53 protein-coding genes (2 of these 53 running past the window's edge) are annotated in these 57671 nt (G+C 58.4%); 35 read left to right on the plus strand and 18 right to left on the minus strand.

Annotated features, from left to right (window positions below):
* The 5 genes from plsB to KGD89_RS06150 form a co-directional block, all read right to left on the minus strand.
* Window positions 1-886, minus strand: partial view of a glycerol-3-phosphate 1-O-acyltransferase PlsB gene (gene plsB, locus KGD89_RS06130; protein WP_025258930.1) — the beginning only. 1601 nt of this gene lie to the left of the window's left edge; the window shows 886 of its 2487 coding nt (coding positions 1-886); its start codon is at window positions 884-886; the stop codon falls past the left edge of the window.
* A 185-nt stretch (window positions 887-1071) separates the two neighbouring features.
* Window positions 1072-1449, minus strand: coding sequence for a hypothetical protein (locus KGD89_RS06135; RefSeq protein WP_025258931.1), 378 nt, complete (start codon window positions 1447-1449; stop codon window positions 1072-1074).
* 18 nt (window positions 1450-1467) lie between these two features.
* Window positions 1468-2277 carry a putative RNA methyltransferase gene (locus KGD89_RS06140; RefSeq protein WP_025258932.1) on the minus strand — a complete coding sequence of 270 codons (810 nt, stop codon included), beginning with the start codon at window positions 2275-2277 and terminating at the stop codon, window positions 1468-1470.
* Window positions 2277-3428, minus strand: a complete 1152-nt coding sequence (gene dapE, locus KGD89_RS06145; protein WP_025258933.1) for a succinyl-diaminopimelate desuccinylase — start codon at window positions 3426-3428, stop codon at window positions 2277-2279. Before dapE ends, KGD89_RS06140 begins: the two co-directional genes overlap by 1 nt.
* A gap of 114 nt (window positions 3429-3542) precedes the next feature.
* The gene (locus tag KGD89_RS06150) at window positions 3543-4976 is read right to left on the minus strand and encodes a DHA2 family efflux MFS transporter permease subunit (RefSeq protein ID WP_200985814.1); all 1434 of its coding nucleotides are present in this window, start codon (window positions 4974-4976) and stop codon (window positions 3543-3545) included.
* Window positions 4977-5273: 297 nt separating this feature from the next.
* Here KGD89_RS06150 and tcdA point away from each other — a divergent pair, with 297 nt between their 5' ends.
* The gene (gene tcdA / locus KGD89_RS06155; protein ID WP_025258935.1) at window positions 5274-6104 is read left to right on the plus strand and encodes a tRNA cyclic N6-threonylcarbamoyladenosine(37) synthase TcdA; all 831 of its coding nucleotides are present in this window, start codon (window positions 5274-5276) and stop codon (window positions 6102-6104) included.
* On the opposite strand, the gene KGD89_RS06160 is transcribed toward tcdA, so the two are convergent.
* The 8 genes from KGD89_RS06160 to map all read right to left on the minus strand — a co-directional run bounded on the left by KGD89_RS06160 (window position 6095) and on the right by map (window position 15131).
* Window positions 6095-6502, minus strand: a complete 408-nt coding sequence (locus tag KGD89_RS06160) for a SufE family protein (protein ID WP_025258936.1) — start codon at window positions 6500-6502, stop codon at window positions 6095-6097. The genes tcdA and KGD89_RS06160 overlap by 10 nt on opposite strands.
* Window positions 6499-7704 (minus strand): aminotransferase class V-fold PLP-dependent enzyme, encoded by a 1206-nt coding sequence (locus tag KGD89_RS06165; RefSeq protein ID WP_025258937.1) that lies wholly within the window; start codon window positions 7702-7704, stop codon window positions 6499-6501. The genes KGD89_RS06160 and KGD89_RS06165 overlap by 4 nt, the downstream gene beginning before the upstream one ends.
* 59 nt (window positions 7705-7763) lie before the next feature.
* Window positions 7764-8798 carry a 2,3,4,5-tetrahydropyridine-2,6-dicarboxylate N-succinyltransferase gene (gene dapD, locus KGD89_RS06170; protein ID WP_025258938.1) on the minus strand — a complete coding sequence of 345 codons (1035 nt, stop codon included), beginning with the start codon at window positions 8796-8798 and terminating at the stop codon, window positions 7764-7766.
* A 35-nt stretch (window positions 8799-8833) separates the two neighbouring features.
* Window positions 8834-9205, minus strand: coding sequence for an ArsC family reductase (locus KGD89_RS06175; protein ID WP_038399760.1), 372 nt, complete (start codon window positions 9203-9205; stop codon window positions 8834-8836).
* Window positions 9206-9360: 155 nt separating this feature from the next.
* Complete coding sequence (locus tag KGD89_RS06180) at window positions 9361-10230, minus strand: hypothetical protein (protein ID WP_025258940.1); 870 nt, start codon at window positions 10228-10230, stop codon at window positions 9361-9363.
* Window positions 10231-10351: 121 nt separating this feature from the next.
* Window positions 10352-11545 carry a succinyldiaminopimelate transaminase gene (dapC, locus tag KGD89_RS06185; protein ID WP_025258941.1) on the minus strand — a complete coding sequence of 398 codons (1194 nt, stop codon included), beginning with the start codon at window positions 11543-11545 and terminating at the stop codon, window positions 10352-10354.
* A 39-nt stretch (window positions 11546-11584) separates the two neighbouring features.
* The gene (locus tag KGD89_RS06190) at window positions 11585-14284 is read right to left on the minus strand and encodes a [protein-PII] uridylyltransferase (RefSeq protein WP_025258942.1); all 2700 of its coding nucleotides are present in this window, start codon (window positions 14282-14284) and stop codon (window positions 11585-11587) included.
* A 64-nt stretch (window positions 14285-14348) separates the two neighbouring features.
* Window positions 14349-15131 carry a type I methionyl aminopeptidase gene (gene map, locus KGD89_RS06195; protein ID WP_025258943.1) on the minus strand — a complete coding sequence of 261 codons (783 nt, stop codon included), beginning with the start codon at window positions 15129-15131 and terminating at the stop codon, window positions 14349-14351.
* 321 nt (window positions 15132-15452) lie between these two features.
* Between map and rpsB the strand changes: the two genes are divergently transcribed.
* The 23 genes from rpsB (at window position 15453) to ispD (ending at window position 41645) form a co-directional block, all read left to right on the plus strand.
* A complete protein-coding gene (gene rpsB / locus KGD89_RS06200) occupies window positions 15453-16196 on the plus strand; it encodes a 30S ribosomal protein S2 (protein WP_213149632.1) in 744 nt (247 codons plus the stop codon).
* Between the two features lie 190 nt (window positions 16197-16386).
* The gene (tsf, locus tag KGD89_RS06205; RefSeq protein ID WP_025258945.1) at window positions 16387-17256 is read left to right on the plus strand and encodes a translation elongation factor Ts; all 870 of its coding nucleotides are present in this window, start codon (window positions 16387-16389) and stop codon (window positions 17254-17256) included.
* Window positions 17257-17460: 204 nt separating this feature from the next.
* Entirely contained in the window at window positions 17461-18204 is a 744-nt protein-coding gene (gene pyrH, locus KGD89_RS06210) for a UMP kinase (protein ID WP_025258946.1), read from the plus strand.
* The gene (frr, locus tag KGD89_RS06215; protein WP_025258947.1) at window positions 18201-18758 is read left to right on the plus strand and encodes a ribosome recycling factor; all 558 of its coding nucleotides are present in this window, start codon (window positions 18201-18203) and stop codon (window positions 18756-18758) included. Before pyrH ends, frr begins: the two co-directional genes overlap by 4 nt.
* Window positions 18759-18774: 16 nt before the next feature.
* A complete protein-coding gene (uppS, locus tag KGD89_RS06220) occupies window positions 18775-19530 on the plus strand; it encodes a polyprenyl diphosphate synthase (protein ID WP_025258948.1) in 756 nt (251 codons plus the stop codon).
* Window positions 19530-20345, plus strand: a complete 816-nt coding sequence (locus KGD89_RS06225; protein ID WP_025258949.1) for a phosphatidate cytidylyltransferase — start codon at window positions 19530-19532, stop codon at window positions 20343-20345. The genes uppS and KGD89_RS06225 overlap by 1 nt, the downstream gene beginning before the upstream one ends.
* Complete coding sequence (gene ispC, locus KGD89_RS06230) at window positions 20342-21529, plus strand: 1-deoxy-D-xylulose-5-phosphate reductoisomerase (RefSeq protein WP_025258950.1); 1188 nt, start codon at window positions 20342-20344, stop codon at window positions 21527-21529. The genes KGD89_RS06225 and ispC overlap by 4 nt, the downstream gene beginning before the upstream one ends.
* Before the next feature lie 101 nt (window positions 21530-21630).
* The gene (rseP, locus tag KGD89_RS06235) at window positions 21631-22983 is read left to right on the plus strand and encodes a sigma E protease regulator RseP (protein WP_025258951.1); all 1353 of its coding nucleotides are present in this window, start codon (window positions 21631-21633) and stop codon (window positions 22981-22983) included.
* A gap of 75 nt (window positions 22984-23058) precedes the next feature.
* A complete protein-coding gene (gene bamA, locus KGD89_RS06240) occupies window positions 23059-25431 on the plus strand; it encodes an outer membrane protein assembly factor BamA (RefSeq protein ID WP_025258952.1) in 2373 nt (790 codons plus the stop codon).
* Window positions 25432-25475: 44 nt separating this feature from the next.
* Entirely contained in the window at window positions 25476-25979 is a 504-nt protein-coding gene (locus KGD89_RS06245) for an OmpH family outer membrane protein (RefSeq protein WP_025258953.1), read from the plus strand.
* Between the two features lie 3 nt (window positions 25980-25982).
* On the plus strand, window positions 25983-27038 hold the full coding sequence (gene lpxD / locus KGD89_RS06250; RefSeq protein ID WP_025258954.1) for a UDP-3-O-(3-hydroxymyristoyl)glucosamine N-acyltransferase: 1056 nt from the start codon (window positions 25983-25985) through the stop codon (window positions 27036-27038).
* 110 nt (window positions 27039-27148) lie between these two features.
* Window positions 27149-27589, plus strand: coding sequence for a 3-hydroxyacyl-ACP dehydratase FabZ (gene fabZ, locus KGD89_RS06255; RefSeq protein ID WP_025258955.1), 441 nt, complete (start codon window positions 27149-27151; stop codon window positions 27587-27589).
* Entirely contained in the window at window positions 27586-28362 is a 777-nt protein-coding gene (gene lpxA / locus KGD89_RS06260) for an acyl-ACP--UDP-N-acetylglucosamine O-acyltransferase (RefSeq protein WP_025258956.1), read from the plus strand. The genes fabZ and lpxA overlap by 4 nt, the downstream gene beginning before the upstream one ends.
* A 2-nt stretch (window positions 28363-28364) precedes the next feature.
* Complete coding sequence (gene lpxB / locus KGD89_RS06265) at window positions 28365-29504, plus strand: lipid-A-disaccharide synthase (protein WP_025258957.1); 1140 nt, start codon at window positions 28365-28367, stop codon at window positions 29502-29504.
* Window positions 29505-29515: 11 nt separating this feature from the next.
* Entirely contained in the window at window positions 29516-30166 is a 651-nt protein-coding gene (rnhB, locus tag KGD89_RS06270) for a ribonuclease HII (protein WP_025258958.1), read from the plus strand.
* A gap of 66 nt (window positions 30167-30232) precedes the next feature.
* Complete coding sequence (dnaE, locus tag KGD89_RS06275; RefSeq protein WP_025258959.1) at window positions 30233-33754, plus strand: DNA polymerase III subunit alpha; 3522 nt, start codon at window positions 30233-30235, stop codon at window positions 33752-33754.
* Between the two features lie 115 nt (window positions 33755-33869).
* Window positions 33870-34817 (plus strand): acetyl-CoA carboxylase carboxyltransferase subunit alpha, encoded by a 948-nt coding sequence (locus KGD89_RS06280; RefSeq protein ID WP_025258960.1) that lies wholly within the window; start codon window positions 33870-33872, stop codon window positions 34815-34817.
* Between the two features lie 140 nt (window positions 34818-34957).
* Window positions 34958-36289, plus strand: a complete 1332-nt coding sequence (gene tilS / locus KGD89_RS06285; protein ID WP_038399761.1) for a tRNA lysidine(34) synthetase TilS — start codon at window positions 34958-34960, stop codon at window positions 36287-36289.
* 263 nt (window positions 36290-36552) lie between these two features.
* Window positions 36553-38184: a CTP synthase gene (locus tag KGD89_RS06290; RefSeq protein WP_025258961.1), complete on the plus strand. Its 1632-nt coding sequence runs from the start codon at window positions 36553-36555 to the stop codon at window positions 38182-38184.
* Window positions 38185-38199: 15 nt separating this feature from the next.
* Complete coding sequence (gene kdsA, locus KGD89_RS06295) at window positions 38200-39045, plus strand: 3-deoxy-8-phosphooctulonate synthase (RefSeq protein ID WP_025258962.1); 846 nt, start codon at window positions 38200-38202, stop codon at window positions 39043-39045.
* Window positions 39046-39187: 142 nt separating this feature from the next.
* The gene (gene eno, locus KGD89_RS06300) at window positions 39188-40477 is read left to right on the plus strand and encodes a phosphopyruvate hydratase (protein WP_025258963.1); all 1290 of its coding nucleotides are present in this window, start codon (window positions 39188-39190) and stop codon (window positions 40475-40477) included.
* Window positions 40478-40662: 185 nt separating this feature from the next.
* Entirely contained in the window at window positions 40663-40941 is a 279-nt protein-coding gene (gene ftsB / locus KGD89_RS06305; RefSeq protein WP_025258964.1) for a cell division protein FtsB, read from the plus strand.
* Window positions 40938-41645 (plus strand): 2-C-methyl-D-erythritol 4-phosphate cytidylyltransferase, encoded by a 708-nt coding sequence (gene ispD / locus KGD89_RS06310; protein ID WP_025258965.1) that lies wholly within the window; start codon window positions 40938-40940, stop codon window positions 41643-41645. The genes ftsB and ispD overlap by 4 nt, the downstream gene beginning before the upstream one ends.
* On the opposite strand, the gene KGD89_RS06315 is transcribed toward ispD, so the two are convergent.
* Window positions 41642-42538 (minus strand): LysR substrate-binding domain-containing protein, encoded by an 897-nt coding sequence (locus tag KGD89_RS06315; protein ID WP_025258966.1) that lies wholly within the window; start codon window positions 42536-42538, stop codon window positions 41642-41644. The two genes, ispD and KGD89_RS06315, sit on opposite strands and share 4 nt — an antisense overlap.
* Window positions 42539-42643: 105 nt before the next feature.
* On the opposite strand from KGD89_RS06315, the gene KGD89_RS06320 reads away from it, so the two are divergent.
* The 8 genes from KGD89_RS06320 (at window position 42644) to rpoS (ending at window position 49899) form a co-directional block, all read left to right on the plus strand.
* The gene (locus KGD89_RS06320) at window positions 42644-43756 is read left to right on the plus strand and encodes an S-(hydroxymethyl)glutathione dehydrogenase/class III alcohol dehydrogenase (protein WP_025258967.1); all 1113 of its coding nucleotides are present in this window, start codon (window positions 42644-42646) and stop codon (window positions 43754-43756) included.
* Window positions 43757-43853: 97 nt separating this feature from the next.
* Window positions 43854-44699 carry an S-formylglutathione hydrolase gene (fghA, locus tag KGD89_RS06325; protein WP_025258968.1) on the plus strand — a complete coding sequence of 282 codons (846 nt, stop codon included), beginning with the start codon at window positions 43854-43856 and terminating at the stop codon, window positions 44697-44699.
* A 73-nt stretch (window positions 44700-44772) separates the two neighbouring features.
* Window positions 44773-45246, plus strand: a complete 474-nt coding sequence (gene ispF, locus KGD89_RS06330; RefSeq protein WP_025258969.1) for a 2-C-methyl-D-erythritol 2,4-cyclodiphosphate synthase — start codon at window positions 44773-44775, stop codon at window positions 45244-45246.
* Entirely contained in the window at window positions 45243-46301 is a 1059-nt protein-coding gene (gene truD, locus KGD89_RS06335) for a tRNA pseudouridine(13) synthase TruD (RefSeq protein ID WP_025258970.1), read from the plus strand. The genes ispF and truD overlap by 4 nt, the downstream gene beginning before the upstream one ends.
* Window positions 46289-47038 carry a 5'/3'-nucleotidase SurE gene (gene surE / locus KGD89_RS06340; RefSeq protein WP_025258971.1) on the plus strand — a complete coding sequence of 250 codons (750 nt, stop codon included), beginning with the start codon at window positions 46289-46291 and terminating at the stop codon, window positions 47036-47038. The genes truD and surE overlap by 13 nt, the downstream gene beginning before the upstream one ends.
* Before the next feature lie 41 nt (window positions 47039-47079).
* Window positions 47080-47715: a protein-L-isoaspartate(D-aspartate) O-methyltransferase gene (locus tag KGD89_RS06345; RefSeq protein ID WP_176767549.1), complete on the plus strand. Its 636-nt coding sequence runs from the start codon at window positions 47080-47082 to the stop codon at window positions 47713-47715.
* Window positions 47716-47907: 192 nt separating this feature from the next.
* A complete protein-coding gene (locus tag KGD89_RS06350) occupies window positions 47908-48786 on the plus strand; it encodes a peptidoglycan DD-metalloendopeptidase family protein (RefSeq protein WP_038399762.1) in 879 nt (292 codons plus the stop codon).
* Window positions 48787-48888: 102 nt separating this feature from the next.
* The gene (gene rpoS, locus KGD89_RS06355; RefSeq protein ID WP_025258973.1) at window positions 48889-49899 is read left to right on the plus strand and encodes an RNA polymerase sigma factor RpoS; all 1011 of its coding nucleotides are present in this window, start codon (window positions 48889-48891) and stop codon (window positions 49897-49899) included.
* Between the two features lie 530 nt (window positions 49900-50429).
* On the opposite strand, the gene fdxA is transcribed toward rpoS, so the two are convergent.
* Both fdxA and mutS read right to left on the minus strand, forming a co-directional pair.
* Complete coding sequence (fdxA, locus tag KGD89_RS06360) at window positions 50430-50753, minus strand: ferredoxin FdxA (protein ID WP_012270863.1); 324 nt, start codon at window positions 50751-50753, stop codon at window positions 50430-50432.
* Between the two features lie 238 nt (window positions 50754-50991).
* A complete protein-coding gene (mutS, locus tag KGD89_RS06365) occupies window positions 50992-53559 on the minus strand; it encodes a DNA mismatch repair protein MutS (protein ID WP_162883726.1) in 2568 nt (855 codons plus the stop codon).
* A gap of 472 nt (window positions 53560-54031) precedes the next feature.
* On the opposite strand from mutS, the gene KGD89_RS06370 reads away from it, so the two are divergent.
* The 3 genes from KGD89_RS06370 (at window position 54032) to recX (ending at window position 56167) form a co-directional block, all read left to right on the plus strand.
* Window positions 54032-54532 (plus strand): CinA family protein, encoded by a 501-nt coding sequence (locus KGD89_RS06370; protein ID WP_038400228.1) that lies wholly within the window; start codon window positions 54032-54034, stop codon window positions 54530-54532.
* A gap of 94 nt (window positions 54533-54626) precedes the next feature.
* Window positions 54627-55691 (plus strand): recombinase RecA, encoded by a 1065-nt coding sequence (gene recA / locus KGD89_RS06375; protein WP_025258976.1) that lies wholly within the window; start codon window positions 54627-54629, stop codon window positions 55689-55691.
* 8 nt (window positions 55692-55699) lie between these two features.
* Window positions 55700-56167 carry a recombination regulator RecX gene (gene recX / locus KGD89_RS06380; RefSeq protein WP_025258977.1) on the plus strand — a complete coding sequence of 156 codons (468 nt, stop codon included), beginning with the start codon at window positions 55700-55702 and terminating at the stop codon, window positions 56165-56167.
* A gap of 20 nt (window positions 56168-56187) precedes the next feature.
* On the opposite strand, the gene KGD89_RS06385 is transcribed toward recX, so the two are convergent.
* A complete protein-coding gene (locus tag KGD89_RS06385; protein ID WP_025258978.1) occupies window positions 56188-57264 on the minus strand; it encodes an LOG family protein in 1077 nt (358 codons plus the stop codon).
* Between the two features lie 234 nt (window positions 57265-57498).
* On the minus strand, window positions 57499-57671 hold the 3' portion of the coding sequence (locus tag KGD89_RS06390) for a quorum-sensing-regulated virulence factor family protein (protein WP_025258979.1). The gene runs 247 nt beyond the window's last position; the window shows 173 of its 420 coding nt (coding positions 248-420); its start codon lies off the right edge, out of view — the gene reads right to left on this strand; it ends in the stop codon at window positions 57499-57501.

Here is a 57671-nt window from a genome sequence, read left to right on the forward strand (position 1 = left end):
GCACGCCTTCTATGTGGCTGACCTTGATCCCGTCGTAGATCTTGTTCCAGAACCAGCTCAGCACCACTTCCAGAAAACGGATGGCCGAATAGGTGTAGTCCGACGCAATTTCGTTGCCGTAGCGCAGGGCCTGTTCCCGGGCCTTCTCGTGAGTGATTTTCTCGCGCTCGGCTTCTTCGACAATCGCCTGCTGGACCATGGGCTCGTCCAGCAGGCCTTTGACCAGATTGCGACGGTGGGAAACGTCGGGACCGATGACCGCTGTTTTCAGGTTGCGAAAGCGCACCCGCAACAGGCGCTGGCTCATGCGCAGCGTCAGTTCCGGGCTTTTGTTTTCGTTGACCAGATCGCGCAGATGGATAGGGTTCGAGAACTGCACGCGGGTCTTGCGGCCCAGAATCAGAATGGTGACCAGGCGACGCAGGCGTCCGGTTACCGCCCAGCTGTCGGCGAACAGCAGTTTCCAGGCGCTGGATTCGCGGTCCGGCGATTGTCCCCAGAACACGCTGACCGGAATGACTTGCGCATCTTCAGTCGGGTTCTGGTTGACCGTCTCAAGCAGCCGTTCAAGCGTCGGCGGCGCACCGCGTTTGTCGTGACGGCCCAGCCAGTCAGGCTCGGGGGTCAGGTAAAAGAACGCGGCAGGTTCCATCAGGTTACCCACCGACACCGGCAGGATCGGTCGCGGCAGGCCGGCCTTGCGGCACTCGGTATCGATGACTGCCAGATCGCTCAGGGATGGCGATTGCAGCACATAGAACACCGGACGACTGCGGTCCAGATTGAGCGTGAAAGACGACTGGTTGATGGTTTCCGAGCGAACCCAGAGGTACAGCAACCGGCGCAGAGTGCCGAATACAAGACGACGGAACGGGGAACGGGTCATACGGCTTCTGCTGAGTGGGATGTAGGGGCGAGCGCCCGATGGGCATCAGTGTGCCGTATCTGTCCGGGATGGGCAAAGTGGCCGATCCCGGAGGCAAACGAGCGGGGGGTGTCTTGGTCGCGACAGTATGTTCAGGTACTGAAAATGTGTGCCTGGATGCTTTCGAGAATGAATTCGCGAAAGGGTTACGAAGTGCGCCAGGTAATCTCTTCTTCGCCATCGGCGCTGATGCGAATCCAGCGATCGGCAGCATCATCGCTTTCTTCTTCGACCCAGGTTCCCGGCGCACAGCGCACTTCGACATCAAGGGCGGCGAAAGCGGCACGGGCGCAGGCGATGTCGTCTTCCCATGGTGTCTTGTCGCTTTCCAGGTAAAGGCTGTTCCATTTGCCCACGGCCTTTGGCAGCCAGGTCACAGGAACATTGCCGGCCTTGCACTTCCAGGTCTGGCCTTTCTGGGTCCAGTCGCTGCAAGGGCCGAGCGCGGTGCCGAGCCATTGGGCAATGGCCTTATGATCGACGTCTTCGTCTTTGAGGTAAATCTCGATATCGGGTTGGCGCATGGGGGCCTCACTTGAATGCTACAGCAGCACGAAATAATCGTAGCGCATGGAAACGGTGACCTTGAACGGTCCGGGGTGCTCGATGACAGCCGTGCGGCGCTCGGCGCTGGCACGCCATCCATGGGGCGTCATGGCCAGCAGGTCGGCGCGGGACTGCCCGTCGATCAGCTTCAGGGTGTAGCGCAGGGTTTCGCTGTGTTGTAACTGCATGCCTTCCGGCACCAGAGCCAGGTGCTTGTCGTCGGCATAATCGCGAACCTCATCATAGAGCCGCTGGCGCAGCTCCATCAGATGGTCGTTGGTGGGGCCGACGCGCATCAGTCCGCCGCCGGGAGTCAGCAAACGCTTGGCTTCTTTCCAGTCCAGAGGGCTGAAAACGCTGGCCAGAAACTGGCAGCTGGCGTCTGGCATTGGCACACGGGCCATGCTGGCGACCATCCAGGTCAGCTTCGGGTTACGGCGGCAGGCGCGCTTGACCGCTTCGCGGGAAATATCCAGCGCATAGCCATCGGCATCAGGCAGGGCCTCGGCGATCTGCGCCGTGTAGTAACCCTCGCCACAGCCGATATCCAGCCAGCGAGCCGGGGCACGTTCTGCAGCCAGCTCGGCCAGACGCTGAGCCACCGGCGCGTAATGCCCGGCATTCAGGAAGTCGCGTCGGGCCTCGACCATGGCCTGATTGTCGCCAGGGTCACGGCTGTTCTTGTGCTGCACCGGCAACAGGTTCAGATAGCCCTGACGTGCACGGTCGAAGCGATGATTGGCGGGGCAGACCACGCCATTGTCGGCGGCGCCCAGAGGCGCCGAACAGATTGGGCAGGTCAGCATCAGGCGAGCAACTTGACCATGGTCTGGTAGTAGATCTCGGTCAGGACATCGAGGTCGCTGGCCAGGATGCGCTCGTTGACCTGGTGGATGGTCGCGTTGACCGGCCCCAGTTCAACCACCTGAGTCCCCAGGGTTGCGATGAAACGGCCATCCGAAGTGCCGCCACTGGTGGACGCCTTGGTTTCACGGCCGGTGACTTTCCTGATGCTGTCTGAAACCGCATCCAGCAAAGCGCCGGGTTCGGTCAGGAACGGCAGGCCCGACAACGCCCAGTCCACATGCCAGTCCAGGCCGTGTCTGTCGAGGATGGTGGCGACACGCTGTTGCAGACCTTCGACGGTGGATTCGGTCGAGAAGCGGAAGTTGAATACTGCCACCAGATCACCGGGGATCACGTTGGTCGCGCCAGTGCCCGAATTGAGGTTGGATATCTGGAAGCTGGTCGGCGGGAAAAAGGCATTGCCATCGTCCCAGTGCTCGGCGGCCAGTTCGGCCAGCGCCGGAGCGGCCAGATGAATCGGGTTTTTCGCCAGATGCGGGTAGGCCACATGGCCCTGAATGCCGCGCACGGTGAGCTTGGCGCCCAGCGAGCCGCGACGTCCGTTTTTCACCACATCGCCCACCAGCGTGGTGCTCGACGGTTCGCCGACGATGCACCAGTCCAGGCGCTCTTTACGGGCTGCCAGACGTTCAACCACGGCCTTGGTGCCATGGTGTGCCGGACCTTCTTCGTCGCTGGTGATCAGGAATGCCACCGAACCCTTGTGGTCAGGGTAATCGCTGACGAAACGCTCGCACGCCACCACCATCGCCGCCAGACTGCCTTTCATGTCCGCTGCGCCACGACCGCAGAGCATGCCGTGCTCATCGATCAGTGCATCGAACGGATCGGTCTGCCAGGCCTGGACCGGGCCGGTGGGAACCACATCGGTGTGACCGGCGAAGCACAGCACCGGACCTTCGCTGGTGCCATGGGTGGCCCAGAAGTTGTCGACGTCTTCGATGCGCATGGGCTCCAGCTTGAAGCCCGCATCGCCCAGACGTTGCATCATCACCGTCTGGCAATCGGCATCGACCGGAGTGACCGAAGGACGGCGAATCAGGTCGCAGGCGAGTTGAAGCGTGGGCGAAAGGTCGGCTGGGGCTGTCATGAACAGAACTCCGGGAACAAGGCTGTGGGCGCGAAAAGGCGGATATCTTAAAGCAAAACGAAGTTAAACGGCGTTCATGACCGCCGTTCAATACCCGGACCTTCAATCTCGCTGTCATTTGCGCATGAATATTGCCCCGGTCAGTGATGCCACAAGCGCCAGCAGACCACCGAGCAGGAACGCCGCGCCATAGCCGCCGCTCAAGGCTTCAAGTGCGGTGTGGCCTGCTTCTGTGAGTCGTTCGCTGTAATGCGAAGCCAGGCTGCTGATAATCGCCAGACCCAGCGCGCCTCCCATCATGAAAGAGGTATTGACGATGCCCGAAGCGATACCTTCTTCGCCGGTCTTTGCATCACTCATGGCGGCCACCAGTATCGGGTTGAAACCCATGCCTGCACCCACGCCGATCAGCAGCATCCCCGGCAGGATATCCAGCAGGAAATTGCCATCGACGGGTGCCCTGGCCAACAGGAAAAGACCTGCGGCAGCGAGCCCCAGCCCAAGAACCAGCGGCAGTTTGACGCCGTAGCGAATGATGAGTCTCGAAGACAGGAGCAATGAACACAGTGCCATCACCAGATTGGCCGGAAGAAACGCCAGGCCGACTTCAAGAGGTGAGTAGTCCAGTACTTGTTGAAGATACAGGGCACAAAGAAAAAACCAGGCGAACATGGAAGTTGCCCAAAGCATTCCGATGAAGTTTGCCGTTGTCAGATTTCTTGAGTGGAAAAGTCGTACAGGAATCAGAGGAACTTTCGTACAAAGTTCTATCCGGATAAATACAATGAACATTAGGGTTGCCAAGGTCAGTTGGCTTACTGTTGTTTTAGAAGTCCAGCCAATATGATTGCCATTCATGATTGCATAAACGGCCACTATCAACGCTGCAATTATGGTAATGGCACCTGCTATGTCCAGGGCGCCTTTTTCTGTTATTTCGACAGGTGGCAGCAAGCGCCGACTCAGTGCGAGAACAAGAACGCCTATCGGCAGGTTGATCAGGAAAATCGTATACCACTCATAAAGGTCGGTCAGGACGCCACCGAGCAGTACACCGATGCTGCCGCCACCGGTACATACGAAGCTGTAGGCACCAATGGCTTTTGCACGTTCGGACGGGTCCGTGAACAGGCGAATGATGAGCGACAGCGCCGTCGAGGTCAGCAGTGCACCGCCAAAGCCTTGAAGTGCGCGGGCTGCGATAAGCGTCTCTTGAGTCGTTGCGATACCGCAGGCCAGTGATGCCAGGGTAAACAGGCTGGTGCCCCAGACGAAAATCACCCGCTGTCCGTACAGGTCACCAAGGCGGCCACCCAGCAACAGGAACCCGCCAAAGGTCAGCAGATAGACATTGATGACCCATGCCAGCGAGACATCATCAAAGCCCAGATCAAGTTTGATAGAGGGAAGTGCAACATTCACGATCGTCGTATCCAGCACGATCATCAGGGTTGCCAGACAGATAACGGCTAACGCTTGCCAGCGCTTTTCCTGAAAGGCAGTTTGCTCCATGGGGGAGGGAAGTGGGTCGGTGCGGGTAGAACTCATGAACATACATCCGTTTTGTAGTTTTTCTGATTGCACAGATCTGAAACTTTCTGGAAGGGCAGGATATAGAACTCATGTCGTCAGTGTGTTGCGGTACTGATTCTGATTTATAAACAAAATAATTCAGTGAAAAGGTTTTCTATGTAGGGCGGTGGTAAGTTGTTCCCGCTTGTAAAGGGAGTCTATGCATATTTGGCCGGTACTCTGCAGGCGCTGATTGCAAACCGGGCGATGATAAGGGTGCCGCGCCTCTGCCAAACCTCTTATAATGCGCGCCGGTTTTTCGGGGTAATTGACATGAGCACAGAAGATCCACGGTTCGCAGGCATCGCCCGTTTGTACGGCATCGAGGGGCTGGAGCGCTTGCGTGCAGCTCATGTGGCCGTGGTCGGTATCGGCGGCGTGGGTTCATGGGCGGCCGAGGCCATGGCGCGCTGCGGTGTGGGCGAGATTTCCCTGTTCGATATGGATGACGTCTGCGTCAGCAACAGCAATCGTCAGTTGCATGCGCTGGACAGCACGGTAGGGCGGCCCAAGGTCGAGGTCATGGCCGAGCGCATAAAGACCATCAACCCTGCGTGTACGGTTCATGCGGTCAGCGATTTCGTGACCCGGGACACCATGGCGGATTACATCACCCCGGATCTGGACTTCGTGATCGACTGCATCGACAGCGTCAATGCCAAGGCCGCGCTGATTTCATGGTGCAAGCGACGCAAGATCCAGATCGTGACCACGGGAGGGGCTGGCGGGCAGATTGACCCCACCCAGATTCAGATCGGTGACCTGAACCGCACCTTCAACGATCCGCTGGCCTCCAAGGTACGCTCGACTCTGCGTCGCGAATACGGTTTCTCCCGTACGCCGAATCGTCACTACAGCGTGCCCTGTGTGTTTTCCAGCGAGCAACTGCGCTATCCCAAGCCCGATGGCAGCATCTGCCTGCAGAAGCGTTTCGTAGGTGATGGCGTCAAACTCGACTGCGCGGGAGGTTTCGGCGCGGTGATGATGGTGACGGCGACCTTCGGCATGGTCGCGGCCACCCGGGCTATCGACAAGCTGGTGGCCGGAACACGACGCCCGTCCGAGCGTGCAAAACCGGTTTCGGTCCCGCCGCCTCAGGCGTGAGCCAGTTGCCGCATCTTTTGCAGCACGGCGTTGAGGCCGTTGCTGCGCGAAGGTGACAGCTGGCGACTCAGGCCCAATTGGTTGAACCAGTCGGGCAGGTCAACTTCCAGCAGCTCCTGCTCCGACAGGCCATTGACCCGCTCCAGCAGCAGCGCCACCAGACCGCGAATCAACCGGGCGTCGCTGGCAGCCCGAAACTGCCAGCGTCCATCGCTGACAGCGCCCAGTAACCAGACCTTGCTTTCACAGCCCTGCACCAGATGCTCTTCGGACTTTTCGTCGTCACTCAGGGCGGGCAGCCGGTCGCCCCATTGCATCAGCAGACGAGCGCGTTGTTCCCAGCCTTGAAGCTGGCTGAAGGTGTCCAGCGCGGTTTGTGCACCTGTGGTCAGGGTCATCGCAGCAACTCCAGCGCCTGATCCAGAGCACTGAAAAAGCGCAGCAAGTCATCCGAATCGTTGTACAGGCCAAGTGATACACGGATTGCGCCCGGCAGCCCGAGACTCTTGAGCAGCGGCATCGCGCAATGATGGCCAGCGCGCACGGCAATGCCCTGTTCAGTCAGCAGGTGAGCCAGATCGGCGTTATGCACGCCATCGACCACGAAGCTGACCAGTGCCAGTTCCGGCGAACCCAGCACGCGAATGCCTTCGCGCTGTTGCAAGCCCTCCAGAAGACGCTGATGCAGCCGGGTTTCATGCTCGGCCACGGCCTGCTGATCCAGACTGTCCAGATAATCCAGTGTCGCTCCCAGGCCGATCACGCTGGCAATCGGCGGCGTACCGGCCTCGAAGCCCAGGGGCGCGGGGCGGAAACTGGCCTGCTGATAATCGGCGTCGAGCACCATTTCGCCGCCGTATTGCCAGTGCTTCAGGCGTGGCAGGGCGGTGTTGCTGGCATACAGCACGCCGAGCCCGTCCGGGCCGTAGAGCTTGTGGCTGGAAAATACATAGAAGTCGCAACCCAGTGCCTGCACATCATGCCGACCATGGACCACGCCCTGCGCACCATCCACCACCGTCAATGCGCCTTGCGCCCTGGCCAGTTCCATCAGGCGCGGCAAGGGCTGCCAGGCACCGAGGACGTTGGAGAGCTGACTGACCGCCAGCAGGCGAGTGCGCGGACCGATCAGTGCAGTGGCCGCATTCAGATCGATCAGGCCATGGCTGTCGAGAGGCAGGATCACCAGTTTCAGGTCGCGACGCTGAGCCAGTTGTTGCCAGGGCAACAGGTTGGCGTGGTGTTCCAGAGCGCTGATGACGATCTCGTCGCCAGGGGCGAATTCCTGCTCCAGACCATAGGCCAGCAGGTTGAGGGCCGAGGTCGCGCCATGGGTGAAAATGATCTGGCCGGATTCATGGGCGTTCAGCCAGTGAGCGACCTTGTTGCGGCTGTTCTCGAACGCCTGGGTGGCATGGGCACCAGGTAAATGCTGCGCACGATGCACATTGGCGGCACCGTTTGCGTAGTAATGGGTCAGGGCATTGATCAATGCCTGGGGTTTTTGCGTGGTTGCGGCGCTGTCCAGATAGGTCTGGCCCTGGCGCTGAAGGGCGTCGATGGCAGGAAAGTCAGCGCGCCATGGAGAAATGAGGGGCATTGTTCATCCTGCTTCGATGGAGCGGGTACAGGGTGCGAAGCCCTGTACCCGACACGGCATCAGTTATGAGCGTGCAGTGCTTCGTTCAGCTCGATGGCCGACTTGTGGGTTTTGCATTCCACTGCGCCGGTCTGCGAGTTGCGACGGAACAGCAAGTCAGTCTGGCCTGCGAGATCGCGGGCCTTGACGACTTTGACCAGCTCGTTGTTTTCATCGAGCAGAGCGACTTTGGTGCCAGCGGTGATGTACAGGCCGGCTTCGACGGTGTTGCGGTCGCCCAACGGAATGCCGATACCGGCGTTGGCACCGATCAGGCAGCCTTCGCCAACCTTGATGACGATGTTGCCGCCACCGGACAGGGTGCCCATGGTCGAGCAGCCGCCGCCCAGGTCGGAACCCTTACCGACGAAGACGCCTGCCGAAACACGGCCTTCGATCATGCCTGGCCCTTCGGTGCCGCCGTTGAAGTTGACGAAACCTTCGTGCATCACGGTGGTGCCTTCGCCCACGTAGGCGCCCAGGCGAACACGTGCGCTGTCAGCGATACGCACGCCACTCGGCACTACGTAGTCGGTCATTTTCGGGAACTTGTCCACCGAGAAGACTTCCAGCAGCTCGCCCTTCAGGCGTGCTTCGAGTTGACGCTCGGCCAGCTCGGCCAGATCCACGGCACCCTGGCTGGTCCATGCAACGTTTGGCAACAGCGGGAAGATACCGGCCAGATTCAGGCCGTGTGGCTTGGCCAGACGATGGGACAGCAGGTGCAGCTTGAGGTAGGCCTCAGGCGTAGAAGTCAGCGGCGCATCTTCTGCCAGCAGAGTGGCGACCAGCGGCTTGTGGCTTTCTGCCAGGCGAGTCAGCAGAGCCGCTTGGGTGGCATCGATGGACTTGACCGCATCGGCCAGTTTCGAGGCTTGATCGGTGTTGAACGCAATGGCCTGGTTGCCAGCGGTGTAGCCCAGAACCGGCGCGATAGCGGCAATCAGCTCAGCCGACGGGTTGATCAACGGCTGGGCGTAAAAGACTTCCAGCCACGCGCCTTGACGGTTTTGGGTGCCGACACCGAAGGCCAGGCTGAACAGGGTAGTAGACATGCAAATTCCTCTTGCCAATTAAAGGGCCATCTCAATCAGGCGATGGCCGTTGCATACAGGTCGGGTTTGAAACCAATCAGGGTTTTATCGCCAAGATCCAGCACCGGGCGCTTGATCATCGACGGTTGCGCGAGCATCAGTTCGATTGCCTTTGCCTGATCGAGATCGGCCTTCTGTCCGTCATCGAGCTTGCGAAAGGTCGTCCCCGCGCGGTTCAACACCACTTGCCAGCCGTGTTCATCGCACCACTGCGTCAGGTGCTCACGGTCAATGCCAAGGGTCTTGTAATCATGAAACTCGTAGCTCACAGCATGTTCATCGAGCCAGGTACGCGCTTTTTTCATCGTGTCGCAGGCTTTGATGCCGTATAGACAAATGCCTTTGCTGCCATCGGCGGAATTTCCCATTGCCCAAATGCCTCATGCATCCCGAAAAAACAGCCAGCGATTATGCCACGCCCAAACGCACTGTGCCCGGGCTGTCGCGATATCTGTCGGACAATCCGGGCGCAATGAGAGCGTAGCGCAGCGTCTATACCTTGGTGGCGATGACAAACTGACTGTCAGGAGGTTGCGCCTGATGCCGGTGCCGGGCTCGAAGATGCGACAGGTGCCTGGGCGCTCGCCGTACTGGCTCCAGGCAGAGGCTTCTCTTCTTCCTCTTCTCTGGTTTGTCCTGAATTCATTTCGGCGATCATTTCAAACAGGGTCTGAGAGGGCTTGGTTTTATCTTCTTTCTTGAGCGCGGCAATGCCTTCTTCGAGGTTCATGTGTTGCAGCAGCCACTCTGCCGAGCCTTTCTCTTCCGGGCTGACGTTGTTGAGGAAGGTCAGGCCTGCTTCGTAGTGTTTGGCAGGGTTGGCGGTGAAGGCGTTGGCGGCATTGCTGTCGTACAGGCCCATTGCAATGCCTTGCTGGCGACTCATGGCGCTGGTGGCGGCCTGTTGTTCTTCTTTGGTAAAGAGCCCGTCTTTATTGCTGCTGACGGCATAAAGCGAGCGCCGGTCGAGATCGCCCAGCAGGGAGTTGGTGTCGCGCCCTTCATAGCTATTACGGTCGTAAGGTGTGCCGCTGGCTTCCATTTGCGCGTATTTGTCATTCATGCGTGCGCGGGCGTCAGTGGCGACATCGGCAAAGGTCAGCCCTTTGGAACTGGTGGCCAGCCCCGGATTGGCGGGTGCCATGATCAGGGCGGAGGTGCTCATGCCGGGACGAGCCGGAAATAGTGAGCTGGCAGAAGAGGTCGTCTGGCTGAGTTGCAGGGCAACGTTGGAGAAGGTCGCTTGATCCGTCCCCTTAGGCTGTTGGGTTGTTTCTGGGGGTGTTGTGACTGAAGTTGTAAGTGCAGCGGTTTTGCTGGCAGCAGTGTTTGCAGTTTCAAGGCTGCTGTAGGTGGAAATGGCCGTGTTCGACAGCGTCGATACGAGGTTCATATGCTCTTCCATGAAGTGAGTATGCGAACTGTATCGACTTTGTAACCTGTTTCTGTAGCACACAGACTGTGTCGGAACAGGTTTATTCCATGGCACATTGCGTGCCATGGAATCGCAACACTCAGCGTGTGATAAAGGCGCGAATCCGCTCGGCGGCTTCGATGCATTCGGCCAGCGGTGCAACCAGCGCCAGGCGTACGCGGCCAGCGCCAGGGTTGACGCCATTGGCTTCGCGGGACAGGTAGGAGCCCGGCACAACCGTTACATGCTGGTCGGCGAACAGGTCGCGGCAGAATTCGGCGTCGTCCTTGCCCACGTTTGGCCACAAGTAGAAACCACCATCCGGGCGTTGGACATCCAGCACGGGGGCGAGGATTTCCAGGACTGCGTCGAACTTCTCGCGATACAGGTCGCGGTTGGCGCGTACGTGTTCTTCGTCATTCCAGGCTGCGATGCTGGCCAGTTGGGTTTGAACCGGCATGGCGCAGCCGTGGTAGGTGCGGTACAGCAGGAAAGCCTTGAGGATGTCGGCGTCACCGGCCACGAAGCCTGAACGCAGGCCTGGCAGGTTGGAGCGCTTGGACAGGCTGTGGAAGACCACGCAACGCTTGAAGTCCTGGCGGCCCAGTTCGGCGCAGGCGGTGAGCAGGCCGGGCGGCGGTGTCTGCTCGTCGAAGTACAACTCGCTGTAGCACTCGTCCGCGGCGATCACGAAATCGTATTCGTCGGCCAGGGCAATCAGCTTTTTCAGGGTCGGCAGCGGGATCAGCGCGCCGGTCGGGTTGCCGGGCGAGCACAGGAACAGGATCTGGCAGCGCTTCCAGATATCAGGTGTGACAGCGTCGAAATCGGGATTGAAACCGTTTTCGCTCAGGCAAGGCAGGTAGTGCGGCTGAGCGCCGGCCAGGAATGCTGCGCCTTCGTAGATCTGATAGAACGGGTTGGGGCTGACCACCAGGCCATCGTCGCTGCGGTTGACCACGGTCTGGGTGAAGGCAAACAGCGCTTCGCGGGTGCCGTTGACCGGCAGTACGTTGCGTGCCGGATCGATCCAGCCTTCGGGCACATTGAAACGACGGTTGCACCAGCCGGCAATGGCTTCGCGCAGGGCCGGGATACCCAGCGTCGTTGGATAGACCGCCATTTGATCGAGGTTGTCGGCCAGGGCCTTGGCGACGAACTCGGGTGAACGATGCTTCGGCTCGCCGATAGACAAGGCCACGGGGCGCTTGTCCGGGTTGGGCGTCACGCTGCCGAGCAGGGCGCGAAGCTTCTCGAACGGGTAAGGCTGAAGCTGTTGCATGGCGTTGTTCATGATGCTGGGTCCTCAATGGCTGAGCGCCGAGTCGATTCGTTAGATACTGATCCGCAAACTGCTGTCCGGCTCGGAATTGACACTCAATTGCTTGGCGATGGCTTCCTGCAGGCGGCTGCATAACTGAGGATCAGACAGTGGTTGATTGTTGGCGTCGGTGATGAAAAACACGTCTTCCACTCGCTCTCCCAGGGTCGCGATCTTGGCGTTTTGCAGGGACAGGTCGAACTCCAGAAAAATCTTGCCGATGCGTGCCAGCAGTCCTGGGCGGTCGGGGGCCAGCAGTTCCAGCACGGTCACCGGGCGTTGAGCATCGTTGTGGATGGTCACCTGGGGCGCGAAGGCAAAATGCTTGAGCTGGCGCGGTACGCGACGCTTGATGATGGTCGGGTAGTTGTCCGGGGTGCGCAGCGCTTCGGTCAGGCCGTCACGGATTTGCCGGGTTCGCTCGGGATTGTCGCCGATTGAACCGCCATCGTTGTCCAGCACGATATAGGTATCGAGGGTGAACTGGCTGCTGGACGTAATGATGCGGGCGTCATGGATGTTCAGGTTCAACTGGTCCATCGCGGCCACGGTCACAGCGAAGAAGTCATGCTGGTCCGGTGCGTAGATGAAAATCTGGGTGCCGCCCTCGAACTCGCGCTGGGTGGTTTCCTTGATCAGCACCAACGGGCCGCCATCGGCAGGCTGCTGCAGGATGGCATCGCTGTGCCAGGCCACATCGCCAGCGGTATGGCGCAGGAAGTAATCGTCACCCAGGGCTGACCAGAGCTGTTCCACATCGTCCGGGTCGATGCCGTTGCGCACCAGGATGTCCAGGGCGGCAATCTGCGTACGACGAATCTGTTCTTCGCGGTCGACCGGGTTTTCCAGTCCGCGGCGCAAGGCCCGCTTGGTTTCGGTATACAACTGGCGCAGCAGGCTGGCGCGCCAGGAGTTCCAGAGCGTCGGGTTGGTTGCGTTGATGTCGGCGACGGTCAGTACATAGAGGTAATCCAGATGCACCTCGTCGCCGACGAACTGCGCGAAGTCGTGGATGACCTGAGGGTCGGAAAGGTCTTTGCGTTGCGCGGTGGTGGACATCACCAGATGGTTGCTGACCAGCCAGGCGATCAGGCGTGTGTCCCATGCTGGCAGATGGTGGCGTATGCCGAAGGCCTCGGCATCCACGGCACCCAGTTCGGAGTGGTCGCCGCCGCGTCCCTTGCCGATGTCGTGATACAGACCGGCCAGATAGGCGAGCTCCGGCTTGGGCAGGCGCGCCATGAGCTTGCTGGCCAGAGGGAATTTCTCGGCCACATCGGCGTATTGCAGCCTGCGCATGTGCTTGATCAGGTTCAGCGTGTGCGCATCCACCGTATAGATGTGGAACAGGTCATGCTGCATCTGGCCCACGATATGGCCGAATTCGGGCAGGTACAGGCCCAGGATTCCATAGCGGTTCATCCGGCGCAGGTTGCGGTGGATGCCTTGCTCGCACTTGAATAGCTCGATGAACAGGCTGGTATTGCGGATATCGTTGCGGAAATCGTCGTTGATCAGGTGCCGGTGTTCGCGCAGCAGGCGAATCGTGTCGGCTCGCACGCCCTTGATCTCCGGGCGTTGAGCCATCAGCACGAAGATTTCGATCATGGCGAACGGCGTGCGCTTGAAGACGTTCGGCTTCGTGGCTTCGATATAACCGTCATGCAACTGGAAGCGTGAATTGATCGGCTGCGTGCTGCTGCCGTCATCCTCCACCAGAATGACTTCTTCAAAGTGCTGGATGATCAGGTCGCTCAGTTCGGCGATGCTCATGACCACGCGGTAGTACTTCTGCATGAAGCGTTCGATGGCCAGCTTCGCATCGCTGTCCTGATAACCCAGCAGGCCAGCGATGCTGCTCTGGTAATCGAACAGCAGCCGGTCTTCGGATCGCCCGGCCAGCATGTGCAGGGCGTAGCGCACTTTCCAGAGGAACTCCTGGGAAGAGGCGAGCAGGTTGTTCTCGCTTTCCAGCAGGAAACCTTCACCCGCCAGTGCGTGCAGGTTCAGGGTGCCGTATTGGCGCCGGGCGACCCAGAGGATGGTCTGGATGTCCCGCAGGCCACCGGGGGAACCTTTGACGTTGGGCTCCAGGTTGTATTCGGTGTCGTTGTATTTGTGGTGCCGTTTCTTCTGTTCGGCGCGTTTGGCCAGGAAGAAGTCCTTGCTCGGCCACATATGCTGCGTGCTGGTGACTTCCAGCATCCGCTGGCGCAGGTGCTCGGGGCCAGCGATGGTGCGGCTTTCCATCAGATTGGTGATGACGGTCAGGTCCGCCATGCCTTCCTGGGCGCACTCATCCACAGAACGCACGCTTTGCCCGACTTCAAGGCCAATATCCCACAGCAGGGTCAGGAAGCGCTCGATGGAGTCGCGAAAGACTTCGTGATCGGCGCTGTCCAGCAGGATCAGCAGGTCGATATCCGAATAAGGGTGCAGTTCGCCACGACCGTAGCCGCCGACCGCCAGCAGGGCGATGTCGGCGTCTTCGCTCCAGTCGAACTGATCCCAGGCCTGTTGCAGGATGTTATCCACGAACCAGGCCCGATCCTCGATCAGGCGGCGAATATTCCGGCCTTCACGAAAGCGCTCGTCGAGCACGTCACGCGCTTTGCGGATGGCTTTCTTGAAAGCGGCGATGGGGCTTGCCTTCAAGGCCAGTTCGGCCTGGAACTGGCCGCGGTCGAACAAATCGGGATCCACCTGCGGCATGGAGCGGCTTTCCTTTATATCTATATCTGGCTGTGCGGGCTGGGTGTCGGGCGAACAGGTCGTGTCAGGCTGATGTCCGCGCGATGGTGTCGTCGCTGCGCAGGGTGAAAATCTCATAGCCGTCAGCGGTCACCAGAATCGTGTGCTCCCATTGTGCCGAGAGTTTGCGATCCTTGGTGATAGCGGTCCAGCCGTCGCCGAGAATCTTGGTGTCGGCGCGACCCTGGTTGATCATCGGCTCGATGGTGAAGGTCATGCCTTCAAGCAGCTCGATGCCGGTGCCAGCCTCGCCATAATGCAGTACCTGCGGTTCTTCGTGAAAGACCTTGCCGATGCCGTGGCCGCAGAATTCACGAACGACGGAGAAGCCGTTCTTTTCGGCGTGCTTCTGGATCACCGAACCGATATCCCCCAGGCGCGTGCCCGGACGGACGATCTCGATGGCCTTGTACAGGCATTCCTGAGTGATCTTCGACAGGCGCTCGGCCCACTCAGGCACCTTGCCTACGTGAAACATCTTGCTGGTGTCACCGTGATAACCGTCCTTGATGACGGTGATGTCGATATTCAGGGTGTCGCCATTCTTGAGCTGCTTCTCGCCGGGAATGCCATGGCAGACCACATGGTTGATCGAGGTGCAGATCGACTTGGGGAAGCCTTTGTAGTTGAGCGGCGCCGGAATCGCCTGTTGTTCGTTGACGATGTAGTCGTGGCAGATGCGGTCGAGTTCTTCGGTGGTGACACCGGGCTTGACGTGGGGGGTGATCATTTCCAGTACTTCGGCGGCCAGACGACCGGCGATGCGCATCTTTTCGATGTCTTCTGGAGTCTTGAGGGTCACGGTCATTCGAATTTCTCTCTGCGTGGTTGCACGCGGTCAATGCGAAAAGTGACGATTCTATCAGACCCGGGCTCATGACTAGCGCTTCCTTCTATAAAGGAAACACAGGGGAATCTGTCTGTTTTCAAAAGGATGGAGAAACAAGCGTGTGATTCGGGTTTCGCTGGCTTTCCTTTTGTGATATAAAATGCGCCGCTTTCCAAGGTCCGTCCTGGAAGCTTAAACCCACACACGTGTCGACACGATGACCTGGGTGCCTTTGGCGGCTCGCCACTGGTTGGTCATTGGGATACGTGGAGGCCTAACCCGACTTATCAAGGAACTATCATGTCCCAAGTCAATATGCGCGATATGCTGAAGGCTGGTGTGCACTTCGGTCACCAAACCCGTTACTGGAATCCGAAAATGGGTAAGTACATTTTCGGCGCGCGTAACAAGATTCACATCATCAACCTTGAAAAAAGCCTGCCAATGTTCAACGAAGCTCTGACTTTCGTTGAGCGCCTGGCTCAGGGCAAAAACAAGATTCTGTTCGTCGGCACCAAGCGTTCCGCTGGCAAGATCGTTGCTGAAGAAGCAGCACGTTGCGGTTCGCCGTACGTCGATCACCGCTGGTTGGGCGGCATGCTGACCAACTTCAAGACCATCCGTCAGTCGATCAAACGTCTGCGCGAGCTGGAAGTACAGGCTGAAGACGGTACTTTCGCCAAGCTGACCAAGAAAGAAGCCCTGATGCGCACCCGTGATCTGGAAAAACTGGATCGCAGCTTGGGTGGTATCAAGGACATGGGCGGTCTGCCTGATGCACTGTTCGTTATCGACGTTGATCACGAGCGCATTGCTATCACCGAAGCCAACAAACTGGGCATCCCGGTTATCGGCGTAGTCGATACCAACAGCAGCCCGGAAGGCGTTGACTACATCATCCCAGGCAACGATGACGCAATCCGCGCTATCCAGCTGTACATGGGTTCGATGGCTGACGCTGTTATCCGTGGTCGCAACAATGTCGCTGGCGGCACCGACGTATACGTCGAAGAAGCTCCAGCTGCAGCAGCTGTAGAAGGCTGAGTAACAAACGCTTAGCGTTTACTCAGTACGCGAAAAGGGGGCTTGGCCCCCTTTTTGCCCCCTCGAAAATGATTTGTTGGCGTGACCGTGGGCTGCTTGTCATGTGTTGCTGTCACCCTGATTTTTCAAGAATTTGAACGCCCGTTTACCCGGGTGGAATGGTTGAAAACCTATCCAAGAGGATTTTGAAATGGCAGAGATTACTGCAGCGTTGGTCAAAGAACTGCGCGAGCGTACCGGCGAAGGCATGATGGATTGCAAAAAGGCCTTGACCAAGGCTGGCGGCGACATCGAAAAAGCCATCGACGACATGCGTGCTTCCGGCGCCATCAAGGCTGCCAAGAAAGCAGGCAACGTTGCTGCTGAAGGCGCTATCGGCGTTAAAGTCGGTGCAGACGGCAAAGCTGCTGTCATCATCGAAGTCAACTCCCAGACCGACTTCCTGGCTCTGCAGGACGACTTCAAGAACTTCGTGAACAGCAGCATCGAAAAAGCTTTCGCTGACAAGCTGACTGACGCAGCTCCGCTGATCGAAGCTCAGGAAGCCGAGCGTACCGCCCTGGTTGCCAAGGTTGGCGAAAACGTCAACATCCGTCGCCTGGCTCGCATCGAAGGTGACGTGGTCAATGCTTACCTGCACGGCAACAAGATCGGTGTAGTCGTGGCTCTGAAAGGCGGTGACGCCGAGCTGGCCAAAGACATCGCCATGCACGCTGCTGCAAGCAACCCTGAGTTCCTGCTGCCTTCGGAAGTTTCGGCTGAAGCGATCGAGCGCGAGAAGGGCGTCTTCCTGCAACTGAACGAAGACAAGATCAAAGGCAAGCCTGCTGAAATCGTCGAGAAAATGGTGAGCGGTCGTATCACCAAGTTCCTGGCCGAAGCCAGCCTGGTTGAGCAAGCATTCGTCAAGAACCCGGAAATCACCGTTGGTGCTCTGGCGAAGAAAGCTGGCGCTGAAATCGTTTCTTTCACCTACTTCAAAGTGGGCGAAGGCATCGAGAAGCCAGTCGACAACTTCGCTGAAGAAGTTGCTGCTCAAGTAGCTGCAAGCCAGAAGTAAGACGGTTTTACAACTGTCGCCCCAAAGAGGCTGCCCGCTCACGCGCGCGGCCTCTTTGTCAAAAAAGAAAGGGAATTTCCCTTTGAGAATTGGCCGGTAAGGCTGCATTCTCCAGACGCTCTTGCAGCGTCAAGCTAGAGTAAGCGCAGGCCTGAAACGGCCCGCACAGATTTTTTTCAGAAAACGCCGCAGGAGAGATTCGCAATGGCTCAGCAGGGCAGTGGTTATCAGGCTCGCTATAAACGCATTCTACTCAAGCTTAGCGGCGAGGCCCTGATGGGGTCGGAAGATTTCGGTATCGACCCCAAGGTACTGGATCGCATGGCGCTGGAAGTCGGCCAGCTGGTGGGTATCGGCGTTCAGGTCGGGCTGGTTATCGGCGGTGGCAACCTGTTTCGTGGCGCAGCCCTGAGTGCCGCCGGCATGGATCGGGTAACGGGCGATCACATGGGCATGCTGGCCACTGTGATGAATGCTCTGGCAATGCGTGACGCGCTGGAGCGGGCCAACATCTCGGCTATCGTGATGTCCGCCATCTCCATGATGGGCGTGACCGATCACTACGATCGTCGCAAGGCCATGCGCCATCTCAATTCCAAGGAAGTCGTCATCTTTGCTGCCGGAACCGGCAATCCGTTTTTCACTACGGATTCGGCTGCCTGCCTGCGAGCGATCGAAATCGATGCCGATGTCGTCCTCAAGGCGACCAAGGTCGATGGCGTCTACACCGCAGACCCGTTCAAGGACCCGAATGCCGAGAAGTTCGATCATCTGTCTTACGATGAAGTGCTGGATCGCAAGCTGGGTGTAATGGATCTGACGGCTATCTGCCTGTGTCGCGATCACAAGATGCCGTTGCGCGTCTTCAATATGAACAAACCCGGCGCCCTGCTGAATATCGTACATGGTGGCGCTGAAGGAACCCTGATCGAGGAAGTTCAACAATGATCAACGAAATCAAGAAAGACGCTCAGACTCGTATGCAGAAGAGCCTCGAGTCGCTGGCGCACGCATTCAGCCGCATTCGTACTGGCAAGGCGCACCCGGATATCCTCGAAGGTGTCATGGTGCCTTACTACGGCTCCGATACCCCGATCAAGCAAGTGGCCAACATCACCGTCAAGGACTCCCGTACCCTTCAGGTCGTGGCGTTCGAGCGCAACATGCTGGGCGCGGTCGACAAGGCAATCCAGAGCTCCGGTCTGGGCTTCAACCCTACCAACCTGGGCGAACTGCTGCTGATCAGCATGCCGGCCCTGACCGAAGAAACCCGCAAGGGCTTCACCAAGCAGGCTCGTGACGCTGCCGAAGATGCACGTGTTGCCGTACGAAACATCCGTCGTGACGCGCTGAGCCAGTACAAGGATCTGGTCAAGGAAAAGGAAATCAGCGAAGACGAAGAGCGTCGTGCTGCTGATGACATCCAGAAACTGACCGACAAGTTCGTTGCGGACATCGAAGTGGCGGTGAAGCAGAAAGAAGCAGACCTGATGGCCGTATAAGGTTCGGGGCGCTTTCATGGAAAAGACAAAACCGGCCGCATCGTCTTCGGTGCCGCGTCATGTCGCGATTATCATGGATGGTAATAATCGCTGGGCCAAGAAGCGTCTGCTGCCAGGTGTTGCGGGTCACAAGGCAGGCGTTGATGCCGTGCGTGCGGTCATTGAGGTGTGTGCCGAGGCCAAGGTCGAGGTGCTGACGTTGTTCGCGTTCTCCAGCGAAAACTGGCAGCGTCCGGCCGAGGAGGTCGGGGCCTTGATGGAGTTGTTCTTCACAGCCCTGCGGCGCGAAACCCGTCGTCTGAACGAGAATGGCATCAGCCTGCGCATCATTGGTGATCGCTCGCGCTTCCATCCCGAGCTTCAGGCGGCCATGCGTGAGGCGGAGCAGCAGACGGCTGGCAACAACAGTTTCGTCCTGCAGGTCGCGGCCAATTATGGTGGGCAGTGGGATATCGCCCAGGCTGCCCAGCGTCTGTCCCGCGAGGTTCAGGCCGGGCATCTGCAGCCTGAAGACATCACCCCCGAACTGTTGCAGACCTGTCTGGCAACCGGCGATCTGCCGTTGCCGGACCTGTGTATCCGTACGGGTGGCGAGCACCGCATCAGTAACTTCCTGCTCTGGCAGTTGGCTTATGCCGAGCTGTATTTTTCCGACCTGTTCTGGCCGGACTTCAAACACGATGCCATGCGCGCTGCGCTGGCCGATTTCGCTTCGCGCCAACGTCGCTTCGGTAAAACCAGCGAACAGGTCGAAGCTGGAGCCCGGGTTTAATGCTGAAACAACGGATCATCACTGCGCTCATCCTGCTGCCGGTCGCTCTTTGCGGGTTCTTCCTGCTCAAGGGCGCCGACTTCGCCCTGTTCATCGGTCTGGTCGTGGTGCTGGGTGCCTGGGAATGGGCAAGGCTTGCAGGGCTTGTTTCCCAAGGCATGCGAGTGGCTTATGCCGCTGCAGTCGCCTTGTTGCTGTTTCTCATGTATCTGGTGCCGGGCCTTGCGCCCTGGATTCTCGTCGCGGCGGTTATCTGGTGGTGTGCGGCGACCTTTCTGGTTCTGACATTCCCCGACTCCAGTGATTACTGGGCGAGCGCTGCCTGCAAACTGGTCATTGGTCTGTTGATCCTGCTGCCTGCCTGGCAAGGACTTATCCTTATCAAGCAATGGCCTCTGGGCAATGGATTGATTCTGGCGGTCATGGTGCTGGTATGGGCGGCGGACATTGGCGCCTATTTCTCCGGCAAGGCATTTGGCAAGCGCAAGCTGGCACCCAAGGTCAGTCCGGGTAAAAGCTGGGAAGGTGTTTATGGTGGTCTGGTGGTCAGTCTGCTTATTACTGCTGGCGTAGGTCTTTCCCGCGGCTGGTCGGTTTCGCAGTTGATCGTCGCTCTTCTGGGCGCGGCTGCCATCGTCCTGATTTCCGTGGTCGGCGACCTGACCGAAAGCATGTTCAAGCGTCAGGCCGGCGTCAAGGACAGCAGCAACCTGCTGCCCGGTCATGGCGGCGTGCTGGATCGTATCGACAGCCTGACGGCTGCCATTCCGGTTTTTGCCGTGCTGCTCTGGGCTGCTGACTGGGGTGTGCTGTGAAGCCGCAACAGATTACCGTCCTGGGTGCTACCGGTTCGATTGGTCTCAGCACGCTGGATGTCATCGCTCGTCATCCGGGCCGGTATCAGGTTTTCGCACTGACCGGCTTCACCCGCCTGAAGGAATTGCTGGCGTTGTGCATCACGCACACGCCGCGTTTTGCCGTGGTGCCTACCCAGGATGTCGCCCGCAAGTTGCAGGATGATCTTGCTGCTGCCGGGCTCGATACCCGTGTGCTGGTGGGGGAGGGCGGATTGTGTGAAGTGTCCGCACATCCTCAGGTCGATGCTGTCATGGCGGCCATTGTCGGTGCAGCCGGTCTGCGGCCGACACTGGCGGCCGTCGAGGCAGGCAAGAAGGTTCTGTTGGCAAACAAGGAAGCGCTGGTCATGTCCGGCGCCCTGTTCATACAGGCCGTCCGGCAAAGCGGTGCGGTGCTGTTGCCTATCGACAGTGAGCACAATGCGATCTTTCAATGCCTGCCGGGAGATTTTTCCCGTGGCCTGAGTGTCGTGGGTGTCAGGCGCATTCTCCTGACCGCGTCGGGCGGGCCGTTTCGCAAGACGCCTTTGGCGCAACTGCATGACGTTACTCCCGAGCAGGCCTGCGCGCATCCTGTCTGGTCCATGGGGCGCAAGATCTCCGTGGATTCGGCGACCATGATGAACAAGGGGCTTGAACTGATCGAAGCCTGCTGGCTGTTCGATGCTCGCCCGGATCAGGTTGAAGTCGTCATTCATCCCCAGAGCGTGATCCACTCGATGGTGGATTATGTGGATGGTTCGGTATTGGCGCAGCTTGGCAATCCGGACATGCGTACCCCGATTGCCAATGCGCTGGCCTGGCCGCAGCGGATGGATTCTGGCGTTTCGCCGCTGGACCTGTTCCGTATCGGTCAACTGGATTTCGAGGAGCCTGACGAGGAGCGTTTTCCGTGCCTGCGACTGGCCCGGCAGGCGGCTCAGGCAGGAGGAAGTGCTCCGGCCATGCTCAATGCTGCGAATGAAGTGGCTGTCGCTGCATTTCTCGACAGGCGTATTGGTTATCTGGAAATCGCGGGTATGATCGAGGAAGTTCTGAATCTCGAGCCTGCCGTTGCGGTCGAAGAGCTCGATGCGGTGTTTGCGGCCGATGCAAAGGCGCGTGTTCTGGCAGGGCTTTGGCTGGAACGAAACGGACGATAACTGAACATGGATGACAGGGTCGATGTGATGCATCGGGAGCAGGCTTTTGCGGCTGCGATGATAAACACAGTTGCCGGCATCCCGGCACCCGGAGAAGGTTGATGAGCGCGCTATATATGATCATTGGCACCCTGATTGCTCTGGGTGTGCTGGTTACCTTTCACGAATTCGGTCACTTCTGGGTGGCCCGGCGTTGTGGCGTCAAGGTTCTCCGCTTTTCGGTGGGGTTCGGTACGCCGCTGGTTCGCTGGCATGACCGCCACGGGACCGAGTTCGTCGTGGCAGCGATTCCTCTGGGCGGCTACGTCAAGATGCTCGATGAGCGCGAAGGCGATGTGCCTGAGCATCTGGCTGATCAGTCGTTCAATCGCAAGACTGTGTATCAGCGCATTGCTATCGTCATTGCCGGCCCTGCCGCCAACTTTCTGCTGGCCATCGTGTTTTTCTGGGCGCTGGCCATGCTGGGCAGCCAGCAGGTTCGCCCGGTCATCGGTGCAGTGGAGGCGGGCAGTATCGCTCAGCAGGCCGGTCTGAACCCAGGCCAGGAAATCGTTTCGGTAGACGGCAAGGCAACTTCGGGCTGGTCTGCCGTCAATCTTCAACTGGTCCGTCGCCTTGGCGAGAGCGGCACCATTGCGGTCAAGGTTCGCGATGAGGGCTCGACGGTGGATACCGCGCACACCCTGACGCTGGATAACTGGCTCAAGGGGGCCGAAGAGCCTGATCCGATCCGCTCCCTGGGTATTCGCCCATGGCGTCCGGCCCTGGCGCCGGTATTGGCTGAACTCGATCCCAAAGGCCCTGCCCAGGCGGCAGGTCTGAAAACCGGCGATCTGCTGCTGGCAGTCGATGGCAAGCCGCTCAACGAATGGCAACAGGTCGTCGACTGGGTCCGCGAGCGCCCGGATGCAAGAATTTCTCTGCGAATCGAACGTGACGGTGCGCAACTCGACGTTCCGCTGACCCTGGCGGCGCGTGGCGAGGGCAAAGCTGCAACGGGTTACCTGGGGGCCGGTGTCAAAGGTGTCGACTGGCCGCCCGAGATGTTGCGCGAGGTCAGCTACGGTCCTCTGGCCGCTGTGGCCGAGGGTGCCAGCCGTACCTGGAACATGAGCGTGCTGACACTGGATTCGCTCAGGAAAATGTTGTTCGGCGAGCTCTCGGTAAAAAACTTGAGTGGACCGATAACCATTGCTAAAGTGGCGGGCGCTTCAGCCCAGTCGGGCATTGGCGATTTCCTGAACTTCCTCGCTTATCTGAGCATAAGCCTGGGTGTTCTGAATCTATTGCCGATCCCCGTGCTTGATGGGGGGCATTTGCTGTTTTATCTGATCGAGTGGGCACGTGGTCGCCCCCTTTCGGAAAAGGTACAAGGTTGGGGAGTTCAGATCGGTATCAGTCTGGTGGTGGGCGTTATGTTGCTCGCGCTGGTCAACGATCTGGGACGACTGTAAGTCCTTGCTGTATTGCGAAATCTGCCGCATTTTGCGGCAGTTTGTTTATTGCCAGTTGGAATAAGAAAGGACTTCATGAAACGTCTGCTGCTAACTGCGGTTCTTGCCGTACTGATGATCGCCGAAGTTCACGCCGAGTCCTTCACCATCTCCGATATCCGTGTCAACGGCCTGCAGCGGGTGTCCGCCGGTAGCGTCTTTGGTGCCTTGCCGCTCAACGTGGGTGAGCAGGCGGATGATGGTCGTCTGGTTGACGCTACTCGTGCGTTGTTCAAAACCGGTTTCTTTCAAGATATCCAGCTGGGACGTGATGGCAATGTTCTTGTCATTACTGTCGTCGAGCGCCCTTCCGTTGCGAGCATCGAAATCGAAGGCAACAAGGCGATTTCCACCGAAGACCTGATGAAAGGGCTGAAACAGTCCGGTCTGGCCGAAGGTGAGATCTTCCAGCGTGCGACCCTCGAAGGCGTGCGTAACGAGCTGCAACGTCAATACGTTGCCCAGGGCCGTTACTCTGCCGAAGTTGCTGCCGAGGTCGTTCCTCAGCCGCGCAACCGTGTCGGCCTGAAGATCAACATCAATGAAGGCACCGTTGCTGCCATTCAGCACATCAACGTGGTGGGCAACTCGGTTTTCCCCGATGAAGACCTGATCGACCTGTTTGAACTCAAGACCACCAACTGGCTTTCCTTCTTCAAGAACGACGACAAGTACGCCCGTGAAAAACTTTCCGGCGACCTCGAGCGTCTGCGTTCCTACTACCTGGACCGCGGCTATATCAACATGGATATCGCCTCGACCCAGGTTTCGATCACGCCTGACAAGAAGAACGTGTACATCACGGTCAACGTCAACGAAGGCGAAAAATACAGCGTCAAGTCGGTCAAGCTCAGCGGCGACCTGAAAGTACCTGAAGATCAGGTCAAGTCCCTGTTGCTGGTTCAGCCGGGTCAGGTGTTCTCACGCAAGGTCATGACCACTACTTCCGAGCTGATCACCCGTCGTCTGGGTAACGAAGGCTACACCTTCGCCAACGTCAACGGCGTACCGACTCCGAACAACGAAGACCATACCGTCGACATCACTTTCGTGGTCGATCCGGGCAAGCGTGCCTACGTGAACCGTATCAACTTCCGTGGTAACACCAAGTCTGCGGACGAAGTGCTGCGTCGCGAAATGCGTCAGATGGAAGGCGGCTGGGCTTCGACCTACCTGATCGACCAGTCGAAAACCCGTCTGGACCGTCTGGGCTTCTTCAAGGAAGTGAACGTCGAAACGCCTGCCGTGCCGGGCACCGATGATCAGGTGGACGTCAACTACGCAGTTGAAGAGCAGGCTTCCGGTTCTATCACCGCCAGCGTCGGTTTTGCACAGAGCGCCGGTCTGATCCTCGGTGGCTCCATCAGCCAGAACAACTTTCTGGGTACAGGTAACCGTGTCAGCATCGGCCTGACCCGTAGCGAATACCAGAGCCGTTACAACTTCAGCTATGTCGATCCGTACTGGACTGCCGATGGTGTGAGCCTGGGCTACAGCGCCTTCTATCGTACGACCAACTACGACGAACTCGACGTCGACGTGGCGAGCTATGCGGTAGACAGCCTGGGCGCCGGTATCAACCTGGGCTACCCGATCAGCGAGACGTCGCGTCTGACCTACGGCCTGAACGTTCAGCAGGACAAGATCAAGACCGGTACCTACACCGTTGACGAGATCTTCGATTTCATCAACAGGGAAGGCGACAGCTTCCTGAACTTCAAGGGTTCCGTCGGCTGGTCCGAGTCCACCCTGAACAAAGGTGTGCTGGCAACCCGTGGTCACTCCCAGAGCCTCGTGTTCGAAACCACTCTGCCGGGCAGCGACCTGTCGTTCTACAAACTGGATTACCGCGCACAGTATTTCCACCCGATCACCGACAACTACACCCTGCGTCTGCACACCGAGCTGGGTTATGGCGACGGCTACGGTTCGACCTCGGGTCTGCCGTTCTATGAAAACTACTATGCCGGTGGCTTCAACTCGGTTCGTGGCTTCAAGGACAGCACCCTGGGCCCTCGCAGCACGCCAAGTTCCGGTCGCAACGCCGGTACGCTCGCTGACCCGGATCAGGACCCGCTGCCATTCGGTGGTAACGTACTGGTTCAGGGTGGTGTAGAGGTCATGTTCCCTCTGCCGTTCATCAAGGATCAGCGTTCCCTGCGTACTTCCGTGTTCTGGGACGTGGGTAACGTATTTGACTCAAATTGCGATTCCAACAGGACGCTCAATGGTCAAAGGGTCGAGTGCAACAACATTGACCTTTCCGGCATGGCAAGTTCTGTCGGTGTTGGTGTCACCTGGATCACCGCTCTCGGTCCTCTGAGCTTCGCACTGGCAATGCCGGTCAAGAAGCCGGACAACGAAGCCGAAACTCAGGTTTTCCAATTCTCCCTGGGCCAGACCTTCTAAGCGTCTGATTCCTGATAACGAAACGAATTCTGTAGGAGTGTATTGTGCGTAAGTTGACTCAATTGGTAATGCTGGCAACCGTTCTCGTCGCAGGTCCTGCGTTTGCGGACATGAAAATCGCTGTCCTGAACTATCAGATGGCCCTGCTGGAATCCGATGCTGCCAAGAAATATGCCGTGGATGCCGAGAAGAAATTCGGCCCCCAACTGACCAAGCTCAAGACTCTGGAAAGCAGCGCCAAGGGCATCCAGGATCGTCTGGTAAGCGGTGGCGACAAGATGGCTCAGCCTGAGCGCGAGCGCCTGGAGCTTGAATTCAAGCAAAAGGCTCGCGACTTCCAGTTCCAGTCCAAGGAGCTGAACGAAGCCAAGGCCGTTGCTGACCGCGAAATGCTCAAGCAACTGAAGCCGAAGCTGGATCAGGCAGTGGAAGAAGTCATCAAGAAAGGTGGTTTCGACCTCGTGTTCGAGCGCGGTGCAGTGATTGATGTCAAACCTCAGTATGACGTCACTCGCCAGGTCATCGAGCGCATGAATCAGCTGAAATAATCCATGAGCACAATCATCAAACTCGGCCAATTGGCCGAGTACCTTGGCGCCACGTTACGTGGCGACCAGGACAAGAACATTACGGGGCTGGCCACTTTACAAGAGGCCGGCCCTGATCAGCTCAGCTTCCTGGCAAATCCACAGTACCGCAAGTTTCTCGCGGATGCCCGGGCTGCTGCGGTGCTGTTGAAGCCGGCAGACGCTGAAGGCTACGCGGGCGATGCGCTGCTGGTGCCGGATCCGTATCTGGCCTATGCACGCATCTCCCACCTGTTCGATCCCAAGCCCAAGGCTGCTGCCGGTGTACACGCCACGGCCCTCATCGCTGAGGACGCCCAGGTAGACCCTGCTGCCAGTATCGGTGCCTATGCGGTGATCGAAAGCGGTGCGCGGATCGGCGCGAACGTGACTATCGGCGCTCATTGCTTCATCGGTGCTCGCTGCGAGATCGGCGAGGGCGGCTGGCTCGCTCCTCGCGTGACGCTTTATCACGATGTTCGCATTGGCAAGCGTGTGGTCATCCAGTCGGGCGCAGTGCTGGGCGGCGAAGGCTTCGGCTTTGCCAACGAGAAGGGCGTCTGGCAGAAGATTGCCCAGATTGGCGGTGTCAGCATCGGTGATGACGTGGAAATCGGCGTCAACACGGCGATCGATCGTGGCGCGCTGGCCGACACCCGGATCGGCAACGGCGTGAAGCTCGACAACCAGATCCAGATTGCCCACAACGTCCAGATCGGTGATCACACCGCAATGGCCGCCTGTGTCGGTATTTCGGGAAGCACGAAAATCGGCAAACACTGCATGCTGGCTGGCGGTGTAGGTCTTGTGGGGCATATCGATATCTGTGATGGCGTATTCATCACCGGTATGACCATGGTTACCCACTCGATTACCGAGCCTGGCTCCTATTCTTCCGGTACTGCGATGCAGCCAGCCGGCGAGTGGCGCAAGAGTGCAGCGCGCATTCGCAAGCTCGACGACATGGCGCGTCGGCTGCAGAAACTGGAAAAGATCGTCGAGACAGTGACCTGTAACGGTAATGTTTCATCTGATGGCTGATACCTTTTTCATATCAAGTGTGTACAGGCGATAAACTGCCATCCTTGATGCAGAGGAGTGTTGCGTAGTAGCGACGCACTCCCAATCTTTACTACAGGCTTCCCCTCGAAATGATGGACATTAAAGAAATTCGCGAATACCTGCCTCATCGTTACCCGTTTCTGTTGGTAGATCGCGTGACAGAGCTGGATATCGAGAACAAAAGCATTCGCGCCTACAAGAATGTCAGCGTCAACGAGCCCTTTTTCAACGGCCACTTCCCTGATCATCCCATCATGCCAGGGGTCCTGATCATTGAAGCGATGGCTCAGGCTGCCGGTATTCTTGCCTTCAAACTGCTCGACTCCAAACCTGCCGACGGCACGATTTACTATTTCGTGGGTTCGGACAAGTTGCGCTTCCGCCAGCCGGTGCTTCCGGGCGACAAGCTGGTTCTGGAAGCGAAGTTTCTGAGCAGCAAGCGCCAGATCTGGAAGTTTGAATGCCAGGCCACGGTCGACGGTAAGCCTGTATGCTCCGCAGAAATCATCTGTGCGGAACGCAAGCTATGAGTTTGATTGACCCTCGCGCAATCATCGATCCGACGGCTGTACTGGCCGACAATGTTGAGGTCGGCCCGTGGTCGATCATCGGAGCCGGTGTGGAAATTGGCGAGGGTACGGTCGTTGGTCCGCATGTCATCCTCAAGGGGCCGACGCGGATCGGCAAGCATAACCGCATCTACCAGTTCTCTTCGGTAGGTGAGGACACTCCCGATCTCAAGTACAAGGGCGAAGACACTCGCCTGGTGATCGGCGATCACAACGTGATTCGCGAAGGGGTGACGATTCACCGCGGTACCATTCAGGACCGCGCTGAAACCACTCTGGGTGACCATAACCTGATCATGGCCTACGCCCATATCGGGCATGACAGCGTCATCGGCAATCACTGTATTCTGGTCAACAACACGGCGTTGGCCGGCCACGTGCATGTGGACGACTGGGCGATCCTGTCCGGATTCACCCTGGTCCATCAGTTCTGCCATATCGGTGCTCACAGCTTTTCAGGCATGGGCACGGCGATCGGCAAGGATGTGCCTGCCTTTGTCACGGTGTTTGGCAACCCGGCCGAAGCTCGCAGCATGAACTTCGAGGGCATGCGCCGTCGTGGTTTCTCCGAAGAAGCCATTCATGCACTGCGCAAGGCCTACAAGACTGTCTATCGTCAGGGGCTGACCGTGGATCAGGCGATTGCCGAGCTGGCTGAGCCTGCTTCGTTGTTTCCCGAAGTCGCGATCTTCCTCCAGTCAATCCAGACGTCGACCCGCGGTATCACCCGCTGATCATGGCCGGTTCATTGCGCATCGCTCTGGTAGCTGGAGAGGCATCCGGCGATATTCTCGGTTCGGGACTGATGCGTGCCATCAAGGCACGTCATCCCGATGTAGAGTTCATGGGTGTCGGTGGCCCGTTGATGGAAGCCGAGGGCATGGTTTCCAGCTTTCCCATGGAGCGCCTGTCGGTCATGGGGCTGGTGGAAGTGCTGGGCCGTCTGCGAGAGTTGCTGGCACGACGCAAGTTGCTGGTCCAGACGCTCATCGACGAGAAGCCCGATGTGTTCATCGGTATCGATGCACCTGACTTCACCCTCAATATCGAACTTCAACTGCGGCGTGCCGGGATCAAGACCGTGCATTACGTCAGCCCTTCGGTATGGGCCTGGCGTCAGAAGCGTGTCCTGAAGATTCGCGAAGGCTGCGATCTGATGTTGACCCTGCTGCCGTTCGAGGCCCGTTTCTACGAAGAGAAGGGCGTGCCGGTGCGTTTTGTCGGGCATCCGCTGGCCGATACTATTCCTCTTGAGTCCGATCGTCCTGCTGCACGCGCCGAGCTTGGCCTGGCTGATGGCCCGGTGATTGCGCTGATGCCCGGCAGCCGTGGCGGTGAAGTCGGTCGCCTGGGGAGCCTGTTCTTCGAGACTGCCGAACGCCTCCTGGCTCAGCGTCCGGATTTACGTTTCGTCCTGCCTTGCGCGAGCCCTCAGCGTCAGGCGCAGGTCGAGCAATTGCTGCAAGGTCGTGATTTACCGGTCACGCTGCTCGATGGCGGTTCCCATACCGCATTGGCGGCTTGCGATGCGGTCCTTATCGCTTCCGGTACCGCGACCCTGGAAGCCTTGTTGTACAAGCGGCCGATGGTGGTTGCCTACCGTCTGGCGCCGCTGACTTTCTGGATACTCAAGCGGCTGGTCAAAAGTCCTTACGTTTCCCTGCCGAACCTGCTGGCCCAGCGCCTGCTGGTGCCTGAACTGCTGCAGGATGATGCAACCCCCGAGGCGCTGGCCCGGACTTTGCTGCCGCTGCTCGATGACGGGCAGGCGCAGACGGCAGGTTTCGACGAGATTCATCGCACCCTGCGCCGTGACGCCTCCAATCAGGCTGCCGATGCGGTGCTGAGCCTGCTTGGCCATTCGCCTTCACTGTGAGTTCCCGAGCAATGCAAATAGGTTTGGATTTCAATCTGGTCGAGGATCTGGTCGCGGGCGTCGATGAAGTGGGCCGTGGTCCGCTCTGTGGCGACGTGGTGACCGCGGCGGTGATTCTGGATCCTGCGAGGCCGATACTGGGCCTCAATGACTCCAAGAAACTCACCGAAGCCCGTCGCGAGAAACTGTACGACGAGATTTGCGAGAAGGCCCTGTGCTGGTTCGTTGCCCGCGCCGAAGTCCATGAAATCGACGAATTGAACATTCTGCATGCCACCATGCTGGCCATGAAGCGTGCCGTGGAAGGCCTGAGCATCACGCCAAAACTGGCATTGATCGATGGCAATCGTTGCCCGCAACTGTCGATTCCCTGTGCGCCGGTGGTGCAGGGTGATGCCAAGGTGCCGGCTATTGCCGCCGCATCGATTCTGGCCAAGGTCACCCGGGACCGGGAAATGGCCGCTTTCGAGCTGATGTACCCCGGTTACGGCATGGGCGGGCACAAGGGCTATCCGACCGCCGTGCATCTGGAAGCCCTGTCCCGCCTTGGGCCGACGCCTATTCATCGTCGTTCCTTCGGGCCGGTACGGGCGGCCTGGGAAGCGCGTGAGTCCATCTCGATTGCTTCGTCCTTCAGCTCGAATGGGTTGTTGCAGGACTGACGTATCGGCCAAGGCTCGCTACAATCCTGACCTTCGTTTTTTGTGTTTTCGCGCTATAGGATCACCATGCCGGCTTCTTTCGTTCATCTACGCCTGCACACCGAATACTCACTGGTCGATGGTCTGGTCCGGGTCAAACCACTGATCAAGGCCCTGGCCGGTATGAACATGCCTGCCGTGGCGGTGACCGATCAGAACAACATGTGTTCGCTGGTCAAGTTCTACAAGGCGGCCCAGGGCGCAGGCATCAAGCCGATCTGCGGTGCCGACCTGTGGCTGGCAGGCAAGGACGAAGACGCCCAGCTCAGCCGTATCAGCCTGCTGGTGATGAATCCCCAGGGCTATCGCAATCTGACCGAACTGATTTCCCGAGGCTTTATCGAAGGCCAGCGCAACGGCTTGATCATCGTCGAGCGTGAGTGGATCGCCGAAGCCAATGAAGGGCTGATTGCCCTGTCTGCGGCCAAGGAGGGCGAAATCGGCATGGCCCTGCTCGGCGGCAATCCGGGTGAGGCCGATGAGCTGTTGCGCGAGTGGATGGCGATTTTCCCTGATCGTTTCTACATCGAATTGCAGCGCACCAACCGGACCAACGACGAAGAGCATCTGCATGCTGCCGTTGCCCTGGCCGATCGTCATGGCGCACCGCTGGTTGCGACCAACGATGTGCGTTTCATCAAACAGACTGATTTCGAAGCACATGAAACCCGTGTATGCATCGGTGAGGGCAGGGCGCTGGATGACCCGCGCCGCTCCCACAACTACAGCGATCAGCAGTACCTGAAAAGCCCCGAGGAAATGGCCGAGCTGTTCAGCGATCTGCCCGAGGCGCTGGAAAATACCGTCGAAATCGCCAAGCGCTGCAATATCGACGTCAAGCTGGGCACGCACTTCCTGCCTAACTTCCCGATCCCCGATGGCATGACCATCGATGAATATTTCCGCAAGGTGTCGTTCGAGGGGCTGGAGGAGCGTCTGTCGGTTCTGCTGCCCAAGGACACGACCGAAGATTATGAGGCCAAGCGCCAGGTCTATGTCGACCGGCTGAATTTCGAGCTGGATATCATTATCCAGATGGGGTTCCCCGGTTACTTCCTGATCGTTATGGACTTTATCCAGTGGGCCAAGAACAACGGCGTGCCGGTAGGGCCGGGTCGTGGGTCGGGCGCCGGGTCGCTGGTGGCCTATGTGCAGAAGATCACGGACCTGGACCCGCTGGAATACGACTTGCTGTTCGAGCGCTTCCTCAACCCGGAACGGGTATCGATGCCCGACTTCGACGTCGACTTCTGCATGGATGGTCGCGACCGGGTGATCGATTATGTGGCCGAGAAATACGGCCGCAATGCGGTAAGCCAGATCATCACGTTCGGTTCCATGGCCGCCAAGGCTGTGGTGCGTGACGTGGCGCGGGTGCAGGGCAAGTCCTACGGGCTGGCTGATCGTCTGTCGAAAATGATTCCGTTTGAAGTGGGCATGACCCTGGAAAAAGCCTACGAGCAGGAAGAGATCCTGCGCGACTTCCTCAAGGTCGACGAGGAAGCGGCTGAAATCTGGGAAATGGCCCTCAAGCTTGAAGGGGTTGTGCGTAACGTCGGCAAGCACGCCGGGGGCGTGGTTATTGCACCGACCAAGCTGACGGACTTCTCGCCGATCTATTGCGATGAGGCGGGCGACGGTCTGGTGACCCAGTTCGACAAGGACGATGTCGAGGCGGCGGGGCTGGTGAAGTTCGACTTCCTTGGGCTGCGGACGCTAACCATCATTGACTGGGCGCTCAAGACCATCAACCGCGACCGCGCCAAGGTCAACGAAGAGCCTCTGGACATCGCTTTCATCCCGCTCGACGACATGCCGACCTACCAGTTGTTGCAGCGGGCAGAAACCACCGCGGTATTCCAGCTTGAATCCCGCGGCATGAAAGAGCTGATCAAGAAGCTCAAGCCCGACTGCCTGGAAGACCTCATCGCACTGGTGGCCCTGTTCCGTCCGGGGCCTTTGCAGTCCGGGATGGTGGACGACTTCATCAACCGTAAACACGGTCGTGCAGAGCTGTCCTATCCCCACGTCGATTACCAGTACGAAGGCCTCAAGCCGGTACTGGCACCGACCTACGGCATCATTCTGTATCAGGAACAGGTGATGCAGATCGCTCAGGTCATGGCGGGTTATACCCTCGGCGGCGCCGACATGCTGCGCCGTGCGATGGGTAAGAAAAAACCCGAGGAAATGGCCAAGCAGCGCGGCGGTTTCATCGAAGGCTGCAAGACCAACAATATCGACCCGGACCTGGCGGGTAACATTTTCGACCTGGTGGAGAAATTCGCCGGTTACGGCTTCAACAAGTCCCACTCCGCCGCCTACGGTCTGGTGTCCTACCAGACCGCATGGCTCAAGACCCATTACCCGGCGCCGTTCATGGCGGCCGTGTTGTCTGCGGATATGCACAACACCGACAAGGTCGTGACCTTGATCGAAGAAGTGCGGACCATGAAGCTGCGCCTCGATGCGCCGGACGTGAACATTTCCGAGTTCAAGTTCACGGTGAGCGACGATGGCCGGATTCTTTACGGGTTGGGCGCGATCAAAGGTGTGGGTGAGGGGCCGGTGGAGGCCATTACCGAAGCCCGTGCGGCCGGTCCGTTTAAGGACCTGTTCGATTTCTGTGCCCGCGTCGATCTCAAACGGGTCAACAAGCGGACGCTGGACGGCCTGATTCGCAGTGGCGCCCTTGATCGTCTCGGTCCTTACTTCGAGCAAGAGCCAAAAGCCTATCAGGCCAATATCGACCGCAACCGTTCAGTGCTGCTGGCGGCGCTCGAAGAGGCGATCCAGGCTGCCGAGCAGACTGCCCGTAGCCGTGACAGCGGGCACTCGGACCTGTTTGGTGGCCTGTTCGTCGAAGAGGATGCCGACGTCTATGCCAACCATCGCAAGACCCGCGAGCTGAGCCTCAAGGATCGGTTGCGTGGCGAGAAGGAAACCCTGGGGCTCTACCTGACCGGGCACCCGATCGATGAGTACGAAGGTGAGATCCGACGTTTCGCCCGCCAACGGATCATCGACCTCAAGCCCGCACGCGATACCCAGACCATCGCGGGGCTGATCATTGCCCTGCGGGTCATGAAGAACAAGAAGGGCGACAAGATGGGGTTCATTACCCTGGACGACCGCTCGGCACGAATTGAAGCTTCACTGTTCGCCGAAGCGTTCCATTCGGCGCAATCGCTTTTGCAGACCGATGCTATGGTGGTAGTCGAAGGCGAAATCAGCAACGACGATTTTTCCGGTGGCCTGCGCCTGCGCGCCAAGCGTGTCATGAGTATCGAGGATGCACGTACCAACCTGGCAGAAAGCCTGCGCCTGACCGTGCATTGCGATGCGCTCAAGGGCGACCGGCTACGCTGGCTGGGCGATCTGTGCAAGCGTCACCGGGGTGCGTGCCCTATCACGCTGGATTACACGGGACCTGATGCCAAGGCATTATTGCAGTTTGGCGAGGAGTGGCGAATTGATCCGGCAGACAGCTTGATTCAAGCTCTGCGTGACCAGTTCGGACGTGAGAACGTCTTTCTCCAGTATCGCTGAACGACTAGGCTCAGCCTGAACTTTTAATCTCGACCGGAACGCGCTCTTTCCATGGGACAGGGCGCTGACGGATCAACCGGCCGGCCTCTTGGCCGTCGACCCAAGACGGATGCCTATGAACCCGAATTTTCTTGATTTCGAACAGCCTATCGCTGACTTGCAAGCCAAGATCGAAGAACTGCGTTTGGTCGGTAATGACAACTCGCTGAACATCAGCGATGAAATTGCCCGGCTGCAAGACAAGAGCAATACGCTCACCGAAAGCATCTTCGGCAATCTGACCAGCTGGCAGATCGCGCGCATGGCGCGTCACCCACGTCGTCCTTACACCCTGGACTACATCGAACACATCTTCACCGAGTTCGATGAGCTGCACGGCGACCGTCATTTCTCTGATGACGCGGCCATTGTTGGCGGTATTGCTCGTCTGGAAGACCAGCCTGTCATGGTGATCGGTCACCAGAAAGGCCGTGAAGTCCGTGAAAAGGTGCGTCGCAACTTCGGTATGCCGCGTCCTGAAGGCTATCGCAAGGCCTGCCGTCTGATGGAAATGGCCGAGCGTTTCAAGATGCCGATCCTGACCTTCATCGATACGCCGGGCGCCTATCCGGGCATCGACGCCGAAGAGCGCAACCAGAGCGAAGCCATTGCCTGGAACCTGCGGGTCATGGCGCGTCTGAAGACGCCGATCATCGCTACCGTTATCGGTGAAGGCGGTTCCGGTGGTGCGCTGGCCATTGGCGTGTGCGACCAGTTGAACATGCTGCAGTATTCGACCTATGCGGTCATTTCCCCGGAAGGCTGTGCGTCGATTCTGTGGAAAACTGCCGAGAAGGCTCCGGATGCTGCCGAGGCCATGGGTATCACTGCCGAGCGCCTGAAGGGCCTGGGTATCGTTGATAAAGTGATCAGCGAGCCTCTGGGCGGCGCGCACCGTGACCCGGCTGCGGCGTCTGCCACCATTCGTGCAGAGCTGAGCAGCCAGTTGGCGATGCTCAAGAAGTTGGATAATGATGCCCTGCTGGCACGTCGCTATGAGCGCCTGATGAGCTACGGCCTCTGATATAGCGTTGCTTTATTCGCGGATGAATCCGCTCCTGCCAATTCCTGTAGGAGCGAATTCATTCGCGAAAAGCATTGTATCCGGCGATATGAATGGCGCTTTCGCGGATGAATCCGCTCCTATAGGGCTGCGACCTTTCTGTGTACAAGCATGACGGTCACTATCTTCCCGTCAGACTACTTCAAGTCCTGGCTCCCTGGCGTCACGCGCCTGTCTGGCATGTCGGTTTCTCCGGTGGCCTGGATTCCACTGTATTGCTGCACCTCCTGGCTGAGCTTGCTACGCGCGAGCGCTTGCCGCCTCTGAATGCCATCCATGTTCACCACGGCCTGCAGGCCGCTGCCGATGCCTGGCCGGAACATTGTCGACAGGTCTGCCTGAAACTGGGCGTTTCCTTTCAGAGCGTGGCGGTGCAGGTGAAGCCTGGCGCAAGCATCGAGCAGGCGGCCCGTGAGGCGCGTTATGCGGCTTTCACTGAATTACTGGGTGAGGGCGATCTGCTGCTGACGGCGCAGCATCGTGACGATCAGGCCGAGACATTGATGTTTCGTCTGTTGCGAGGTGCCGGTGTTCGGGGGCTTACCTGCATGCCGCAGCTGCGGGCCATAGGCAAGGCGCAGATGTTACGGCCGCTGTTATCGGTTTCCCGTGGGGAGCTTGAAGACTATGCCCGGCAGCATGGCTTGAGCTGGGTCGAAGATCCCAGCAATCAGGATCAACAACTCTCCCGCAATTTTCTGCGCAGCCAGGTCATGCCTTTGCTGGCATCGCGCTGGCCGCAGGTGTCCGCCAGCATGGCGCGTACTGCCGAGCACATGGGCGAGGCCGAGCAGTTGCTGGGTGAACTGGCGGAGCAGGATCTTGCCAATGCCCGACCCGAAACGGCCTTTGTCTGGTTAGGTAGGCCGGTGCTGGCCCTGGAGCCGCTGGTCAGTCTGTCCGCCGCCCGGCAACGCAATGCGCTGCGCCACTGGCTGGCACCGCTGACCCGTCTGCCGGATACCGATCACTGGGCTGGCTGGGAAACCTTGCGCAATGCAGCCGACGACGCACGTCCCCTGTGGCGGCTGGCCGACGGTGAATTGCATCGGGCTGACGGGCATGTCTGGTGGTTATCGGGCAACTGGTTACAGTCTCCTGGCGAAATGTCGCTCTGGCCTGATGCATCCAGTCCATTGAATCTGCCCGGTAACGGTCATGTGTGGATCGAAGGTGACGGGCCTGCCGGTCCCTTGCAGATCCGCTACCGTCAGGGCGGCGAAGTCATGCAGTTAGAAGGTCGTGGCCATCGCGATCTCAAGCGGCTGCTCAATGAACGTAGCGTGCCGCTGTTCGTGCGCGGCAGATTGCCGCTGCTCTATCGTGACGATGAACTGTTGGCCATCGCTAACCTGCCGGGGCTGGACGGCGCATCCCATGGAAACTGGCGCTTGCACTGGATTGCACCGACGAGCGACCAAAGTTTGAGCTGAAAGGCCCTTTCAGGTAGACTACGCTCCCTTCTTGATACAGCTTCTGTTGGCTCTTTTGAACCAACGCAAGTTGCCGGTTACCAACCAGTGTTTACTGGGCGATTCTTAAAATGTGGCGCCAATGGACAAGCTTCTGGCATGTCGGTTCAAACGCAGCAGTTTCGGGAGTGCACCGTGAATTTTGTCGGTAATCGGGGGCTTCGGCCTTCCTTCGCTTTCCCCGGCGGCTCTGACCGCTTTAACGCAGACTTCTAGGGTTTTTCATGACGCGCTACATCTTCGTCACGGGCGGTGTTGTTTCTTCATTGGGGAAAGGCATTGCCTCGGCTTCATTGGCGGCCATCCTGGAGGCGAGGGGACTTAAGGTCACCATGCTCAAGCTGGACCCCTACATCAACGTGGATCCGGGGACCATGAGTCCTTTCCAGCACGGTGAAGTGTTCGTCACCCACGACGGCGCAGAAACCGACCTGGACCTTGGCCACTATGAGCGGTTCATCCGCACGACCATGACCCAGAACAACAACTTCACCACTGGCCGTGTGTACGAACACGTCCTGCGCAAAGAGCGCCGTGGTGATTATCTGGGCGCGACCATCCAGGTCATCCCGCACATCACCGACGAAATCAAGCGCCGTATCATCAAGGGCGCCGGTGATGCCGACGTCGCGCTGGTCGAGATCGGCGGCACCGTGGGTGACATCGAGTCGCAACCGTTTCTGGAAGCCATCCGCCAGTTGCGCGTCGAAATCGGTGCCAAGCGCGCCATGCTGATGCACCTGACGCTGGTTCCGTATATCGCCACCGCTGGCGAAACCAAGACCAAGCCTACCCAGCACTCGGTCAAGGAACTGCGCTCCATCGGCCTGCAGCCTGACGTGCTGATCTGCCGCTCCGACCACCACGTCGATGTGTCCTCGCGCCGCAAGATCGCGCTGTTCACCAACGTTGAAGAGCGTGCGGTCATTTCCCTGGAAGACGCCGACACCATCTACAAGATCCCGGGCATGCTGCACGCCCAGGGCCTGGACGATTTCGTCGTCGAGCGTTTCGGCCTGCAATGCAACGGTGCCGACCTGTCCGAATGGGACAAAGTGGTCGATGCCAAGCTCAACCCGGAGCACGAAGTCACCATCGCGATGGTCGGCAAGTACATGGAACTGCTCGACGCCTACAAGTCGTTGATCGAAGCCATGAGCCACGCCGGTATCACCAACCGCACCAAGGTCAACCTGCGCTACATCGACTCCGAAGACATCGAGAACCAGGGCACCAGCCTGCTCGAAGGTGTGGATGCGATCCTGGTTCCTGGCGGTTTCGGCCTGCGTGGTGTCGAAGGCAAGATCACTGCCGTGCAGTTCGCTCGCGAGAACAAGGTGCCTTACCTGGGTATCTGCCTGGGCATGCAAGTGGCCGTTATCGAGTTCGCCCGTAACGTGCTGGGCTGGAAGGATGCCAACTCCACCGAGTTCGACCGTACCAGCGCTCACGCTGTCGTCGGCCTGATCACCGAGTGGGAAGACGCTACCGGTGCTGTGGAAACCCGTACCGAAGCTTCCGATCTGGGCGGCACCATGCGTCTGGGCGCGCAGGAATGCCAGCTCGAAGCCGGCTCCCTGGTTCACGATTGCTATGCCAGCGACGTTATTGTCGAGCGCCATCGCCATCGTTATGAAGTGAACAACAACCTGCTGCCGCAACTGATCGAAGCCGGCCTGAAGATTTCCGGTCGTTCCGGTGACGGCGCGCTGGTCGAAGTGGTTGAAGCTCCGGATCATCCATGGTTCGTCGCGTGCCAGTTCCACCCCGAGTTCACTTCGACGCCTCGCGACGGCCATCCGCTGTTCAGTGGTTTCGTCAAGGCTGCACTGGCTCAACATCAGAAGAACGCCTGACAGGGATATCAGAACATGGCTCAGAAAATCATCCGTGTAGGCTCCATCGAGATTGCCAACGACAAGCCAATGGTCCTGTTTGGCGGCATGAACGTGCTGGAGTCCCGGGACATGGCCATGCAGGTCTGTGAAGAATATGTGCGGGTTACCGAAAAACTCGGTATCCCTTACGTGTTCAAGGCCAGCTTCGACAAGGCCAACCGTTCTTCGGTCACGTCCTACCGTGGGCCGGGCCTGGAAGCGGGCATGCGCATCTTTGAAGAGATCAAGAAGACCTTCAATGTTCCGCTGATCACCGACGTGCATGAGCCTGAGCAGGCGGCCGTGGTTGCCGAAGTCTGCGACATCATCCAGTTGCCGGCCTTCCTGTCGCGCCAGACCGATCTGGTTGTGGCGATGGCCAGGACCGGCGCCGTGATCAATATCAAGAAAGCCCAGTTCCTCGCGCCTCAGGAAATGAAACACATCCTGACCAAGTGCGAAGAGGCCGGTAACGATCAATTGATCCTGTGCGAGCGTGGTTCCAGCTTCGGTTACAACAACCTGGTCGTGGACATGCTCGGCTTCGGCATCATGAAGCAGTTCGACTATCCGGTGTTCTTCGACGTGACCCATTCCCTGCAAATGCCGGGTGGTCGCGCCGATTCGGCCGGTGGCCGTCGCGCCCAGGTTCTGGAGCTGGCCAAGGCCGGCATCAGCCAGAATCTGGCCGGCCTGTTCCTTGAAGCGCATCCAGATCCTGACAATGCCAAATGCGACGGCCCTTGTGCTTTGCGTCTGGACAAGCTGGAGCCGTTCCTGGCTCAGCTCAAGGCTCTGGATGAACTGGTCAAAAGTTTTCCTGCAGTCGAGACCGCTTGAGTCCGGTTCTCCGGTAAAGTGCCGTTCCCCCGTCCTTGTGTCGGGGGTTGTCTCATTCAGGCCTGCCTCGTTTCTTGCCTGACAGCGGTAATCGTTTTTTCCCAGCTGCGTCGTTTTCGTCAATCTTGGAGTGTTTACAACAATGGCAAAAATCGTCGACATCAAAGGTCGTGAAGTTCTCGACTCCCGTGGCAATCCCACCGTGGAAGCAGATGTGCTCCTCGATAACGGCATCATCGGTACCGCATGCGCGCCGTCGGGTGCTTCAACCGGCTCGCGTGAAGCGCTCGAGCTGCGTGATGGCGACAAGAGCCGTTACCTGGGCAAAGGTGTTCTCAAGGCTGTAGCCAACATCAATGGTCCGATCCGCGACCTGCTGCTGGGCAAGGACCCGGTTGACCAGAAGGCGCTGGATCACGCGATGATCAAGCTGGACGGTACCGAGAACAAGGCAAGCCTGGGCGCCAACGCCATCCTCGCTGTCTCCCTGGCTGCCGCCAAGGCCGCTGCGCAGGATCAGGATCTGCCGCTCTACGCTCACATCGCCAACCTCAACGGTACACCGGGCGTCTACTCGATGCCGGTTCCGATGATGAACATCATCAACGGTGGCGAGCACGCCGATAACAACATCGACATCCAGGAGTTCATGGTTCAACCGGTTGGCGCCAAGACCTTCTCCGATGCGCTGCGCATGGGCACCGAGATTTTTCACCACCTCAAGGCTGTTCTGAAGGCTCGTGGCCTGAACACCGCAGTGGGTGACGAAGGTGGTTTCGCACCTAACCTGGCTTCCAACGAAGACGCCCTGGGCGCTATCTCCGAAGCGGTGGCCAATGCCGGTTACAAACTGGGCACCGACGTGACCCTGGCGCTGGACTGTGCAGCGAGCGAGTTCTACGAAGACGGCAAATACAACCTGTCGGGCGAAGGTCACTCCTTCGACGCAGCCGGTTTTGCCGACTACCTGGCTGGCCTGGCCAACCGTTACCCGATCATCTCCATCGAAGACGGTCTGGACGAGTCCGACTGGGCTGGCTGGAAAGTCCTGACCGACAAGATCGGTGACAAGGTTCAACTGGTCGGTGACGATCTGTTCGTGACCAACACCAAGATCCTGAAAGAAGGCATCGACAAGAAGATCGCCAACTCGATCCTGATCAAGTTCAACCAGATCGGCACCCTGACCGAAACCCTGGAAGCCATCCAGATGGCCAAGGCTGCCGGCTACACGGCCGTGATCTCGCACCGTTCCGGTGAAACCGAAGATTCGACCATTGCCGATCTGGCAGTCGGTACTTCGGCGGGTCAGATCAAGACCGGTTCGCTGTGCCGCTCCGACCGCGTTTCCAAGTACAACCAATTGCTGCGTATCGAAGAGCAACTGGGTAGCAAAGCCGTGTACCGTGGTCGCGCAGAGTTTCGCGGCTGAGTCGTAGATGGTAAAAGACAGGTGCTGCAGAAAAAGCCGGTCATGCCGACATATTTGCAGCCCTGATGCGGACGCTCCGCTGTAATCAGGAGTGATTGAGCCTGGCTTATGTCAGGCTCAATGCCCTCAGTCGATTGTTCATATTGCTGGCTCTGCAGTCTTTTTTACTGGGTACCTGATATTTCATGCGCAGTCCTAACTGGTTGTTCCTCATCCTGATCCTGCTGCTAGGTGGTCTTCAGTATCGCCTGTGGGTAGGTAACGGAAGTCTGGCGCAAGTGGCCAGCCTGACCGAGCAAATTGCAGAACAGCATGCCGAAAACGAAGTCCTGCTCGAACGAAATCGCGTTCTGGATGCTGAGGTCATGGAACTGAAAAAGGGCCTTGAAACCGTTGAAGAACGTGCCCGTCATGAGTTGGGTATGGTCAAGGACGGCGAAACTCTCTATCAGTTGGCGCAATGAAAAACTCTCTTCCTGCCTTCTGGGCAGTGATTCCTGCAGCGGGCGTTGGTGCTCGCATGGCAGCAGACCGTCCCAAGCAGTACCTGCAACTGGGCGGCCTCACTATTCTTGAACACAGCCTGCTTTGCTTTCTCGATCACCCGCGCCTCAAGGGCATGGTGATCAGTCTGGCTGTGGATGATCCTTACTGGCCAACCCTGCCGTGTGCGCTGGATTCGCGTATCCAGCGTGTGGATGGCGGCAAGGAGCGTTCGGACTCGGTGCTCAATGCCTTGCTGCACCTGCATGCCCAGGGCGCCAGCGATGACGACTGGGTGCTGGTTCACGATGCGGCACGTCCCAACCTTGCCCGTAGCGATCTGGACAACCTGCTGGGCGAACTGGCGGACGATCCGGTAGGCGGCCTGCTGGCGGTACCGGCTCGCGATACCCTCAAGCGCGCCGACGAACATGGCCGTGTGGCGCAGACCGTCGATCGTAGTCTGATCTGGCAAGCCTACACGCCGCAGATGTTCCGTCTCGGCGCCTTGCATCGGGCGCTGGCGGACAGCCAGGTGTCGAATGTCAGCATCACCGATGAAGCTTCAGCCATCGAGTGGGCAGGGCAGTCGCCTCGTCTGATCGAAGGGCGCTCCGACAATATCAAGGTGACCCGTCCCGAAGACCTTGAGTGGCTGCGTCAGCGCAGGTCCATGGGCAACTAGATTCTGTACTCTTCCCGCACAGCCAGACCTTCCTTGAGGTAATCGACCAGCTTGCGCACCTTGGGCGACAAGTGGCGCTGCTGCGGGTAAAGCGCCCAGACGGCGGTGTTAGGTGGCTGGTGCGCTTCGAGCAGGGAAATCAGGTTGCCGTTCTTCAGGTGTTCCTGCACGTAGTAGTCCGGAAGCTGGCACAGACCAACACCCTGCAATGCGGCATCCAGTACCGCCTGGCCGCTGTTGCAGCGCCAGTTGCCCTGGACCCGTTGTGAAAACTCCCTGCCGTTCTGCTGAAGCAGCCAGGTGTCACTGCCACCGATCAGGCAGTTATGACGACTCAACTCGGAAAGACTGTGCGGCCGACCGTAGCGCTCCAGATAGGAAGGCGATGCGCACAGGTACATGCGTCGCGGCGCCAGCCTTGCGGCGACAAGACGCGAATCCTGTAGCCGACCCAGGCGAATCGCCAGATCCATCCCTTCGTGAACCAGGTCCAGCGTGTCGTTGCTCAGCTCGATATCGACTCGCAGTTGCGGATACAGATCCATGAAGCGCGTGACCAGTGGCGTGATGAAGCGCTCGCCGTAGGCCACGGCGCAGGTCATGCGCAGCAGGCCTTTCGGTTCGCTGGTCAGATCGCCCACGGCGCGCAGTGCTTCCTCGCGTCCATCCTGCAAACGCTGGCAATGATGCAGAAATGTCTGACCGGCCTCGGTCAAGGCTACACGTCGTGTGCTGCGGTACAGCAAACGGGTTTGCAGGCGTTCTTCAAGGCGCACGATCTGGCGACTGATATGGGAGGAAGATACACCCAGGCGCTGGGCGGCCGCAGTGAATTGCCCGCATTCGGCCACCGCAACGAACTCGTCCAGACCTTCCCAGCGATTCGCGTACATCGATTATCCCTGTATGGCAATAATGTTTTGCTTTTGTCTGGATTATTAACTGAAAGGCACTGTACTACACTCCAGACCTTGTTTTTATCCTGCTGGAGAAGATCGATGATCAAGTCGCGTGCTGCTGTTGCCTTTGAAGCCAAGAAGCCATTGGAAATCGTTGAAATCGATGTCGCCATGCCCAAGGCGGGAGAAGTGCTGCTGCGGGTCGTGGCTTCGGGCGTTTGCCATACCGATGCCTACACGCTCTCCGGTGCTGACCCGGAAGGTATCTTCCCGGCGATTCTGGGCCACGAAGGTGGCGCGATTGTCGAAGCCATCGGCGAGGGCGTGACCTCGGTTGCAGTGGGCGATCATGTGATTCCGCTGTACACCCCGGAATGCCGCCAGTGCAAATTCTGTCTGTCGGGTAAAACCAACCTCTGCCAGTCGATCCGTGCGACCCAAGGCAAAGGCCTGATGCCGGATGGTACTGCGCGCTTTTCCTACAAGGGTCAGCCGATTTTCCACTACATGGGTACGTCGACCTTTTCCGAATACACAGTCCTGCCGGAAATCTCGGTCGCCAAAATCCAGAAAGACGCCCCGCTGGAGAAGGTCTGCCTGCTGGGTTGCGGCGTCACCACCGGTATCGGTGCGGTGCTCAATACCGCCAAGGTAAAACCAGGTGACACCGTGGCCATCTTCGGTCTGGGCGGCATCGGCCTGTCGGCGGTCATCGGTGCGGTCAAGGCCAAGGCGGCGCGCATCATTGCCATCGACATCAACCCGGCCAAGTTCGAAATCGCCAAGCAACTGGGTGCAACCGATTGCGTCAATCCGAAAGACTTTGATCGTCCGATCCAGGAAGTGATCGTGGACATGACCGATGGCGGCGTGGACTTCTCCTTCGAGTGCATCGGCAATGTGCAACTGATGCGTGCTGCTCTGGAATGCTGCCACAAAGGCTGGGGTGAGTCGGTCATTATTGGCGTGGCCGGTGCCGGCCAGGAAATCGCCACCCGTCCATTCCAGCTGGTGACCGGCCGCGTCTGGCGCGGTTCGGCATTTGGTGGCGTACGTGGTCGTACCGAGTTGCCAAGCTACGTCGACATGTCGCAAACCGGCGAAATCCCGCTGGATACCTTCATCACCCACACCATGGGGCTGGAAGACATCAACAAGGCATTCGACCTGATGCACGAAGGCAAAAGCATTCGTTCTGTCATTCATTTTTGAGGGGCAGCTTCAAGCGGCAAGTGACAAGCTGCAAGCGGGCGTACGGCTCTCTTCTTGCAGCTTGAGGCTTGAAACTTGAAGCTCAGGAGCTTCGTCCATGACACTGGAAAATATTTCCTGCCAGAAAAGCTTCGGCGGCTGGCTCAAGCGTTACAAGCATCATTCTGCCGTGCTGGGTTGTGACATGGTGTTTGCGGTCTACCTGCCGCCACAAGCAGAGCAGGGCGGCAAGTTGCCGGGGCTGTACTGGTTGTCCGGCCTGACCTGCAATGATGAAAACTTCATGCAGAAAGCCGCTGCCCAGAGGGTGGCTGCGGAACTGGGGTTGATCCTGGTTGCACCCGACACCAGCCCCCGTGGCGCGGATGTGCCGGATGATCCGGATGGTGCGTGGGACTTCGGGCTCGGGGCCGGATTTTACCTGAATGCCACGGCGCAACCCTGGGCCAAGCACTACCGGATGCACGACTACGTGGTCGATGAGCTGCCGGCTCTGGTCGAGGAGCATTTCCCGGCTTCCACGGCGCGTAGCATCAGCGGTCATTCCATGGGGGGACACGGTGCTCTGGTCTGTGCCTTGCGCAACCCGGGTCGCTATCAGTCGGTTTCGGCGTTTTCGCCGATCACCAACCCCATGGATTGCCCTTGGGGGCAGAAGGCGTTCTCCCGTTATCTGGGCGAAGATCGTTCACGCTGGCGCGAGTGGGATGCCACGGTACTGATTGCCGAAGCCAGTGAAAAACTGCCGATCCTGGTGGATCAGGGTGACCGGGATGACTTTCTGGTCAATCAGCTCAAGCCCGAAGCACTGGTCCAGGCGGCAAAGGCCGCTCAGCACCCGCTGACCCTGCGAATGCAGCCCGGCTATGATCACAGCTACTTTTTCATTGCCAGTTTCATCGAGGACCATCTGCGTCATCATGCCCAGGCTCTGAGCGGATGACTGTCAGCGACAGGCCCTAACTTGCGCCAAAGCAGGTAGAATCACGCCCTGACTTTTTTCAGGGCGTTTTTCTATGCGTATTGGCCATGGCTATGATGTGCACCGTTTCGCTGAGGGCGATTTCATTACCTTGGGCGGCGTGCGGATTGCACACGGTTTCGGCCTCCTGGCTCATTCCGACGGCGACGTTCTGCTGCATGCGCTGAGCGACGCCTTGCTGGGAGCTGCTGCGCTGGGCGATATCGGCAAGCACTTTCCGGACACTGATCCGCAATTCAAGGGCGCGGACAGCCGTGTACTGCTTCGCCATGTGCTCAAGCAGGTACAGGGCAAAGGCTGGAAAGTCGGCAATGTCGACGCCACCATCGTGGCCCAGGCACCCAAGATGGCTCCGCATATCGATGCGATGCGCGCTTTGATAGCCGCAGATCTCCAGGTTGAGTTGGATCAAGTGAACGTAAAAGCCACGACTACGGAAAAACTCGGCTTCGTCGGCCGTGAAGAAGGCATCGCGGTGCATGCCGTCGCGCTGTTGCTGCGCGCATGACCGAACTGGAGCTGCTGGGCCAGCGGGCCTATGGTGAAGCGCTGGGCAGCGCTGTTCTCAAGGCGACGGCCGAAGACTTTCAGGTCGATGAAGTGCTCGATATCCCCTTGTCCGGGGATGGCGAACACCTCTGGCTGTGGGTCGAGAAGCGTGGCCTCAACACCGAGGACGCGGCCCGGCGTCTGGCCCGTGCCGCTGGCGTGCCGTTGCGCACCGTCAGCTATGCAGGCCTGAAAGACCGTCAGGCTCTCACTCGTCAGTGGTTCAGCCTGCAATTGCCGGGCAAGGCCGATCCGGACCTTTTAGCGGCCCAGGACGAAACCCTGCTGATCCTCAAGAGCAGCCGCCACAAGCGCAAGCTGCAGCGCGGTGCTCATGCGGCCAATGGCTTCACCTTGCGCCTGACACAATTGAATGCCGAACATGACGCGCTGAATCAGCGTCTTGAGTCCATTGCCCGCAAGGGCATCCCCAATTATTTCGGGGCCCAGCGCTTTGGCTATCAGGGCGGTAATCTGGGCGAAGCCCGGCATTACGCCGAGCGCAAGGCCTTGCCGGAGCAGCGCAATGTCCGTTCCCGGTTGCTGTCCACGGCCCGCAGCTATCTGTTCAACCGCGTGCTGGACGCCCGGGTAGCCGATGGCACCTGGGAGCGTGCCCAGCCCGGCGACCTGCTGGCGTTTACCGACAGCCGGAGCTTTTTCCCGGCTGGTGTTGCCGAGTGCAGCGATCCCCGGCTCGACATTCTGGACCTGCATCCCACTGGTCCGCAGTGGGGTGAAGGGCCTTCCCCGGCCAGCGGCGCAACCGCCGAACTGGAAAACCGCATTGCCGCTGAGCAGGCGGCTCTGTGCGAATGGCTGATAAAGGCTGGAATGGAGCACGAACGTCGCATACTGCGGCTGCCCATTGGCCGTTTGACGTGGCATTATCCCGAGCCTGACATTTTGCAACTGGAATTCGTCCTTCCGCCCGGATGCTTTGCCACTGTATTGGTGCGCGAACTCGTCGATCTGGTGCCGGTTGGGCAGACGGACAGCCCATGCGTATTCTGATTTCAAACGATGATGGGGTAACTGCACCCGGTCTCGCGGCGCTGTATGCGGCGCTGGCGGATTATGCCGACTGTGTGGTTATCGCTCCCGATCAAGACAAAAGCGGCGCCAGCAGCTCGTTGACACTCGACCGGCCTTTGCACCCGCATACGCTGCCCAATGGGTTCATCGGCCTCAATGGCACGCCGACCGACTGCGTGCATCTGGGGCTCAATGGGCTGCTGGAGCACGAGCCGGACATGGTGGTCTCGGGCATCAACCTGGGCGCCAATCTCGGGGATGATGTCCTGTATTCCGGTACGGTTGCCGCAGCCCTCGAAGGACGTTTTCTGGAACGCCCTTCGTTTGCCTTTTCGTTTCTGTCGCGCCAGCCGGACAACCTCGCGACTGCAGCGCATTATGCGCGCCTGCTGGTTGAGGCCCATGAGCAGTTGGACCTGCCGCCGCGTACGGTACTGAACGTCAATATCCCGAATCTGCCCCTCGACCATATCCGGGGGATTCAACTGACCCGCCTTGGCCATCGTGCCCGCGCTGCCGCTCCGGTGAAAGTCGTCGACCCTCGTGGTCGTGCCGGCTACTGGATCGCTGCTGCCGGCGATGCTGAAGACGGCGGGGCAGGCACCGATTTTCATGCGGTCATGCAGGGTTATGTCTCGATTACCCCGCTGCAACTGGATCGAACCTATCAGAACGGCTTCAGCAGCCTGAATACATGGCTGGAGGGACTGATCTGATGTCACGCGAGCAAGATGATCTGTTACGTCGCGGGATCGGCATGACCTCGCAGCGTACTCGCGAGCGACTGATCCAGCGCTTGTATGAAGAAGGCTTGTCCAATACCCGTGTGCTGGATGTCATCCGCAAGACGCCGCGGCATCTGTTCGTCGATGAAGCCCTGGCCCACCGTGCGTACGAAGACACGGCTTTGCCGATCGGCCACAACCAGACCATTTCCCAGCCTTATATGGTCGCACGCATGAGCGAGCTGCTGCTGGCAGCCGGTCCGCTGGACAAGGTGCTGGAAATTGGCACCGGCTCGGGCTATCAGACCGCTGTGCTGGCGCAACTTGTCGAGCGGGTCTTCTCGGTCGAGCGCATCAAGGTGCTGCAGGACCGGGCCAAGGAGCGCCTGGTGGAGTTGAACCTGCGCAACGTGGTCTTTCGCTGGGGCGATGGCTGGGAGGGCTGGCCTGCGCTGGCGCCTTACAATGGCATCATCGTGACGGCCGTGGCGACCGACGTGCCTCAAGCCTTGCTTGATCAACTGGCACCGGGAGGCAGGCTGGTGATTCCAGTCGGTTCCGGTGAGGTCCAGCAACTGATGCTGATCGTGCGTGAGGAAAACGGTTTTTCCCGGCATGTACTGGGGGCTGTGCGATTCGTGCCATTGCTCAACGGGCCTCTGGCCTGAAACGTTAATGGAACTTCAAGTGAATTCTGAGCACACTCATCGGTCTACTTACCCGGTATGGCAGCATGGCATCACTTCACCAAAATGATTCATGCATGACAAGGGCTTGGCATTGTTAATTACTGGCTGCCCGCCGTTGTTGCGGCACAATAGGCATCTTTCGAATTCAGTCACCAGTAAAGGGAGTGGCGGGTGAGTCACAGAGTCATTCGGCAGCTAAATTGTTCAACAAGTTATCAGCGTCTGGTGATTGGCATTGTGCTCAGTGTCCTCTTGGTCGGCTGCGCCAGTTCTCCGTCGGGCGGTGTTCGTGTCGTTGATCGCAACGGCAACGTAACGTCACAGCGTCCTGCCGTCACGACCGGACAATATGTCGTGCGACGTGGCGACACGCTCTTTTCCATTGCATTTCGTTACGGCTGGGACTGGAAAGCACTCGCTGCGCGCAACCAGATCCCCGAGCCCTACACGATTAAACCCGGTCAGACGATTCGCTTTGACGGGCGTTCAAATTCAACATCCGAGGCTGTGGCTTCCGCTCCTGTCGTAGCACAACCGGGTCCGGTGACCTCGTCTACATCCACCCGTACCAGCAGCTCCGGCTCGGTGAAAACGACGGTCCTCTCCAAACCGGTCGCGGTTACACCTGTGGTTATACCTCCCGCTGGTGATACTCCCGTGGGCGTTGCGGGTAAGTCCCCGACAGGTTGGGCATGGCCAGCAAGTGGTATTTTGATAGGAAAATTTTCCTCAAACGGCAGTTTGAATAAAGGAATTGATATCGCAGGTGATTTGGGACAGCCTGTTTTAGCCGCGTCTGATGGATCAGTTGTATACGCCGGAAGTGGATTACGGGGCTACGGCGAATTGATAATCATCAAACACAGCGATACCTACGTCAGTGCCTACGGTCACAACCGCAGGCTTTTGGTACGGGAGGGGCAACAGGTCAAGGCGGGACAGACAATTGCCGAGATGGGGTCCACAGGAACTGACCGGGTGAAGCTGCATTTCGAGATTCGCCGCCAAGGAAAGCCTGTAGATCCATTGCAGTTTTTGCCACGTCGTTGATAGTTGTCAGCCTGTTCCTGACGCAGAGGGAATGGGCTCAAGCGTTGCCACGGATATAGGCGGCGCTGAGCTTGAGGTCGAACTCACCAAAGGACTATAACAATGGCTCTTAGCAGCGAAGCGCCGGAGTTTGACATCGATGATGAAGTGCTCCTCATGGAAACCGGCATTGTCCTGGAGGACAACTCGAACGAGAAGCAGCCGTCTACTGCCGCATCGGATCGAACGAAAGCCAAGCACAATTCATCGCTCAAACAACATAAATATATTGATTACACTCGGGCGCTCGATGCTACCCAGTTGTATCTCAATGAAATAGGGTTCTCACCCCTGCTGTCCCCGGAAGAGGAGGTCCACTTTGCGAGATTGTCGCAACGTGGGGATCCGGCTGGACGCAAACGCATGATTGAAAGCAATCTGCGGCTGGTGGTCAAAATTGCCAGGCGCTATGTCAATCGTGGGTTGTCATTGCTTGATTTGATCGAAGAAGGCAACCTGGGCTTGATCCGGGCTGTTGAAAAATTCGATCCGGAGCGCGGTTTCCGCTTCTCGACTTACGCAACATGGTGGATTCGTCAGACCATCGAGCGTGCAATCATGAATCAGACCCGGACCATCCGGCTGCCGATTCATGTGGTCAAGGAGCTGAATGTCTATCTGCGTGCCGCTCGTGAACTCACACAGAAGCTCGATCACGAACCCTCTCCCGAGGAGATCGCCAACCTGCTGGAAAAACCCGTCGGCGAGGTCAAGCGCATGCTTGGGCTCAACGAGCGTGTTTCCTCGGTGGATGTTTCTCTGGGGCCGGATTCGGACAAGACGCTGCTCGACACACTGACTGATGATCGCCCTACGGACCCCTGTGAGCTTCTGCAGGACGATGATCTCTCCCAGAGTATTGACCAATGGCTGTCCGAGCTGACCGACAAGCAGCGTGAGGTGGTGATACGCCGCTTTGGTTTACGCGGGCATGAAAGCAGTACGCTCGAGGATGTAGGTCTCGAGATTGGTCTTACCCGTGAGCGTGTGCGTCAGATTCAGGTCGAAGGTCTGAAGCGTCTCCGTGAAATCCTCGAAAAGAATGGTCTTTCGAGCGAGTCCCTCTTCCAATAATCCTCTCCCTCTGCGTGCGAAAGGCCGATGTAAACATCAAATGTTTGCATCGGCCTTTTACATGATTACCATCCTATAAAGTTGTCTGATCTCTTTGCTATTTCTTCAGGGGAAGAGTCATGGGAGGCTCTACAGGTCTTTGCCAGAGATATGCGCAAGATGCGTAAGCCTTTGCTTACCCGTGTCGTAAGTTATCAAGGGTTTATTGGGGCGGATAAAAGATTTTTCTGTACAGGAGTTCTGCTACTTCAATGAATTTAAAAGAGTTTTATTTTTTATACGGCGCCGTAAGAAATGTTTTTGCGATTTTTTGGGTGTTGCCCACGGCCTGAAAATCACTAATATCAGAACTGTGCCAACGGACAGGCACAGGCAGTCAAGGAAGACAGTCAAGGACATCGCAAGAAGCGATTCATCAGGATGATGAAAAGGATTACAGGGATTAGGGAAGAAATGTGGGCGGGTCATACCGCCCCTTTTTTTTTGCCCATGAAAAAGGCCCCGAAGGGCCTTTCTGGCAATGCCGGAACTCAGCGTTCCAGATCTGCGATCTTGCCTGTCTTCCCGTCCCATTCTTCTGCGTCGGGCAGTGCATCTTTTCTTTCGGTGATGTTTGGCCATACTTCAGCGAGTTCGGCGTTGAGCTCGATGAAGTTTTCCATGCCGGCAGGAATCTCATCTTCCGAGAAGATGGCTTGCGCAGGGCATTCAGGCTCACAAAGCGCGCAATCGATGCACTCATCCGGGTGAATCACCAGGAAGTTCGGGCCTTCGTAAAAGCAGTCCACCGGACAGACTTCTACGCAGTCGGTGTACTTGCACTTGATGCAGTTGTCGGTGACGACGAAGGTCATTTCTAATTTTCTCCTCAGGCGGCTGCGGCATCGCCCTTCCAGATAGGGGCTGCCAGGTTCGGGGCGTTTCCCGGCCTTGTGAAAAACACGTGCTTGGAGTGAGCGGCATGACTGTATTGTCTTCCGCTCGATCCTTGGTTCGCTGCGTTTTCACGCGGCTCGATTAGCTGCCCAACCAGGCTAAAAGCTGAGAGCATCCCAAACCGCGCGGGATTCTAACAGCTTGTATCACTTCGCGTCAGATCCGAGTTTGCAATGAATACAGCAACTCTAGTGCCTGACGAGGTGTCAGGTCGTCGACTTTCACCTTCGACAGTTCTTCCAGTACCGGGTGAGGCAGGCTGGCAAACAGGTCACTTTGCATCGGCGCCGCCGGTTTTCCGGGTTTTGGCCGTGGTTGTTCGTGGGGCAGGCTGGTGGTTTCCAGCCGTTGCAAATGCTCCTTGGCGCGAGTGATGACCTTGCCTGGAACCCCCGCCAGTTGTGCCACAGCCAAGCCGTAGCTCTGGCTTGCCGGCCCCGGAAGAACCCGGTGCAGGAACACGATCCGCTCGTTGTGCTCGGTGGCATTCAGATGCACGTTGGTGACCAGTGGTTCACTCTCGGGCAATACCGTCAGCTCGAAATAGTGCGTGGCGAACAGGGTGTAGGCGCGCAATTGGGCGAGACATTCTGCCGCAGCCCAGGCCAGGGAAAGACCGTCGAAGGTACTGGTGCCGCGGCCGACCTCGTCCATCAGCACCAGACTGCGATCAGTCGCGTTATGCAGGATATTGGCGGTTTCGCTCATTTCCACCATGAAGGTCGAACGTCCACCCGCCAGATCATCGCTGGAGCCGATACGGGTGAAGATCCTGTCCACCAGAGACAGCTCGCAACTGGCAGCCGGTACAAAGCTGCCAATGTGGGCCAGCAATACGATCAAGGCGGTCTGACGCATGTAGGTCGATTTACCGCCCATGTTCGGGCCGGTGATCACCAGCATGCGGGTGCTGTCATCCAGAGACAGGTCGTTGGCCACGAAAGGCGTGGACAGCACTTGCTCGACGACCGGATGACGACCCTGGTCGATGCGCATGCACGGCTCGCTGACAAAACGCGGACAGTTGAGGTCCAGATTCAGTGCCCGCTCGGCCAGGTTGCTCAGGACGTCCAGCTCGGCCAAGGCCGCGGCGGTGTCCTGCAGCGGTGCCAGATGGCCGATCAGGTCTTCCAGCAAGGCCTCGTAAAGCATTTTTTCCCGGGCCAGGGCGCGGCTCTTGGCCGACAGTGCCTTGTCCTCGAACTCTTTGAGCTCGGGCGTAATGAAGCGCTCGGCACCTTTGAGGGTCTGGCGACGGATGTAGTCGGCGGGCGCCTGTTCGGCCTGTTTGCTGGGCAGCTCGATGAAGTATCCGTGTACGCGGTTGTAGCCGACTTTCAGGTTGGCCAGGCCGGTACGGGCCTTTTCACGGGCCTCCAGGTCGATCAGGAACTGGCCGGCGTTCTCGCTCAGCGATTGCAGATCGTCCAGCTCGGCATCGTAGCCGGTCTTCAGCACGCCGCCGTCGCGGATCACCGCAGGCGGGTTATCGATGATCGCCCGTTGCAGCAGGTCTGCCAGTTCCGGGTAGGTGCTGGTGGTTCTGGCCAGTTGTTGCAGGTGCGGCGCTTCCAGGCTGGTCATCGCTTCTTGCAGTGCCGGCAGGGCGCCCAGTGCGTCGCGCAGGCGAGCCAGATCGCGAGGACGGGCGTTGCGCAGGCCGATACGCGCCAGAATGCGTTCGATATCGCCGATTTCCTTGAGCTGCGGTTGCAGGCTCTCGAAGCGGTAGCTTTCCAGGAAGCAGCCGATGGAAGTCTGGCGCGCCTGGAGAACGGTCAGGTCACGCAGCGGACGATTGAGCCAGCGAGTCAGCAGGCGCGTGCCCATGGCAGTCTGGCAGCGGTCCATGACCGATTGCAGGGTGTTGTCGCGACCTCCGGCCAGATTGGTGTCCAGCTCGAGGTTGCGGCGGCTGGCGGCATCCAGCACCACGGTATCGTCCAGACGCTCGTGACGCAGGCTGCGCAAGTGCGGCAATGCGGTGCGCTGGGTTTCCTTGGCATAGCTCAGCAGGCAGCCTGCGGCACCGATGGCCAGTGTCAGGTTTTCACAGCCAAAGCCTTTGAGGTCCTGAGTCGAAAACTGCTGACACAGGCTTTTATGTGCCGAATCACGCTCGAAATCCCAGGGCGCGCGACGGCGAGAGCCACGACGTTTTTCTGCCGGAAGGCCTTGAGGCCAGTCATCGGGGATCAGCAGTTCGACAGGGTTGATACGCTCAAGCTCGGCCAGCAGGTTTTCCCAGCCCTTGATTTCAAGCACGCTGAAGTTGCCGCTGGTGATGTCCAGCACCGCCAGACCAAACAGACGTTCGTCACCCAGCACGGCGGCGAGCAGGTTGTCCCGGCGCTCGTCCAGGAACGCTTCGTCACTGATGGTGCCCGGCGTGATGATACGCACGACCTGACGTTCCACCGGCCCCTTGCTGGTTGCCGGATCGCCGACCTGCTCGCAGATCACCACCGATTCGCCCAGCTTTACCAGCTTGGCCAGATAGCCTTCGGCGGCATGGTAGGGAATGCCGCACATGGGGATGCTCTGGCCTGCTGACTGACCGCGTGCAGTCAGGGTGATATCCAGCAGCTTGGCGGCTTTTTTTGCGTCTTCGTAGAAAATTTCATAGAAGTCGCCCATGCGATAGAACATCAGTTGATCGGGATGCTGGTTCTTCAGCTTCCAGTACTGCTGCATCATCGGGGTGTGCGAAGAGAGATCGGAAATTGCTTTATTCATCAGTAGGTTAGGCAAGTTCGTTAGAAGGGTGGGGCAAATTTCAGGGGGCGACATGGGCTCCCTCTCGTGCCGAGGGTTGTCTGCCGTGTCTTTGCGATGGGCGCAAGGTTACCACGCACACCTCCACAACGCAGGCGCGGCTGACACTTCCTGTATCGTCACCGAAGGTTTCAGGGCGCCCAAGGGTGCGGATGGCCTGTATAGACTTCCAGCGTCGCCGCTCGATAACGGGCGGCATCTTATAAAAAGGGACTTTTATATGAAGAACAAACGAGCAAGGGATTCCGGTAACGGGCGCTTCATTACGGTGGATGAAGCCAGGCGCAGGCCCAAAGAAACAACCGTTGAGACGATCCGCAAACCCTCTCCCAGGAAAAAAGAGTCATAGTTGGCTTATCTGGCTGGCGGTTGCCCAGGTAACCGCTTTGCCCGCTTCGTTCGGTTGGTACAGGAAAAGATCGTGGATGAAATAACCCGGCTTGCTGCCTCTCTCGGCAAGCATCTGCAAGCCATCAAGGCTCAGGTGACGACCGCCGAGTCCTGCACGGGCGGCGGGATTGCCGAAGCCATTACCCGTATCGGCGGTAGCTCTGCCTGGTTTGAGGCAGGCTATGTAACCTATTCCAATACTCAGAAAACCCGCCAGCTCGATGTGCCTGCCGAGCTGTTTGTGACGCATGGTGCAGTCAGCCAGCCCGTCGTGGAAGCCATGGTGCGTGGTGCGCAGGAGAAAAGTGGTGCTCGTTTCGCCGTTGCCGTCAGTGGCGTGGCAGGGCCTGGCGGTGGTTCGGCTGAAAAGCCGGTCGGCACTGTATGGCTGTCCTGGGGCATGGGAGAGACGCTTGTCGCTCAGCGTCGACAGTTCGACGGCGATCGCGATGAAGTGCGCCGACAAACGGTGAAGGCCGCGCTAGAGGGGCTGATACAGCTTGCTGTTGGAGAAATGCCAAAACAGGGGTAGGCGAGCGCTCATCGCTGTGGAATAATACTGTCTACTTATACAGGTGTTCTGATCGCTCAGGCCCTAAATTGAATTTGATTACGTGAGGACTTCAATGGACGACAACAAGAAGAAAGCCTTGGCTGCGGCCCTGGGTCAGATCGAGCGTCAATTCGGTAAAGGTGCCGTAATGCGCATGGGTGACCATGACCGTCAGGCTATTCCTTCTATTTCCACCGGTTCGCTGGGTCTGGATATCGCGCTGGGTATCGGCGGCTTGCCTAAAGGCCGGATCGTTGAAATCTACGGTCCAGAGTCTTCGGGTAAAACCACGCTGACCCTTTCGGTCATCGCTCAAGCCCAGAAAGCAGGTGCAACCTGTGCGTTCGTCGATGCCGAGCACGCACTGGACCCTGAATACGCCGGCAAGCTGGGCGTCAATGTCGACGACCTGCTGGTTTCGCAGCCGGACACCGGTGAGCAGGCGCTGGAAATCACCGACATGCTGGTGCGCTCCAATGCCGTTGACGTCATCGTCGTCGACTCCGTGGCTGCACTGGTACCCAAGGCCGAAATCGAAGGCGAAATGGGTGACATGCACGTGGGTCTGCAGGCTCGCCTGATGTCCCAGGCGTTGCGCAAGATCACCGGTAACATCAAGAACGCCAACTGCCTCGTCATCTTCATCAACCAGATCCGTATGAAGATCGGCGTGATGTTCGGCAGCCCGGAAACCACCACCGGTGGTAACGCCCTGAAGTTCTACGCCTCGGTACGTCTGGATATTCGCCGTACCGGCGCCGTGAAAGAAGGCGATGAAGTGGTGGGTAGCGAAACCCGTGTCAAGATCGTGAAGAACAAGGTGGCTCCGCCGTTCCGTCAGGCAGAGTTCCAGATTCTTTACGGCAAGGGCATCTACCTCAACGGTGAGATCATCGACCTGGCTGTGTTGCATGGCTTTGTCGAGAAGTCCGGCGCGTGGTACAGCTACCAAGGCAGCAAGATCGGTCAGGGTAAAGCCAACTCGGCCAAGTTCCTGGCGGATAACCCGGAAATCGGTTCGGCACTTGAGAAGCAGATTCGCGACAAGCTGCTGACTCCAGGCGTCGACACCAAGGCTGTAGGCTCCCGTGAATCAGCCGATGCCGATGACATGGCTGAAATCGACGCCGATATCTGATCAGCCTCATGCCAGTTGTGCTCGATACCACTGTCGCTGTACGACGAACCGCAATGGACCTGCTCGCTAGGCGCGAGCACGGTCGAGTCGAGCTGACGCGCAAATTGCGTCAGCGCGGCGCTTCTCCAGAGCATATCGAGTCCGCCCTTGATCGTCTGGTCGAGGAAGGTCTGCTCTCTGAATCCCGCTACCTTGAAAGCTTCGTTTCCTCCAAAGCGCGTTCTGGCTATGGGCCTTTGCGTATCCGTGAGGAACTGGGGCAGCGTGGCTTGCAGCGTGGGGATATTGAAGAAGCGCTCAGAGAGTGCGGTGTCGACTGGCAAGCCCGCTTGTACGAAACCTGGCAGCGCAAGTTCGCTGGCAGGTTGCCTGCTGATGCGCGAGAGCGTGCCCAGCAAGGCCGCTTCCTGAGTTATCGCGGGTATCCGCTGGATATGATCGGCCGCTTGTTGAGCGGCCTAGGTGAGGATGATTAGCCAGGTATCCAGTACGGATATCAGGCTTTTCGGGCAAGGCTCTCCGGCAGGTTGATGTAGTCGATCAACTCGCGAAGCCGGCCCTGATTACGCCCTGTGAATGCGAAGGCGAGGCGTGTCAGGTTACTGAATTGCGCTTCGTCGTGCTCTTCCCCCTGATAACTGTGCTGATGGAAGTCCTCGCTGCTGCAGATATCGGCAAAGGCTTTCTGGATGTGCGCCATTGCCTGCTCGCTGAGCGGGTGATGCATGCGAATCACGAACGTGTTCTTCAGCCAGCGACTGGAGTGGAAGTTGCTGTAGAACCGGTTGATTTCTTCGACTGCTTCATCGGTGCTGTAAACCAGCCGCATCAGTTTCATGTCGGCTGGCAGAATGTAGTGGTTGTCCTCCAACTGATTCTTGATGAAGTCCAGTGCGCTCTGCCAGAAGTTTCCGCCCGGTGTATCCAGCAAAACCACAGGCACCAGCGGGCTTTTGCCGGTCTGGATCAGTGTCAGCACTTCAAGTGCTTCGTCCAGAGTGCCGAAGCCGCCCGGGCATAGCACCAGCGCATCGGCTTCCTTGACGAAGAACAGCTTGCGGGTAAAGAAGAAGTGGAACGGCAGGAGGTTTTCAGTGCCTTCCACCGTCGCGTTGGCATGCTGCTCGAAGGGCAGGGTGATATTGAAGCCCAAGCTGCTGTTACGTCCGGCACCTTCATGTGCGGCAGCCATGATGCCGCCACCGGCACCGGTGATGACCATCATGTCGGAACGCGCCAGCTTTTCCCCCAGGTTTCTGGCCTGTGCATACAGAGGATGTTCCACCGGCGTGCGTGCCGAGCCGAACACCGTCACCTTGCGGCGCCCCTTGAAACGTTCCAGCACCCGGAAGGCTCTGTCCAGTTCGCGCAGGGTTTGCAGCGTTATCTTGGCGTCCCAGCGATTTCGGCCATCTTCGGCCATGCGTAGTACGGTGAGGATCATGTCCCGATAAAGGGGCAGGTTGGGACTGTCGGGAGCGACCTGCTTGATGTGCTCTTCGATCTTGCTGGTGATATCCAGACCATTGCTCTGAAAGTGTTGCGATAGAACATCGTTAGGTACATACGGCATTCAAGATTTCTCCTCCTGCAGAATGATTTGATCCTGACAAGACTCGTCCCAGGATCGCAAAGCATCGTACGTTGCCGATGATTGAAGCTCTCTTCAGGTTATATGATGGCTCGATAATGTCCCGCTTTCCTCTAAAAGGCTATCGATTATCGGTTGGTGGCAAGGGGCTGGAAGGGGGCTTTGCGAAGGAGCGCGCCGCCTTCAGGGCTGCGCGCAATGAAGCGAGGGAGTTGCTTACTTGCCGGATTTCTTGACCGCGCAGTCCGAAGCCTGGAATGTCTGGCTGATGACCGGACGATTGGTCTTGTATTCAGTGAATTGATATTTCAGCACGGCACCTTTGGTCATCAACTGACGATAACCGTTGTTGTGGCAAACGCTGTTGCCCAGCTGGCTGCGGACGGCGT

Origin of the sequence: Pseudomonas cichorii (assembly GCF_018343775.1) — a bacterium.
Lineage (GTDB): Bacteria > Pseudomonadota > Gammaproteobacteria > Pseudomonadales > Pseudomonadaceae > Aquipseudomonas > Aquipseudomonas cichorii.

Excerpts from the sequence above, each read along its gene's own strand:
- rpoS (WP_025258973.1), top strand. The coding sequence starts at position 48,889 with ATGGCTCTTAGCAGCGAAGCGCCGGAGTTTGACATCGATGATGAAGTG.
- KGD89_RS06290 (WP_025258961.1), top strand. The coding sequence starts at position 36,553 with ATGACGCGCTACATCTTCGTCACGGGCGGTGTTGTTTCTTCATTGGGG.
- KGD89_RS06180 (WP_025258940.1), bottom strand. The coding sequence starts at position 10,230 with ATGAACCTCGTATCGACGCTGTCGAACACGGCCATTTCCACCTACAGC.
- eno (WP_025258963.1), top strand. The coding sequence starts at position 39,188 with ATGGCAAAAATCGTCGACATCAAAGGTCGTGAAGTTCTCGACTCCCGT.
- KGD89_RS06280 (WP_025258960.1), top strand. The coding sequence starts at position 33,870 with ATGAACCCGAATTTTCTTGATTTCGAACAGCCTATCGCTGACTTGCAA.
- fdxA (WP_012270863.1), bottom strand. The coding sequence starts at position 50,753 with ATGACCTTCGTCGTCACCGACAACTGCATCAAGTGCAAGTACACCGAC.
- KGD89_RS06140 (WP_025258932.1), bottom strand. The coding sequence starts at position 2,277 with ATGCTGACCTGCCCAATCTGTTCGGCGCCTCTGGGCGCCGCCGACAAT.
- lpxD (WP_025258954.1), top strand. The coding sequence starts at position 25,983 with ATGAGCACAATCATCAAACTCGGCCAATTGGCCGAGTACCTTGGCGCC.
- ispF (WP_025258969.1), top strand. The coding sequence starts at position 44,773 with ATGCGTATTGGCCATGGCTATGATGTGCACCGTTTCGCTGAGGGCGAT.
- KGD89_RS06345 (WP_176767549.1), top strand. The coding sequence starts at position 47,080 with ATGACCTCGCAGCGTACTCGCGAGCGACTGATCCAGCGCTTGTATGAA.
- lpxB (WP_025258957.1), top strand. The coding sequence starts at position 28,365 with ATGGCCGGTTCATTGCGCATCGCTCTGGTAGCTGGAGAGGCATCCGGC.
- recX (WP_025258977.1), top strand. The coding sequence starts at position 55,700 with ATGCCAGTTGTGCTCGATACCACTGTCGCTGTACGACGAACCGCAATG.
- fghA (WP_025258968.1), top strand. The coding sequence starts at position 43,854 with ATGACACTGGAAAATATTTCCTGCCAGAAAAGCTTCGGCGGCTGGCTC.
- rpsB (WP_213149632.1), top strand. The coding sequence starts at position 15,453 with ATGTCCCAAGTCAATATGCGCGATATGCTGAAGGCTGGTGTGCACTTC.
- truD (WP_025258970.1), top strand. The coding sequence starts at position 45,243 with ATGACCGAACTGGAGCTGCTGGGCCAGCGGGCCTATGGTGAAGCGCTG.
- lpxA (WP_025258956.1), top strand. The coding sequence starts at position 27,586 with ATGAGTTTGATTGACCCTCGCGCAATCATCGATCCGACGGCTGTACTG.
- pyrH (WP_025258946.1), top strand. The coding sequence starts at position 17,461 with ATGGCTCAGCAGGGCAGTGGTTATCAGGCTCGCTATAAACGCATTCTA.
- KGD89_RS06320 (WP_025258967.1), top strand. The coding sequence starts at position 42,644 with ATGATCAAGTCGCGTGCTGCTGTTGCCTTTGAAGCCAAGAAGCCATTG.
- KGD89_RS06150 (WP_200985814.1), bottom strand. The coding sequence starts at position 4,976 with ATGAGTTCTACCCGCACCGACCCACTTCCCTCCCCCATGGAGCAAACT.
- KGD89_RS06190 (WP_025258942.1), bottom strand. The coding sequence starts at position 14,284 with ATGCCGCAGGTGGATCCCGATTTGTTCGACCGCGGCCAGTTCCAGGCC.
- KGD89_RS06315 (WP_025258966.1), bottom strand. The coding sequence starts at position 42,538 with ATGTACGCGAATCGCTGGGAAGGTCTGGACGAGTTCGTTGCGGTGGCC.
- kdsA (WP_025258962.1), top strand. The coding sequence starts at position 38,200 with ATGGCTCAGAAAATCATCCGTGTAGGCTCCATCGAGATTGCCAACGAC.
- map (WP_025258943.1), bottom strand. The coding sequence starts at position 15,131 with ATGACCGTGACCCTCAAGACTCCAGAAGACATCGAAAAGATGCGCATC.
- ispD (WP_025258965.1), top strand. The coding sequence starts at position 40,938 with ATGAAAAACTCTCTTCCTGCCTTCTGGGCAGTGATTCCTGCAGCGGGC.
- dapC (WP_025258941.1), bottom strand. The coding sequence starts at position 11,545 with ATGAACAACGCCATGCAACAGCTTCAGCCTTACCCGTTCGAGAAGCTT.
- tsf (WP_025258945.1), top strand. The coding sequence starts at position 16,387 with ATGGCAGAGATTACTGCAGCGTTGGTCAAAGAACTGCGCGAGCGTACC.
- rseP (WP_025258951.1), top strand. The coding sequence starts at position 21,631 with ATGAGCGCGCTATATATGATCATTGGCACCCTGATTGCTCTGGGTGTG.
- KGD89_RS06175 (WP_038399760.1), bottom strand. The coding sequence starts at position 9,205 with ATGGGAAATTCCGCCGATGGCAGCAAAGGCATTTGTCTATACGGCATC.
- KGD89_RS06225 (WP_025258949.1), top strand. The coding sequence starts at position 19,530 with ATGCTGAAACAACGGATCATCACTGCGCTCATCCTGCTGCCGGTCGCT.
- dapE (WP_025258933.1), bottom strand. The coding sequence starts at position 3,428 with ATGACAGCCCCAGCCGACCTTTCGCCCACGCTTCAACTCGCCTGCGAC.
- ftsB (WP_025258964.1), top strand. The coding sequence starts at position 40,663 with ATGCGCAGTCCTAACTGGTTGTTCCTCATCCTGATCCTGCTGCTAGGT.
- dnaE (WP_025258959.1), top strand. The coding sequence starts at position 30,233 with ATGCCGGCTTCTTTCGTTCATCTACGCCTGCACACCGAATACTCACTG.
- bamA (WP_025258952.1), top strand. The coding sequence starts at position 23,059 with ATGAAACGTCTGCTGCTAACTGCGGTTCTTGCCGTACTGATGATCGCC.
- rnhB (WP_025258958.1), top strand. The coding sequence starts at position 29,516 with ATGCAAATAGGTTTGGATTTCAATCTGGTCGAGGATCTGGTCGCGGGC.
- KGD89_RS06135 (WP_025258931.1), bottom strand. The coding sequence starts at position 1,449 with ATGCGCCAACCCGATATCGAGATTTACCTCAAAGACGAAGACGTCGAT.
- uppS (WP_025258948.1), top strand. The coding sequence starts at position 18,775 with ATGGAAAAGACAAAACCGGCCGCATCGTCTTCGGTGCCGCGTCATGTC.
- recA (WP_025258976.1), top strand. The coding sequence starts at position 54,627 with ATGGACGACAACAAGAAGAAAGCCTTGGCTGCGGCCCTGGGTCAGATC.
- surE (WP_025258971.1), top strand. The coding sequence starts at position 46,289 with ATGCGTATTCTGATTTCAAACGATGATGGGGTAACTGCACCCGGTCTC.
- KGD89_RS06160 (WP_025258936.1), bottom strand. The coding sequence starts at position 6,502 with ATGACCCTGACCACAGGTGCACAAACCGCGCTGGACACCTTCAGCCAG.
- fabZ (WP_025258955.1), top strand. The coding sequence starts at position 27,149 with ATGATGGACATTAAAGAAATTCGCGAATACCTGCCTCATCGTTACCCG.
- dapD (WP_025258938.1), bottom strand. The coding sequence starts at position 8,798 with ATGTCTACTACCCTGTTCAGCCTGGCCTTCGGTGTCGGCACCCAAAAC.
- KGD89_RS06385 (WP_025258978.1), bottom strand. The coding sequence starts at position 57,264 with ATGCCGTATGTACCTAACGATGTTCTATCGCAACACTTTCAGAGCAAT.
- frr (WP_025258947.1), top strand. The coding sequence starts at position 18,201 with ATGATCAACGAAATCAAGAAAGACGCTCAGACTCGTATGCAGAAGAGC.
- KGD89_RS06165 (WP_025258937.1), bottom strand. The coding sequence starts at position 7,704 with ATGCCCCTCATTTCTCCATGGCGCGCTGACTTTCCTGCCATCGACGCC.
- tcdA (WP_025258935.1), top strand. The coding sequence starts at position 5,274 with ATGAGCACAGAAGATCCACGGTTCGCAGGCATCGCCCGTTTGTACGGC.